Origin of the sequence: Paenibacillus sp. NRS-1781 (assembly GCF_050467745.1) — a bacterium.
GTDB lineage: Bacteria > Bacillota > Bacilli > Paenibacillales > Paenibacillaceae > Paenibacillus > Paenibacillus terrae_A.
Genome location: NZ_JBITPI010000023.1, coordinates 57,672 through 115,342, shown reverse-complemented (window position 1 = coordinate 115,342; position 57,671 = coordinate 57,672). Strand labels below are relative to the sequence as shown.

General features: G+C 44.6%; 53 protein-coding genes and 4 pseudogenes (1 of these 57 only partly in view). 13 read left to right on the top strand and 44 right to left on the bottom strand.

What is annotated here, in order from left to right; translation table 11 throughout:
* Window positions 1-353: 353 nt before the first annotated feature.
* Window positions 354-1,829, bottom strand: a complete 1,476-nt coding sequence (locus ACIFO6_RS08960; RefSeq protein WP_430040090.1) for a protein adenylyltransferase SelO — start codon at window positions 1,827-1,829, stop codon at window positions 354-356.
* A gap of 618 nt (window positions 1,830-2,447) precedes the next feature.
* On the opposite strand from ACIFO6_RS08960, the gene ACIFO6_RS08955 reads away from it, so the two are divergent.
* On the top strand, window positions 2,448-3,113 hold the full coding sequence (locus ACIFO6_RS08955) for an MBL fold metallo-hydrolase (protein WP_430040088.1): 666 nt from the start codon (window positions 2,448-2,450) through the stop codon (window positions 3,111-3,113).
* A gap of 135 nt (window positions 3,114-3,248) precedes the next feature.
* On the opposite strand, the gene ACIFO6_RS08950 is transcribed toward ACIFO6_RS08955, so the two are convergent.
* From ACIFO6_RS08950 to ACIFO6_RS08900, 11 genes are all read right to left on the bottom strand, one after another.
* Window positions 3,249-3,665 carry a hypothetical protein gene (locus ACIFO6_RS08950; RefSeq protein WP_430040086.1) on the bottom strand — a complete coding sequence of 139 codons (417 nt, stop codon included), beginning with the start codon at window positions 3,663-3,665 and terminating at the stop codon, window positions 3,249-3,251.
* A gap of 40 nt (window positions 3,666-3,705) precedes the next feature.
* Window positions 3,706-4,416: an EndoU domain-containing protein gene (locus ACIFO6_RS08945; protein ID WP_430040084.1), complete on the bottom strand. Its 711-nt coding sequence runs from the start codon at window positions 4,414-4,416 to the stop codon at window positions 3,706-3,708.
* 354 nt (window positions 4,417-4,770) lie between these two features.
* Window positions 4,771-5,049, bottom strand: a complete 279-nt coding sequence (locus ACIFO6_RS08940; protein ID WP_137063106.1) for a DUF6809 family protein — start codon at window positions 5,047-5,049, stop codon at window positions 4,771-4,773.
* 678 nt (window positions 5,050-5,727) lie between these two features.
* Window positions 5,728-6,123, bottom strand: a complete 396-nt coding sequence (locus ACIFO6_RS08935; protein WP_430040145.1) for an SRPBCC family protein — start codon at window positions 6,121-6,123, stop codon at window positions 5,728-5,730.
* Window positions 6,124-6,305: 182 nt separating this feature from the next.
* Window positions 6,306-7,784, bottom strand: a complete 1,479-nt coding sequence (locus tag ACIFO6_RS08930; RefSeq protein WP_430040082.1) for an Lsa family ABC-F type ribosomal protection protein — start codon at window positions 7,782-7,784, stop codon at window positions 6,306-6,308.
* Between the two features lie 363 nt (window positions 7,785-8,147).
* On the bottom strand, window positions 8,148-9,089 hold the full coding sequence (locus ACIFO6_RS08925; protein WP_430040080.1) for an alpha/beta fold hydrolase: 942 nt from the start codon (window positions 9,087-9,089) through the stop codon (window positions 8,148-8,150).
* A 305-nt stretch (window positions 9,090-9,394) separates the two neighbouring features.
* Entirely contained in the window at window positions 9,395-10,762 is a 1,368-nt protein-coding gene (locus ACIFO6_RS08920; protein WP_430040078.1) for a sensor histidine kinase, read from the bottom strand.
* Window positions 10,759-11,433 (bottom strand): response regulator transcription factor, encoded by a 675-nt coding sequence (locus ACIFO6_RS08915; protein WP_430040076.1) that lies wholly within the window; start codon window positions 11,431-11,433, stop codon window positions 10,759-10,761. Before ACIFO6_RS08915 ends, ACIFO6_RS08920 begins: the two co-directional genes overlap by 4 nt.
* A gap of 231 nt (window positions 11,434-11,664) precedes the next feature.
* On the bottom strand, window positions 11,665-13,245 hold the full coding sequence (ggt, locus tag ACIFO6_RS08910; protein WP_430040074.1) for a gamma-glutamyltransferase: 1,581 nt from the start codon (window positions 13,243-13,245) through the stop codon (window positions 11,665-11,667).
* Window positions 13,246-13,316: 71 nt separating this feature from the next.
* On the bottom strand, window positions 13,317-13,880 hold the full coding sequence (locus ACIFO6_RS08905; RefSeq protein ID WP_430040072.1) for a creatininase family protein: 564 nt from the start codon (window positions 13,878-13,880) through the stop codon (window positions 13,317-13,319).
* Window positions 13,881-13,937: 57 nt separating this feature from the next.
* Window positions 13,938-15,134, bottom strand: a complete 1,197-nt coding sequence (locus ACIFO6_RS08900; protein WP_430040143.1) for an amidase — start codon at window positions 15,132-15,134, stop codon at window positions 13,938-13,940.
* Between the two features lie 277 nt (window positions 15,135-15,411).
* Between ACIFO6_RS08900 and ACIFO6_RS08895 the strand changes: the two genes are divergently transcribed.
* Window positions 15,412-15,966, top strand: coding sequence for a PucR family transcriptional regulator ligand-binding domain-containing protein (locus tag ACIFO6_RS08895; protein WP_430040141.1), 555 nt, complete (start codon window positions 15,412-15,414; stop codon window positions 15,964-15,966).
* Window positions 15,967-16,269: 303 nt separating this feature from the next.
* Here the strand turns inward: ACIFO6_RS08895 and ACIFO6_RS08890 are convergent, their stop codons facing one another.
* The 3 genes from ACIFO6_RS08890 to ACIFO6_RS08880 all read right to left on the bottom strand — a co-directional run bounded on the left by ACIFO6_RS08890 (window position 16,270) and on the right by ACIFO6_RS08880 (window position 18,664).
* Entirely contained in the window at window positions 16,270-17,334 is a 1,065-nt protein-coding gene (locus ACIFO6_RS08890) for a Gfo/Idh/MocA family protein (RefSeq protein WP_430040139.1), read from the bottom strand.
* Between the two features lie 138 nt (window positions 17,335-17,472).
* Complete coding sequence (locus ACIFO6_RS08885) at window positions 17,473-18,345, bottom strand: ROK family protein (protein ID WP_430040070.1); 873 nt, start codon at window positions 18,343-18,345, stop codon at window positions 17,473-17,475.
* A gap of 139 nt (window positions 18,346-18,484) precedes the next feature.
* Window positions 18,485-18,664: an MFS transporter gene (locus ACIFO6_RS08880; RefSeq protein WP_430040068.1), complete on the bottom strand. Its 180-nt coding sequence runs from the start codon at window positions 18,662-18,664 to the stop codon at window positions 18,485-18,487.
* A 592-nt stretch (window positions 18,665-19,256) separates the two neighbouring features.
* On the opposite strand from ACIFO6_RS08880, the gene ACIFO6_RS08875 reads away from it, so the two are divergent.
* Window positions 19,257-19,976: a helix-turn-helix domain-containing protein gene (locus tag ACIFO6_RS08875; RefSeq protein WP_430040067.1), complete on the top strand. Its 720-nt coding sequence runs from the start codon at window positions 19,257-19,259 to the stop codon at window positions 19,974-19,976.
* A gap of 71 nt (window positions 19,977-20,047) precedes the next feature.
* Here ACIFO6_RS08875 and ACIFO6_RS08870 read toward each other — a convergent pair whose 3' ends face one another.
* Window positions 20,048-20,191 (bottom strand): stalk domain-containing protein, encoded by a 144-nt coding sequence (locus tag ACIFO6_RS08870; protein WP_430040137.1) that lies wholly within the window; start codon window positions 20,189-20,191, stop codon window positions 20,048-20,050.
* A 228-nt stretch (window positions 20,192-20,419) separates the two neighbouring features.
* Here ACIFO6_RS08870 and ACIFO6_RS08865 point away from each other — a divergent pair, with 228 nt between their 5' ends.
* Window positions 20,420-20,776, top strand: a complete 357-nt coding sequence (locus tag ACIFO6_RS08865) for an SDR family NAD(P)-dependent oxidoreductase (protein WP_430040065.1) — start codon at window positions 20,420-20,422, stop codon at window positions 20,774-20,776.
* Window positions 20,764-20,919 (top strand): annotated as a pseudogene (locus tag ACIFO6_RS08860) (Tn3 family transposase); the annotation flags it as partial. The gene ACIFO6_RS08865 and the pseudogene ACIFO6_RS08860, both read left to right, overlap by 13 nt.
* A 524-nt stretch (window positions 20,920-21,443) precedes the next feature.
* Here ACIFO6_RS08860 and ACIFO6_RS08855 read toward each other — a convergent pair.
* From ACIFO6_RS08855 to ACIFO6_RS08825, 7 genes are all read right to left on the bottom strand, one after another.
* Window positions 21,444-22,301 carry a Cof-type HAD-IIB family hydrolase gene (locus ACIFO6_RS08855; RefSeq protein ID WP_430040063.1) on the bottom strand — a complete coding sequence of 286 codons (858 nt, stop codon included), beginning with the start codon at window positions 22,299-22,301 and terminating at the stop codon, window positions 21,444-21,446.
* Window positions 22,302-22,564: 263 nt separating this feature from the next.
* The gene (locus ACIFO6_RS08850; RefSeq protein WP_430040061.1) at window positions 22,565-23,161 is read right to left on the bottom strand and encodes a DUF1349 domain-containing protein; all 597 of its coding nucleotides are present in this window, start codon (window positions 23,159-23,161) and stop codon (window positions 22,565-22,567) included.
* Window positions 23,162-23,604: 443 nt separating this feature from the next.
* Window positions 23,605-23,886 (bottom strand): hypothetical protein, encoded by a 282-nt coding sequence (locus tag ACIFO6_RS08845; protein WP_430040059.1) that lies wholly within the window; start codon window positions 23,884-23,886, stop codon window positions 23,605-23,607.
* A gap of 223 nt (window positions 23,887-24,109) precedes the next feature.
* Entirely contained in the window at window positions 24,110-24,460 is a 351-nt protein-coding gene (locus ACIFO6_RS08840; protein ID WP_430040057.1) for a VOC family protein, read from the bottom strand.
* Window positions 24,461-24,623: 163 nt separating this feature from the next.
* Window positions 24,624-24,917 carry a hypothetical protein gene (locus tag ACIFO6_RS08835; RefSeq protein WP_430040055.1) on the bottom strand — a complete coding sequence of 98 codons (294 nt, stop codon included), beginning with the start codon at window positions 24,915-24,917 and terminating at the stop codon, window positions 24,624-24,626.
* A gap of 142 nt (window positions 24,918-25,059) precedes the next feature.
* On the bottom strand, window positions 25,060-26,844 hold the full coding sequence (locus tag ACIFO6_RS08830) for an ATP-binding cassette domain-containing protein (protein WP_430040054.1): 1,785 nt from the start codon (window positions 26,842-26,844) through the stop codon (window positions 25,060-25,062).
* The gene (locus ACIFO6_RS08825; protein ID WP_430040052.1) at window positions 26,829-27,713 is read right to left on the bottom strand and encodes an ATP-binding cassette domain-containing protein; all 885 of its coding nucleotides are present in this window, start codon (window positions 27,711-27,713) and stop codon (window positions 26,829-26,831) included. The genes ACIFO6_RS08830 and ACIFO6_RS08825 overlap by 16 nt, the downstream gene beginning before the upstream one ends.
* Before the next feature lie 83 nt (window positions 27,714-27,796).
* Here ACIFO6_RS08825 and ACIFO6_RS08820 point away from each other — a divergent pair, with 83 nt between their 5' ends.
* The 3 genes from ACIFO6_RS08820 to ACIFO6_RS08810 all read left to right on the top strand — a co-directional run bounded on the left by ACIFO6_RS08820 (window position 27,797) and on the right by ACIFO6_RS08810 (window position 32,049).
* Window positions 27,797-28,387, top strand: a complete 591-nt coding sequence (locus ACIFO6_RS08820) for a biotin transporter BioY (RefSeq protein ID WP_430040050.1) — start codon at window positions 27,797-27,799, stop codon at window positions 28,385-28,387.
* A 324-nt stretch (window positions 28,388-28,711) separates the two neighbouring features.
* Window positions 28,712-29,698: a substrate-binding domain-containing protein gene (locus ACIFO6_RS08815; protein ID WP_430040048.1), complete on the top strand. Its 987-nt coding sequence runs from the start codon at window positions 28,712-28,714 to the stop codon at window positions 29,696-29,698.
* 86 nt (window positions 29,699-29,784) lie between these two features.
* Window positions 29,785-32,049: an alpha-galactosidase gene (locus tag ACIFO6_RS08810; protein WP_430040046.1), complete on the top strand. Its 2,265-nt coding sequence runs from the start codon at window positions 29,785-29,787 to the stop codon at window positions 32,047-32,049.
* Between the two features lie 208 nt (window positions 32,050-32,257).
* On the opposite strand, the gene ACIFO6_RS08805 is transcribed toward ACIFO6_RS08810, so the two are convergent.
* The 14 genes and pseudogenes from ACIFO6_RS08805 to ACIFO6_RS08740 all read right to left on the bottom strand — a co-directional run bounded on the left by ACIFO6_RS08805 (window position 32,258) and on the right by ACIFO6_RS08740 (window position 47,202).
* Window positions 32,258-32,611, bottom strand: coding sequence for an Asp23/Gls24 family envelope stress response protein (locus ACIFO6_RS08805; protein ID WP_430040044.1), 354 nt, complete (start codon window positions 32,609-32,611; stop codon window positions 32,258-32,260).
* 168 nt (window positions 32,612-32,779) lie between these two features.
* Window positions 32,780-35,869 carry an efflux RND transporter permease subunit gene (locus ACIFO6_RS08800; RefSeq protein ID WP_430040042.1) on the bottom strand — a complete coding sequence of 1,030 codons (3,090 nt, stop codon included), beginning with the start codon at window positions 35,867-35,869 and terminating at the stop codon, window positions 32,780-32,782.
* Window positions 35,866-37,290: an efflux RND transporter periplasmic adaptor subunit gene (locus ACIFO6_RS08795; protein ID WP_430040040.1), complete on the bottom strand. Its 1,425-nt coding sequence runs from the start codon at window positions 37,288-37,290 to the stop codon at window positions 35,866-35,868. Before ACIFO6_RS08795 ends, ACIFO6_RS08800 begins: the two co-directional genes overlap by 4 nt.
* Before the next feature lie 164 nt (window positions 37,291-37,454).
* The gene (locus ACIFO6_RS08790; protein WP_430040038.1) at window positions 37,455-38,105 is read right to left on the bottom strand and encodes a response regulator; all 651 of its coding nucleotides are present in this window, start codon (window positions 38,103-38,105) and stop codon (window positions 37,455-37,457) included.
* The gene (locus tag ACIFO6_RS08785) at window positions 38,102-39,331 is read right to left on the bottom strand and encodes a histidine kinase (protein WP_430040036.1); all 1,230 of its coding nucleotides are present in this window, start codon (window positions 39,329-39,331) and stop codon (window positions 38,102-38,104) included. The genes ACIFO6_RS08790 and ACIFO6_RS08785 overlap by 4 nt, the downstream gene beginning before the upstream one ends.
* Window positions 39,332-39,521: 190 nt before the next feature.
* Complete coding sequence (locus ACIFO6_RS08780) at window positions 39,522-40,613, bottom strand: AI-2E family transporter (protein ID WP_430040034.1); 1,092 nt, start codon at window positions 40,611-40,613, stop codon at window positions 39,522-39,524.
* Between the two features lie 325 nt (window positions 40,614-40,938).
* Complete coding sequence (gene aguB / locus ACIFO6_RS08775) at window positions 40,939-41,814, bottom strand: N-carbamoylputrescine amidase (protein ID WP_430040032.1); 876 nt, start codon at window positions 41,812-41,814, stop codon at window positions 40,939-40,941.
* 28 nt (window positions 41,815-41,842) lie between these two features.
* Entirely contained in the window at window positions 41,843-42,874 is a 1,032-nt protein-coding gene (locus ACIFO6_RS08770) for an agmatine deiminase family protein (protein ID WP_430040135.1), read from the bottom strand.
* 169 nt (window positions 42,875-43,043) lie between these two features.
* Window positions 43,044-43,595 (bottom strand): phosphodiesterase, encoded by a 552-nt coding sequence (gene yfcE / locus ACIFO6_RS08765; RefSeq protein ID WP_430040030.1) that lies wholly within the window; start codon window positions 43,593-43,595, stop codon window positions 43,044-43,046.
* A gap of 203 nt (window positions 43,596-43,798) precedes the next feature.
* The gene (locus ACIFO6_RS08760; protein ID WP_430040028.1) at window positions 43,799-45,217 is read right to left on the bottom strand and encodes a glycoside hydrolase family 1 protein; all 1,419 of its coding nucleotides are present in this window, start codon (window positions 45,215-45,217) and stop codon (window positions 43,799-43,801) included.
* Between the two features lie 129 nt (window positions 45,218-45,346).
* Window positions 45,347-45,505: pseudogene (locus ACIFO6_RS08755) on the bottom strand (trehalose operon repressor); the annotation flags it as partial.
* Window positions 45,505-45,693, bottom strand: a pseudogene (locus ACIFO6_RS08750) (PTS transporter subunit EIIB); the annotation flags it as partial. The pseudogenes ACIFO6_RS08755 and ACIFO6_RS08750, both read right to left, overlap by 1 nt.
* A gap of 131 nt (window positions 45,694-45,824) precedes the next feature.
* Window positions 45,825-46,136 (bottom strand): annotated as a pseudogene (locus ACIFO6_RS08745) (alpha-amylase family glycosyl hydrolase); the annotation flags it as partial.
* A 49-nt stretch (window positions 46,137-46,185) separates the two neighbouring features.
* Entirely contained in the window at window positions 46,186-47,202 is a 1,017-nt protein-coding gene (locus ACIFO6_RS08740) for a peptidoglycan DD-metalloendopeptidase family protein (protein ID WP_430040026.1), read from the bottom strand.
* Window positions 47,203-47,420: 218 nt separating this feature from the next.
* Here ACIFO6_RS08740 and ACIFO6_RS08735 point away from each other — a divergent pair, with 218 nt between their 5' ends.
* Window positions 47,421-48,173 carry a response regulator transcription factor gene (locus ACIFO6_RS08735; RefSeq protein ID WP_430040024.1) on the top strand — a complete coding sequence of 251 codons (753 nt, stop codon included), beginning with the start codon at window positions 47,421-47,423 and terminating at the stop codon, window positions 48,171-48,173.
* Window positions 48,170-49,936 carry a sensor histidine kinase gene (locus ACIFO6_RS08730; RefSeq protein ID WP_430040023.1) on the top strand — a complete coding sequence of 589 codons (1,767 nt, stop codon included), beginning with the start codon at window positions 48,170-48,172 and terminating at the stop codon, window positions 49,934-49,936. The genes ACIFO6_RS08735 and ACIFO6_RS08730 overlap by 4 nt, the downstream gene beginning before the upstream one ends.
* 126 nt (window positions 49,937-50,062) lie before the next feature.
* On the opposite strand, the gene ACIFO6_RS08725 is transcribed toward ACIFO6_RS08730, so the two are convergent.
* Window positions 50,063-51,280, bottom strand: a complete 1,218-nt coding sequence (locus ACIFO6_RS08725) for a MalY/PatB family protein (protein WP_430040021.1) — start codon at window positions 51,278-51,280, stop codon at window positions 50,063-50,065.
* Window positions 51,281-51,517: 237 nt separating this feature from the next.
* Between ACIFO6_RS08725 and ACIFO6_RS08720 the strand changes: the two genes are divergently transcribed.
* Window positions 51,518-52,225 carry a helix-turn-helix domain-containing protein gene (locus ACIFO6_RS08720; protein WP_430040019.1) on the top strand — a complete coding sequence of 236 codons (708 nt, stop codon included), beginning with the start codon at window positions 51,518-51,520 and terminating at the stop codon, window positions 52,223-52,225.
* 101 nt (window positions 52,226-52,326) lie between these two features.
* Here ACIFO6_RS08720 and ACIFO6_RS08715 read toward each other — a convergent pair whose 3' ends face one another.
* Genes ACIFO6_RS08715 through ACIFO6_RS08705 form a run of 3 tightly spaced genes read right to left on the bottom strand, consistent with a single transcriptional unit; the run spans window position 52,327 to window position 54,497 of the window.
* The gene (locus ACIFO6_RS08715) at window positions 52,327-52,929 is read right to left on the bottom strand and encodes a sugar O-acetyltransferase (RefSeq protein WP_430040133.1); all 603 of its coding nucleotides are present in this window, start codon (window positions 52,927-52,929) and stop codon (window positions 52,327-52,329) included.
* Window positions 52,930-52,944: 15 nt separating this feature from the next.
* On the bottom strand, window positions 52,945-53,544 hold the full coding sequence (locus ACIFO6_RS08710; RefSeq protein ID WP_430040017.1) for a DUF1349 domain-containing protein: 600 nt from the start codon (window positions 53,542-53,544) through the stop codon (window positions 52,945-52,947).
* Window positions 53,545-53,588: 44 nt separating this feature from the next.
* Window positions 53,589-54,497, bottom strand: a complete 909-nt coding sequence (locus ACIFO6_RS08705; protein ID WP_430040131.1) for an ROK family protein — start codon at window positions 54,495-54,497, stop codon at window positions 53,589-53,591.
* Window positions 54,498-54,890: 393 nt separating this feature from the next.
* Between ACIFO6_RS08705 and ACIFO6_RS08700 the strand changes: the two genes are divergently transcribed.
* Both ACIFO6_RS08700 and ACIFO6_RS08695 read left to right on the top strand, forming a co-directional pair.
* Complete coding sequence (locus ACIFO6_RS08700) at window positions 54,891-55,217, top strand: ribosomal protein L7/L12 (RefSeq protein WP_430040129.1); 327 nt, start codon at window positions 54,891-54,893, stop codon at window positions 55,215-55,217.
* 197 nt (window positions 55,218-55,414) lie between these two features.
* Window positions 55,415-56,608 (top strand): oxalate decarboxylase family bicupin, encoded by a 1,194-nt coding sequence (locus ACIFO6_RS08695; RefSeq protein ID WP_430040127.1) that lies wholly within the window; start codon window positions 55,415-55,417, stop codon window positions 56,606-56,608.
* A gap of 183 nt (window positions 56,609-56,791) precedes the next feature.
* Here the strand turns inward: ACIFO6_RS08695 and ACIFO6_RS08690 are convergent, their stop codons facing one another.
* From ACIFO6_RS08690 to ACIFO6_RS08680, 3 genes are all read right to left on the bottom strand, one after another.
* A complete protein-coding gene (locus ACIFO6_RS08690; RefSeq protein ID WP_430040016.1) occupies window positions 56,792-56,941 on the bottom strand; it encodes an S-Ena type endospore appendage in 150 nt (49 codons plus the stop codon).
* A 29-nt stretch (window positions 56,942-56,970) separates the two neighbouring features.
* Window positions 56,971-57,234 carry a hypothetical protein gene (locus ACIFO6_RS08685; protein WP_430040014.1) on the bottom strand — a complete coding sequence of 88 codons (264 nt, stop codon included), beginning with the start codon at window positions 57,232-57,234 and terminating at the stop codon, window positions 56,971-56,973.
* A 336-nt stretch (window positions 57,235-57,570) separates the two neighbouring features.
* Window positions 57,571-57,671 carry the final stretch of a YebC/PmpR family DNA-binding transcriptional regulator gene (locus tag ACIFO6_RS08680; protein WP_430040012.1) on the bottom strand. Its footprint extends 619 nt past the window's final position, so only the last 101 of its 720 coding nucleotides appear in the window; its start codon lies off the right edge, out of view; it ends in the stop codon at window positions 57,571-57,573.

Below are 57,671 nucleotides of genomic sequence, written 5' to 3'. Positions count from 1 at the left end.
CCCCTTTTCCGTTCTTTATCATCTCCCTCTAAAACACTTCGACAAAAAAAGATATTAACACGACAACGAATAGGTATATGTACTTAGTTTTGAATGAAGAAAGGCTCCTTGGAACCGATTCCCTAATATAATATACCTAAAAACTATTAAAAAAAATGCACTAAACATGTTAAGCAAATATTAGTTTTAACTCACTATACCTACCTCTAAATATGAAATAATCCCCTTGAGGTTGGCATACATAAGGTCATTTTCCGAAAATCACCATATGCTTGTTACCCCAAGGGGATTAAATTTGTTTTATTTTAGGTTAATCAATTCAGTTAAGTACATGCCCTTTTAAAGTTTCCAAATCAGGTACCGCAAAAGGTTCGATAAGGAAGGGTGGATACCTCAGGCAGTGTTGAGTAATCAGCCTGTTCGGGAGAGTACGCGTAAGGATTCGCAAGAACTCCAAGAAACCGCTCCATCACACTGTAGTCTTCTTGTTTGACCGCCGCTTCCAGTGCTTCTTCTACCCGGTGGTTGCGTGGGATTAACGCAGGATTACTGCTGCGCATCAGTTGTTGCGAAGAGGCTTTCGTTTCCTGCTGTCTACCCAGTCTCGCCTGCCACTGTTCATGCCACTGGACAAATTCCTCAGTGCCATACAGGGCTGCACCTTCAAGCTTGTCCAAAGTTAGGGCACGGAAGGTATTGGTGTAGTCCGCACGATACTTTTGCATAATACTGAGAAGGCCTTCAATAATAGATAGATCCTGCAACTCTTCATTAAAAATACCCAGCTTCGCCCTCATTCCCATGAGCCAATTACGGTTATACATCTCGGTAAAATCTGCAATTGCATCCTCGGCCAGTTTTATAGCCTGTGCCTCGTTGTCATGCAGCAGCGGCAGGAGGGTCTCAGCAAATCTCGCCAGATTCCAAGCGGCAATACTGGGCTGATTGCCATAGGCATAACGGCCCTGAACGTCAATGGAACTGAATACCGTCTCAGGATCATAGGTATCCAGGAAGGCGCAAGGACCATAATCAATCGTTTCTCCGCTGAGGGCCATATTGTCGGTGTTCATCACCCCGTGAATAAAGCCGACGAGCTGCCATTTGGCAATCAGCTCTGCCTGACGTTTGATCACTTCTTGTAGCAAGAAAAGATAACGGTTCTCGTCACCGTAAGCCTCCAGATAATGTCTTTGCAATGTGTAATCTGCCAGGGCCCGGAGATCCTGGGAATTGCCCAATGCTGCGACGTATTGAAAGGTTCCGACGCGCAGATGACTGGCCGCCACACGAGTCAGAACGGCACCCGGCTGCTTGGTTTCCCGGATTAATGACTCACCGGTTGTAACCACCGCCAAGCTGCGGGTGGTAGCAATGCCAAGCGCATGCATAGCTTCACTGATGATATATTCGCGCAGCATCGGTCCAAGTCCCGCCCGGCCATCGCCCCTGCGGGAGTATGGAGTTCTGCCTGAACCCTTAAGCTGAATATCCACCCGCTCGCCCAGGGGAGTGATCTGTTCGCCAAGTAGCACTGCCCGGCCGTCTCCTAACATGTTAAAATGCCCGAATTGATGTCCTGCATAAGCTTGAGCAAGAGGTACAGCACCTTCGGGAACCTCGTTGCCTGCAAGAACCGCAGCGCTACCATTGCTTCGCAGCGCTGCGCCGTTCAACCCAAGAGATTTTGCCAGCGGGTCATTAAGAATGACCCGTTTCGGTAAACGTACAGGAGTTGGCTTGAGCCTTGTATACAATGTTTCCGGCAGATGAGTATAACTGTTGTCGAAGTTCCACCCTGTATCTTCTATTTCTTTTTTCTCCGTCATAATATCTCCTTTTACTTTTAAATTGTCTTCACTCGACGAATTACTTCATGGGTTCCTTTTATTTAGGCGATGGCACCGGGCAAGCTAAAGTTATTTCGAGTATCAATTGTTATAATAGCACACCGTTTGAAGTTTGGATTTGTATACTTACCCAACACTGACTCGCCTTCATTTGGGATAAATACCCATATTCCGCATTGGTAATTTTAATGAAGTGTATATAATTGATCTCGCCCCCTTCAATGAAAACAAGTGAAAATGAAGACTGGATCACCTCCAGGATATGAGGAACAACAAGCCCCAGCCGTGACCTCTGATTGTTAGAGTATGATCGATAGTGCAAGAACTTATGTCATGGCTAAGCAAAAAGAGGCTGTCTCTCTTTGCTGAAAGAACTCTGCACAGGGGACGGTCTCTTTTTCTTTGTGTTCCTCTTTGTAGCCGACTAGCACAAATTCAACAAGAATTAATCAATGAGACTTCCATTGCAATCTCCGTATCTTTTTGTGGTCTCAGTACGTTTACAAAGAGAAATCAACCGAAACAGGAAAGTGGTGGATAAATAAGTTTTCGAGCAAAATACTGTATGTATCATTTCATTTAACGGAGGCTGATATTGTGGAAATTTCAAAGGGAGTAGCAATGCTTCATCTAGATTTTCATGGGAATATGATTCACCCCATTCTTTTGTGGGATCGAGAAATGGCTGTTTTAATAGACACAGGATTCCCAGGGCAAATTGAAGATTTACGCGTGGCCATGGAAAAGGTAGGCGTGTCGTTCGACAAACTAAAAGCTGTGATTTTGACGCATCAGGATGTGGATCATATAGGAAGTCTTCCCGAGATTTTGCAGGAGTGTGGCCATAATATTAAAGTATATGCACACGAACTGGATAAGCCGTATATTCAGGGGGAGATCCCTCTTTTAAAAGATGGTCACCTTGAGAATCCCCCGAAGGGCAAAGTGGACGATACCTTAATAGATGGTCAGGAACTGCCGTTTTGCGGCAGGATTCGCGTCATCCATACGCCTGGGCATACTCCCGGTCATATCAGCCTTTATTTAAGGCAAAGTAAGACTCTTATTGCCGGGGATTCGATGTACAGTGTAAACGGGATTCTCGGGGGAATTCATGTCCCGACCACACCGGATATGAATGCCGCTCGTCTCTCATTGAAAAAGTATTTAGATCTCGACATTGCATCCGTGGTTTGTTATCACGGGGGGTTAAGTAATGTAAATGTGAATGATCAGATATTAGGACTTAGCCAAGGATTATGAAGTTAAAGTTTCAAGTGTTGGTTATCAATCAGCAAGTAAAAACCGACTCCAATTATGGGGTCGGTTTAGTTCATTCGTTTTACCCGTTACTCAACGGAGAAGTCCATTTAAAAGTCTTTAAAATCAAATGGCTCATTATGAATTTAATCTCGTTATAAAATCCTCTAACATCTTCTTAGAGACAATACCCGCTTTTGGAAGCAGATCATTTATACGATTCAATATGGACGGTTTGTCTAGTATCATTTGTTTGCTTTCTTGGGTTGTAAAGCTTCTTAGAGTATCTATGCATATTTCAAATAGTTCCTCATCTTCAGTACTTAGTAATGATAATAGAATTTCCAGTTCATACCTGTTGCAAGAAGTATCCAAACAATAAGCAAGTTTTTTCTGCCATTCTAGCGGTCTATTATGCACAATAATTAATAGTTCCTGCCAATCTTTTGAACTGAACTTTGATAGCTTTTCAGATGCCATAACGCACCCTACATCATACCAAAAATCAGTAGTATGCTGGTATTCTGTTATAAATTCATCTAAATCTGTATACAATTTAGTTTCCTCCATTAAATTAATTAATGAGCCATATTATTTAGTTAAAACCTGGTGTGTGAACACCACCTGTAGAAAAACCTGAGATTACTTTATTTCCATCTTTCATTACCTCTATTTCGATCCCATTTATTGTACTTCTGTGAAGAGTTATCCCATCTCGTGTTCCAATACTTGGGCTATCTGCAACTTTTTTTATAGCATTAATAATAGCATCATCAGACCATGTATTTGGAAATAATGTGCTTGTTTTAATTTTTGACAGATTTCCATCTGGAAATTGCGTTGTGTATTTAACCCTTCTTGTGCCATCAGTATTAACTACTATTTCTTCAACTGCATAGTTAGGATTTCCGTTGTTTATCTTTGGAGAGTGACCACCTATAATAGTAATATTCTTTACATAACTGGTGTTGCCATTTTTAAAATCAGCCTTTGAAATTCTATTTGATCCAGATTTGATCTTAAAACCTTTATTGATTTTAACACAACCACCACTAAGATTTCTAATCCCCATAAAACTAGAAAATACACTACTGACAATAAGAGATTTCGCGTGCCATTCAGATAGTTTTTCTCCCGTCCATGGATTATACCCTTGTTTGAACGCTTCAATTTGCACCAAGTTAATATCCACATCTTCTGATTCGTTATCTAGTTTAATGTCTCCATTTTTAAGTGCTTCATTATAGGCCATAGTTGCTTTGGCTGCTTCTTGATCAGTAACACCATTCTTGCTGAGAATCCACATATTTCCTACAATTTTTTTGTCATATTCATCATAATCATAAGCTGGCTTATCTTGCTCTACTCCTAATTGTTATAAGAATAAGAAGACTTAATCCCTATGACCTATGACTTATATTTATCAAATACAGCTCCCTCTTAATTATAAAAAAGCACCTCTTTAACTCCTCATATTCAGCTGAATAATCGTGAAAATATATCTTATTTCAGTTATATGATCATAAAATTATAAGACGAATCAATCTCTTGCAATATGTTTGATTCACAAGTACATGATGAGTTTGAAACAACAACCTCACATAAATAAGCCGGTACGCTATTGCGTCCGGCCTTTCTTTTTACTTTACAAAGGTGTACCTTAGTTTCGATAATTTCTCCCATCAAATATTTCTAACATCATCAAAGCTCCAGTTTTGTACCCAGAAATATAATCAGAAGCAGATAATATAGAAATTAGAACATCATTTAAATCCGATAGTTCTTCAATTAATTTATAGTCGTGTTCTGGTAATCTTGCTTTTAGATTTTCCATAGAAGCGGATATTTTCTGATGGGTTAGTTCAAGCTCAGGGTTTTTCGTCCTGATTCGTTCACTTGGATACCATTCGCCATAATATAAATCCTCCAAGATACTCATATTCATCTTCTCCTTCTTGATATAAGCTTTCTGTAAATTTCGGATTCGTAGATGCATTTTGTTCCTCAAAATAAGAATATCCTATTGGAAATATCAATATTGATTTTTAGCGAATATTTCACTATGAATAATTGAAAGACTAGTGACCAATTTCCATCACACAAGCACAGACTATTTACTAAATAGAACGAACCAAAAAAAGCCCTACCCCGCAGGGTAGAACTCTAAAGCAATACAACCATCTCACATGAGCATTTTTCGCTCCACAATCATATGATCCTATAGTCCGTTCGGCATCTTCCGCTCCAGCAACAATTCATCTGGATATCCAATTGATAGGGCATCGAAATGGGTTCCGTCACAGCAAACTCGGAGTAGTCGGTAATGTAAACCTGATTTTGCTTTACCGCAGGCATTTCCTGCCACCACTTCATACTGCAAAGACGCTCATAACGCTCGGGATCATTAACTGAACTTCATAAGTTCAAAGCGACAGACCAAGATGAGAAAATAAAGTCTTAATCACTACAACTATAGTAATTAACTCATCATGTAAAAACAGATCACTTGATGGGCATATAGATACCATTAGTGATCTGTTTTATGATGTTGGGCTATTTCACTATCGTACTCATTAATTTAGCATTGGGGAAGTAGATGCTTTAGTACCCAATGCGGTTATTGTTCCAACACCTTTTCAAACTCGCCGAACCAATTACTCCAACCATACTTAGCACCTGCGAGTGCTTGATCATTTGAGATTCCGGTTTGTTCGAGATGAAGGTTAACCTTTCCGTCCCCTAAATCCTGCAGCGTCCAGGTGACCGTGTGCTTCTCTCCGCTTTCCCAAGTATAGGACAACCGGTTTGGTGCGTCCACGATAAGCACTTCGCCGTCAATAATTCCATTCCACCATTCGGTCGGCTGCGTGCGAAACTGAAAATGGTGTCCTACGACGGGCTTAAAATCATTTTCCATGACCCACTTGGCAAGCTTGCTTGAATCGGTTAAGGCGGACCAAACCTTCTCGATCGATGTCGTGAACTGAAAATCCAAGGATAATGTTAAACTCATTCTTCTTCCTCCTCTAATAGTTGGTTTAAGCGCAACATATTCGTACTCCTGGTTGTTCTCGCTCACAACACCCTCTCCTAAATATTATTACCAAGGGACAGCCGTTAATTCACACTTCCTTAAAGGATGCGGCTCTTCGGACGTAGCGCCCACGAGGCGAGAACTCCTTAAATACTCCCTGGTCAAAGCTCAACCATCTTTGTTGCGACATTGTTGCAGAACTCGCTGTCATGTTCCACAAAAAGTATCGTTGGCGAATACTCCAGTAGCAGTTCTTCAATTTGCATACGGGAAATGACATCGATGAAATTCAGCGGCTCATCCCAAATATGCAGATGAACCTGCTCGCTCAGGCTTTTGGCAATCAGCACCTTCTTCTTCTGGCCGCCGCTATAAGCGGATAGATCCTTCTCGAATTGCACTCTGGAGAAATCAAGCTTTCTCAGAATAGATTTGAAAAGGCTCTCGTCAATCCCATTGTCCCGGGCGTAATCTGTCAGACTGCCCTGCAAATGCGAGGTATCTTGGGACACGTAGGATATTTTTAGCTGACTGTCCTTTGTGAAGCTGCCAGTGTAGTCTATATCCACGCCGCAGATGAGTTTGAGGATACTTGATTTTCCGGAGCCATTTTTACCCGAAAGCGCGATTCGCTCCCCCTGTTCAATCGTAAAACTCACGTCTGCACAAACCTGCTTTTCTCCATAAAATATAGAGACCTGTTCAAGCTCAGCAAGCACATTTTTATGATAAGCAAGCTGTGAGATTTCCAGGGTGTTCGAGCTTTCTATATTTTTCAGCAGTTTGGACTTTTCGGTAATCGCCGATTGCTGTCTTTGCTCAATGGATTTAGAATGCTTCATCATCTTGGCAGCCTTATGACCAATATAGCCTTTGTCTACCTTGGAGCCGGAATTTCTGGTTCCGTTTTTGGTTTTTTCCACTTCGTGAGACCAGTTCCCCGTACGCTTGGAAGAATCCGATAGGCGCTTAATGTCTTTTCTAAGCTTCTCGTTCTGTGCAAATTCAAAGTTATCCTGTCTCTTCTTATTCACCCACCAGCTGGAAAAATCACCTTTTTGAATCTCAATATTAGCTTTGTTGATGGACAGGATGTGATCCACACAGTTATCCAGAAAGGATCTGTCGTGAGAAACCAGAATATATCCGCTTTTGGCATTCAGATAATTACTGACCCATTTTCTGGCATTCATGTCCAGATGATTCGTAGGCTCATCGATCAACAGAAAGCTGTTTTCCTTAATAAACAAGGCGGCCAGGAGCACTTTCGTCTGCTCACCGTTTGACAAAGAAGCAAATGGACGATATAGAACGTCTTCATCAACCTTCAGCAACGAGAGCTCACGCATGAATTGCCAGTGAACATAGTCCGGAAAGATTTCGTTGATTACATCCAGCGTATGATTATTCTTGTTTGGCACAGGATACGGAAAGTATTCAAAATTGACATTAGCAGAGATAGCTCCACTGTATTCATGTTTGCCGAGCAGTAACTGAAGAAATGTGGTCTTCCCTCTTCCGTTCCTTCCCGTAAACCCCAGCTTCCAATCGGTGTCGATCTGAAAATTCACGTTTTCGAATATGTTATCGTAGCTGCCCTCATAGGCAAACGTCAGGTTGGTAACATTAATTAATGACATCAAGTTGTCCTCCTGTAAAAAAAATAAAAGCCGCAAGAAAGTTAATTTCTCGCAGCTCAAATAGATACAGAAAAACCAGCCTCCCAATGGAAGGCAGATGATTAAGGACCTAACGTTTGAGTGAAAAGAAAATGTAACTTTCTTGCTTATAAAGCAATAAAACATGCGAAACCAATCGTACTAAATGTTTTATTAGTTTATAGATCAGCAAGAAAATCCTACATTATCCTTCTCAACCCCAATCATTAAAGTAAATGTATATTACCATACCATTTTATTGAACACAACTCCTCAACATGATACCATGTGGACTTTTTTGAGTGTCTACTTGAAGAGGATATGAAGGTGCCTTTTTCATCGCACTTATTTTATTCCTTGCATAAATGCCCTGAAGTTCTCAACGATTTCCTTTGATCTGGTATGGTGCAAATAATGTCCTCCTTCAAATGTCATCACTTTGCCATGTACAGAATTTTTGACTTGCTCTTCATGCAGTGGTAACCAACCTTTAATATCCGTATTATTCGCTTGTAAAAAGAATATAACGGGAAGATTTTTGGGGAACGTTAAATTTTCAGCTGCTGTAAAATTAGAAGAAATATGCTCCATTTCATTCAAAGTCGTGGTATTATTGCCATTTTTATTCGAAATCATTCTCATTTGTTCTTTGGTTTGATCATCAAATGATAATGAAGCATATGGGTCACCACTTAGATTCTTGATCAATCTTAAAAGACCTGATTTTTTAAGAAATTCAAACGTTTTTATTGGGAATTTAACATCCATTCCACCTTGTGTTGGAACACTGCTATCAATTCCGACAAATGCACTCACTTCGTTAGGATATTTGTTCACATAATCCAGTCCGTAAATGCCCGCAATGGAATGGCCCATTAGCGTGTAACGGTTAATATTAAGCTGCTGTAAAGCTTCATGAATTTCACTTACAATATTCTCAGTGCTTCGCTCTTTGTCGGTTCCATCACTTAATCCATAACCGAAAGGCTCGATCACGACAACTTTGTAAAATGGTGATAATTCATCTACTAGTAGCTTAAAATCAAGAGCTGGTGCTGCTGTTCCATAACCAGGCAGGAGCACGACTGTTTCTTTGCCTTCTCCTTGAATGGTAGCATTCATATGTTTCCCATCTACAGGTACTAACTGGCCATAGGGTTCTATTTTTCCTTGCTCCGATTTGTTGGAGATCATATTAACGATAAAAACAATGGCTAGAAAAAGCACTATGGCTATGGCTATAACTCCCACGGATTTAAGTATAATGGTAAATATTTTTTTCATCATTTATGCACGAGGGGTTTGAGCGACGTTTGAAGCTCGTTATCTACCTGTACTCGTGCCTACCCTCCTTTTTATGACCTCTCTGTGTTCCACTCTCATCTTCTCCTACCTCATTTGTTTATTCGGCTACTTTAAAATGTGCCGTTAAGGACAAGCTTATACGACGAAGATGTACTCCCTATGACGACAATATGAACGGAGTATGAACAAGCAAAAAAATGCTGCGGCGTCACATGCAAGGAAGCGTGCACATGATGCCGTAGCATGAGAATGCAGTTAGACCATTCGAATGGTGCATATGAATTGAACTAATCTGTCGGCGCTGTGATTGGCAAGATGACAATGAAGGTCGTTCCTCGGCCAGGCTCGCTTTCCACTCGGATGTCGCCTTGATGAAGCGATACGATCTGTTTAACGATGGCAAGTCCCATACCGCTACCACCATACTTGCGACTGTGGGAACGATCGGCCTTAAAAAACCGTTCAAATATACGCTTCTGATCCTCGGTGGAAATACCAATGCCCGTATCGGATATTCGGACTGTCACATTTTTGATATCTTGCTTGATGCTGACGTTAATAATGCTGCCATCCATGGAAAATTTGATGCTATTGCCAATGATGTTCGTCCATACCTGGTTTAATAGATCGTGATCAGCCATGAATTGAACGGCTTTCAAATGGAGGTCGAAACGTATGTTGCGAGCCGACCATTGCGGCTGGATCGCCACGATGACTCGTCTGATCTGTTCATCAAGGCTGAAGGTGATGAGCCGCAGTTGCCGGGACTGTGATTCAAGCAAACTTAACTTGAGCAGGCTATCGCTCATCTTGGACATTCGTCCTGCTTCAGCGATGATAATATCGAGATAACGACTTCGCTCGTGATCTGCAATGTCCACTTGTTTGAGCGCCAAAGCATAACCGGATATGGAGGTGAGCGGCGACTGAACTTCGTGCGACACGTTCGATACAAATTCCTTGCGCATCTGTTCAAGTTGCTGCAGATCGTGCATCATTTCTTCGAAGCTGCGAGCCAAGGTGCCTAGCTCACCCTTTTGCTTAATATTCAGCTTTACGTTGAAATCTCCAGCTGCTATTCGCTTGGTCGCTGTTGTCAGCTTTTTGATCGGCCTGATCAGGAATACAGCGGCAATCAGGATCAATAAGCTTCCTGCAATCAGCGAATAGGTCAAAAAAGAAAGTAACCATTTTACGGTAAAAGAGGAGGAAGGAGATGTGAGCGGCTCCACAAACATCGCTTTCGTGCCCATTTCCGTTTTTAATGGCAGTCCCAAAAAGTTCGTTGCAACCGTACTCGGATTGACTTGAACCACTTCTCCACCCAATACCTTCTTTACTTGATCCATCGTCACCGTAGCAGGATTTTGTCCGTTAAGCGTTCCGTAAGACTGGAACTGACCTGTTTCATCGAAAATTCGAATATGATAGGAATCGAGTTGTTTCATTCCACTTACGAACAAGTTCGCTTCACGTAACGGAATGGTTTCGTAAACCCGGACGATGTCCTGACCAAAGTTAAGTAAGGTGGTGTGCAAATTTTCGTTCAATTTTTCCTCAAACACCCAAAATGTAATTAAAAAAGCAATGATTGTGCCCGCGATGACGGAGACCAGAAATGTCAGAACAACACGTATATATAAGGATCTGATCATTCGTAAATCTCAAGCCGGTAGCCAAGCCCGCGCACGGTTTCGATTCGAAAATCGGTTGTAGTGGCGAAACGTTCACGCAGACGTTTAATATGTACGTCTATCGTTCGATCATCTCCAGCGTAATCAATCCCCCAGATTTGATCAATCAACTGCTCACGCGTATAGACTTGCCCGGGTGTTCCAGCGAGCTTATACAGCAATTCGAACTCCTTGAGCGGTAACGTGAGCGACTCCGTCCCTCTCATCACCTTATAGGTCTGCCGATCAAGGATGACGTTGCCGAACTGGATCGTTTGCGTGGAGCCAATCCGATATCGTTTCAGTAGTGCCCTAACACGAACTGTCAATTCCAGTGGATCAAATGGTTTCGTCAAATAATCATCTGTCCCCAGTTCAAAACCTTTCACTTTCTCCCATGTTTCGCCTTTCGCAGTCAGCATAAGTAAGGGAAGATCAGGATTGGCTCTTCTGAGCTCCTTGCATAACGTCCAACCATCCATAATCGGCATCATAATATCGAGCACGACAAGATCGACATGCGCTGAGGAGTAGACGGTCAGTGCTTCCTTGCCGTCCGCGGCTTCGAGCGTTGTGAATCCGTCGTTCCTTAGAAATAAACAGACAAGTTCACGAATGTTCGCATCATCGTCAGCAACCAGTATAGTAGGCATCCGTTCCCTCTTTCCCTGTTTTCCATCCATATTGAAGTAACCATTATACTATAAATAAAATTGAATTCCCCCTATTCTCCCTATAATCTTACAGTGTTATTCCTACTGGTATCCGCGTGCCTCAGGAGACAAAGTGACAGCAAAAAACACCCTGATGAAGGAAAGAAAACAGTTCCTCCCCGATCAGGGTGTTTTAAATGTGTACTGTTAGGGCCATGCCCCGTTTCTGGATCACCAGCCGATGGCCGCTCCATCGCAACGGGGGTCCGTGCCACCGATCCGAAAGCCGCTGTCATCAATCAAAATGGCATGCGCGTGCCCCATGGCTCCGGCAAAATCCTCAACCGGTTTTACCGCGTGCCCGGCCAACTTCAAACGACGCTGCACTTCTTCGGCGATCCGGCCTTCCAGTCTCAGCTCTTGCGTTTCTTCCCCCCAGGTTCGGCCCCACACCCAGCGCGGTTCATGCACGGCGGTCTGCGGGTCCATGCCGTAATCGACCATGCGGGTCAGCAGCGCGGTCTGCGTCTGCGGCTGGCCTTCCCCTCCCTGGGTGCCATATAAAATATACGGCTTCCCATTGCGGCAGACCATTGCCGGCATCAGCGTATGAAATGTTCTCTTGTCCGGTTCAAGCCTGTTCACATGTGACGGATCAAGGGAAAAGAAAGAGCCACGGTTCTGCAGCAGAATGCCCGTATCTCCTCCTATCACCGCCGAGCCGAATTCAAAATACAAGCTTTGTATAAAGGAGACGGCATTGCCATCTGCGTCTACTACCGCCGCATACGCCGTATCATTGCCTATCGGCTGTGTATCCATCGGCAGGGAGCGGTCCATATAGATGCAGGCTGCCAGATCCGCGCTGTAGGACTTGGACAGCAGACGATCCAGAGGAATGGAGGAAAATCGCGGGTCTGTCAAATACCGGTTGCGGTCGCGGAAGCTCAGCTTCAGCGCCTCCACAAGCAAGTGATAGTACTCAAAGGAACCGTGCTCTATACTGCCCAAATCAAACTGTTCGAGAATATGAAGCGCCATAATGCCGGTAAATCCCTGTGAGTTCGGTGGGACCTGGTAAAGATCCAGACCACGATAGCTCCCCTTGATCGGCTCCACCCATTCACCTCTGTACCTCGCAAAATCCTCCAGCGTCAGCAGACCGCCCTGCTCCGCAAGTGAGCGAACAATCTCCTGACCAACATTGCCTGAATAAAATACATCCCGACCGTGATCCGCAAGCTGCTGCAGGCTGCCTCCCAAAGCAGCCTGCACAAAGCGGCTACCCTGCTCGGGGACCTTCCCTCCGGGCAGATAGATGGCAGCCGTCTGCGGATAATCCTCCAGCACCTCGAAGCGCTCAGCCGTATTGACATGCTGGTTCGGCGACAGTGGGAAGCCTTCCAGCGCATAGTGGATCGCGGGCTCAAGTACCTCTGCCAGCGTCTTCGAGCCATATTCGCGCAGTACGGCATCCCAGCCGTCCACCATGCCCGGCACGGTAATGACGCTGCGCGGTCCCCGCAGCGGGATGGCGGATTCGCCCGCAAAGCAGGCGGCTGTAACCCGGCTGCCCGAACGGCCGCTCGCATTATAGGCCCTGACTTTTTCCTCCTGGCTGCTATAGGTCAGCCAGAAGGAATCGCCACCCAGTCCCGTCATATGTGGGTATACGACGGCAAGACAGGCGCTCACCGCCACGGCGGCATCAAAAGCGTTGCCTCCCTGCTGCAAAATACGCGATCCGGCTGAGCTTGCCAAATAATGAGGGCTGACAACCATCGTCTGTGTTCCTGTAATCGATGCAACCATTATGCCCCCACTTCCTCTCCCCTTTATAACTGACAAATCAATTCTGTTTGATGCCGTTAGTTTATGCGGCCTTACGCATATGCCTGAGCTGCATGCAGAACGGACTGCCAGCCGCCGTGAATTCCATATTCCAGTTCCTCGGGAGACAGAAGGTCCTCCGCCACATTCAGACTGCTTGGACTGAGATAGAAAACCATCATGCCCGTTCTGATCCGGATTTCCCATGATACGGTATTCAGCAAATCCACGTTGCCGCCATGTGTATTAAACAGCAGCAGCTTGCGAAAACTGCTGGCTTTCAGACTTTCTGCAATGTCCAGCATTATGGCATGCAGCGTACTCGCAGACAAGGAAATGGTGCCCGGCAGCCCGATATGCTCATTGCTTTTGCCATACGAGATCGGAGGCAGCAACCAAATCTCCTTATCCGGCCGCACGCGCTCCAGCGTTTGTGTTAATGTCGCCTCTGCAATCAAAGTATCCGTATATACAGGCAGATGGGGTCCATGCTGCTCCACAGCTCCGACCGGCAGAATAACCAGCGCCTTCTCCTTTGGCAGTTCTTTGACCTGTTTGCTTGTCAGACGGGGCAAAAAGCGCTCCTCCCATACCGTTCCTTCATATCGTTGAAACATAACTGACACTCTTTCTTCTGCGGTTTTGATATTCTTTTCATATGGCTTAATGGCTTCTTATACATCGAGCGATGATTTTATCCTTGTTACTGCCGGAACAAGGGATGCGGCCCATTCCAGCAGACGCCGATCCTGTCCCGGGCCAGCGATGAGGGAAATACCAATCGGGCAGCCCAGTACCTCGGCAGCGGGGATCGTAAGCTGCGGCAAGCCCGACAAGCCGGCAATGCAGGTCAATCGCATCGTTTGCACTCTTCGTTCTTCAATGAGCGGCCCGATCAGCCCCAGCTTCGGGGCCGCTCCGGTAGTTGTCGGTATCACAAGCACCGCATCCGTTCCGAGCAGGTCAGCCATGTGCTTGCGCACCTCAAGCCGGTGTCCTGCTTCCTTCTCCTGATCGGCACGTTCAATGGTCCCTGCCCAGGAGAAACGTCCGGCTATATCCGGTCCGAAGACTGGCTGCTCACGTTCAATCCAGACCCCATGCTCCTGCCATATTTCGTAGCCCTGGATCGTCCTGAACATGGCCATCCATTCAGGCAGACCCTGTGGGGCGATGCGAACAGCTTCATGGCTCTCAGCCAAGCCGCACAGCAACTCCAGCCAAGTGGTAAGCGCCTCTTGGCTCTCCGTGTCAGCCAGCTTCCAGGCATCCTCACCGATCAGTACACGGCTAAAGCCGGAACCCGAGGCTGTCTGTGGCAGAAGCACTTCACCTACCCGGCGCAGCGTCTCCAGATCACGCGCCATCCAGCCGACGGTGTCGAAACTAGCGGCGAGCGGAATAACGCCTTTCTCGGAGACAATGCCATGCGTCGGACGCATTCCATAAATTCCGCAGTACGAAGACGGCACACGTACCGATCCTCCCGTATCCGTTCCAAGGGAAAAATCGGCAAGCCCTGCGGCGACGGCAACCGCCGATCCGCTGGATGAACCACCAGGGATACGATCCGGGGCCTTCGGATTCACCGGTGTTCCGTAATGGACATTTTCACCGTTCAGGCTGAACATCAGCTCATCCGTATGAGTCGCGCCCGTTAGACGCGCCCCCTCCTGCAACAGCAGGCTGACCGCTTCCGCGTGCGCCGCCGCCGGGCTGTGTTTCTCCAGCCAACACGGATTGCCCGCGCCGTTCGTATAATTACGGACAGCAAACACATCCTTGACCATAAAGCTGAGTCCGCTCAGCATTCCCTGTCCTGTCGGTTCAACTATCAACTGGTTGACAACAGCGTTCCATTGATCTTCCATCAAGTCATCCCCTCCCTTCCGCTCACCCTTCCAGAGGAGCCTGCTCTTCCGGTGCATTTCCCTCTTTACGGGCCGCTGCCCGTTCAGCTCCTCCACCAGCCAGGTGGAATCAGCAACGAAGCCATAGCATTGCTTGATATTGTATAAGGTGTTGTGTCCTATCATAAAGCCAAACAATATGAATGTAAATATTGCTAACACAATTTTGGTTTTTAATCTAACAATTCAGGCTTTTTTTTGGTTTTAAAATAGGATTAACAGTATATCATGTTAATTTATATTACATTGTAAAGGTAAAAAGGGGACTTTCCGAACGATCAGTTCCATTAATTTGATGGATGCGCCGGATGTGATCAATTGGATAAAAGAAGGGGAGTTGCTGCTGACTACAGCTTATGCGATCAGGGATTCCCCCGAGGAATTTGTAAATTTGCTGCAAAAGCTGAAGAAGCTGGTTGATTTTGCGATGCAGGCAGATGAGTACACCCATTATTTTCAAACCATCACAAGCATTTTGGGGCGTCCAGTTGCCATCGTCACCTCTGAGGGACAGACCTTGTATAACGTGATAAGCTGTTCCGAAACGGAGCTGTTGAGCGATTGGCCCTGGCATCAGGACCATCGGTTTTATAAGGCTGCAAACAACCTGTTGTATCGGGCCCACCTGCTGAAAAACGGAAAATCATACGGTTACTTGCTGGTTCAAACCGAAAATCTGCTGGAAGCACATGATATGGAGGGTATTTTTCACCAGGCTGCCGTTATTCTTTCCTATCATCTGGAGGTCATCCGGAATCAGAAACATCTGCGGCAGGCAGTCGCCTTGGAGTGACCATGGAGCGTTACTTGAAGGGATACGCCTCTCGGAAGACGGTGCTTGAATTTGCCGAAGCGTTGGAAAGCACATTGTGGAACATTTCCTACGTTTAGGCATTTAATACCGTAATCGGTCCCTTACTTTGGGGGATGTTTAAGTGGAATTATTCACCAAAAAGAGGTTTTTTCGCTCTCCTCATTTTGGTGAATAGTCTAGTTTTAACATTCCATGAGAAACTTTATAATTCATATTTTTACATGTCATCAAAATATAGTATCCTATATTTCTTACTTATGGCAAATCGAAAATAGAGCTGATTTAAATCGTTCTTCGAATCACGCTTTTGGTTGCTGCCGCCTCAAAAATCGTCTCAATCAGTACCAGCACACGATGCACTTCTTCGCTTTTGATCGCAAGCTCTGCTTTTCCTTCGATAGCGGAGACAAAATTTTCATAAAAACTTTCTGCTGCCACAGGTATTTTCTCAATCGGGAACTTCAGGGTAGATTCCTCTGACGGCGGCGCCATCGTTTTCGTCAATCCTTGACCTGCTTGAATCGGTTTTGGTTCCACATGAGCAACATCCGGGTTTCGGGTGACGATCTCTCCACTCAAGTCCCAATCCCTGATCACTGCGGTACCCTCGGTTCCTTTAATATACCAACGCGGTAGCTTAACGTAATTGGTCGTACCCACTTCAATGACCGCTGTCAGGCCGTCCTTGAACTCAATAAAGCTGGTAAAGCCGTCATCCACTTCAGTTCCCAAAATATAGCTTAACTTAGCAGCTACGCTTTCTATTTGGCTGTCCGTAATCTGAAGCAGTTGGTCCAACAGATGCACTCCCCAATCCAGTAACATTCCTCCACCATACGCCTTCAGTTGCCGCCAGTCACCTGGAATGCCGTTAGCCCCCTGAACCCGCGATTCCAGTTGGAAAAGCTCGCCCACGGTCTTCTTGCCGATCATATCTTTGATCATTCGGAAGTCTTCATCCCATCGGCGGTTCTGATGTACCGTAAACACGCGGTTTTCTTTCTTCGCCACCTCGACAATATCCAAGAAATCCGCGCTCGTTATCGTAACCGGCTTTTCACAAATGACATGTTTTCCGGCTTGCAGTGCTTGGATCGCTATTTCTTTATGAACATCATTAGGCGTTGCTATCAAAACAATATCCACGGCCTGATCAGCCAGAACGGCATCCAGACTTTCGTAGGCTTTATAGCCGGCAGCGACAGCCAGTTCCATCCGGTAATCGACAATATCATATACACCGCCAATGGCAAGCTGCTGAATAGGCTCGATTAATTGAACATGGTAGCTTCCCATACCTCCATAACCGATAATGACTACATTATATATCCGATTGTCCATTTTCATTTTCATTTTCCTTTCACTCCTAATTTAAGCCTACCACATATCAAGTGGTTGCTCGCGGATCGAAATCAACTACAGATGGTTACTACACGATTATACCCTTCTTCGACCGACATCATAGGGTCTTCAGCTTGTCTGACTTTAAGAATTGACGAGCTTTTCCTTACTGACAAAATAATGATACAGCGCCCCATACAGGTTGGCGTCGTTGCGGAATGGGCAGGCTACCACCTTGGGATTTGCGATATGCAGAGGATTGGCCTCTTTTACGTCGGCGGGCTGCGCGCTGATTCCGCCCCCGATCGCGATAACCTCGGGGTCCAGAATGTACTGCAAATTTAATATTTGAATCGCCAGATACAGGCAGTATTCATCAAAAATCGCATTGGCCTCTGCGTCCCCTTGCAAAATATATTCAAATATCACTTCTCCGTCAGCGGAATTGACTTTCTTGATTTCGGCAATACGGCGGATCATGTTGACCGCAGAGCAATCCAGTCCAAAGAACTGTCCCGTCTTAGTTACGGGATTGAATTGATGCATAACATAGCTGACTTCTCCGGCGGAGAGATTGACCCCGCGGTGAAGCTTACCGTCAATGATAATCCCGCCGCCAATCCCGCTTCCGAGAATTAACACCACGGAATCTTTGGCGTTTTTCACGCTTCCAAGCCAGAGTTCGGCCAGAGCCGCGCTCTTTCCGTCATTTTCGACGAAAGCGTCTATTCCGTATCTTTGTTCAATTTCCTGTTTTAAATTGACCTCGTGCAGAAAAGGCAGAGAACCGCCATGGTAGATAACGCCGAGAGCCGCATCAACCGTTCCCGGGCAGCTAAAGGCAATTCCCTTAACCGCAGACAAATCATGCCCATCTATAATGGAACACAATTTATCCATAAATCCTGCCAAATGTACTCTAGGTGTTGATTGCTTGCCTTTAGTCATGATCGTTCCAGCTGAATCCATCAGCGCATATTTTATAAAGGTGCCTCCTATATCGAGTGCAAGATACATAAGCATTCTCCTATCCTGTCATCTTTATCTGAGTGGATTATTGACAGCCGCATACAGCACGTTCGCCGGAAGCGCTTAATTCTGGCCCCATAAAGAGCAGTATGGAAACGATTGCAAAAGGAAAGCTGGACCAGAGAATCTAGGGTCTTGATTTCCCCCATTTTGTATTGGTCCTGTCAATCAGTACCCCGAAGATCGGGCTGTCGATCATGTCGACGAATCTGGCGATTAGCATCAGCGTACCGACCGCAGCCGCCCCGAGTCCATACATGTCCGTAAAGTAAAAGGTCAAATAGGTCGTAATAACTGTGTAAATCAAGTTGGAACCCGCATCCCCTAAACCGTAACTTACTTTCTCCCAACAAAGACAATTTCTGATTTGAGCTTACAGCCTGCTTACCCTTCTTCAGTTCTGCTTCTACCACTGCTATTTTACTCCCCCCTAAAAGCGTTTTCAAATCTTCTTAACATTAGAGCTTGATTAGAACCTTGCTCCAACTTGGAAAGCGTTTTATTTGTTTACAGTTTAAATATATTTGTTCATGATTTATGGTATTATGTAAGGAAAAGTTGTATTTTTATAATTTTTTTATGGAGAGGAACACCATGAACCCATCTCGATGTGACCTAGAAACCCTCTGCAAGCTCGTCTATAACGCGACCCATATTCCGATCTTCTATATAAAAAAAGGCTAGGAAAGCTCCCAGACCTTCAGCAATAACTATTCTTCTCTGATGATCTGGGAGACACTACCCCAGACATTGATTGACCACTTATTCTCCCTGAATTTGAGCAAGCCGGTCCATCTGGTTTATATCAATAACCGTGAGGACATTATTGCCATGCTCCCCCATCCTTAAATAAGGTCAAACCGGATAACGAGAACCTGAATCCTTCCCTAATCTCTGAATTGATTGAACTCAAAATTATCAAGCAGCGGGAGAACAGCGATTACCACAGCTCCTTTCTGGCCGAGAGGAAGATCTGGGAGCATCTTAAAACCGGGAATATTGAAAAAATGCTGTATTACATGAAGCTGCATTCCGAGGAAGGCAACTACGGAACCTTGTCCAAAAAAGACTCCTTGCGGAACAAGAAAAATCTCCTGATTACGGCAGTCACCCTGGCGACCCGAGCGGCCATCGAGGGCGGACTCTACCCGGAAATTTCCTATAACCTGAGCGATGCCTATATCCAGCATATCGAAGAGCTAAAGAAGATCGATTCCATCACTAAGATGCTGGAAGAGATTTTGCCCGATTTTGCCGAACGGGTCACCAAAGCCAACCGCTCCAGCTTCTCAAAGACGATCCTGCTATGCCAGGACTATATATTCAACCACCTGCATGAACACTTGATGCTGGAATCCTTGGCCAAGCAGCTACGGATCAGCCCCTCCTATCTGTCCAACAAGTTTAAGGAAGAGACGGGGGAGACCCTAAAAGCCTATATACAGCGCCAAAAAATCGAAGAGGCCAAGAATCTCATTGTTTACTCCGACCTATCAATTAGCCAAATCTATTCCCTGCTCAACTTTCACGATCAAAGCTATTTCACCAAGGTATTCAAAAAAATCACGGGCCTGACTCCCAAGCAGTATAAGAATAATTTGGTTATTCAGCAGAGTTGAATAAAAGAGAACGAAACCACGCAAAAGCTGACAACCGATATTACACCCGTTCTTCATATAGAATTTCGGTTTTACTCAACCGTATCTACAACGGCCATATATTCATCAGGCTTCCATGTTATCGTAGCCCTTAAAGCTTCGGTTATGAATCTTAACGGTACGTATGTTGAATTCCCGCCGAAGATGTAAGCATTGCAATCTGTTCTCAATAACACAAGAACGTATTTCGTCAAAATATAAGATCATTTATACATTGTTATCTGCTGTATTTTTCATTTTTTCAGACATATAGACCTTTTTGGGGTCACCTCACGAAACGGAAAAAATCATACGCTAAGCAATTCATTACATGAAAAAACCGAACCCTTTATTTTACACTATTGACATAGAGTAAACTCTAGACATTAGAATGAAAAACAACTTATGATTAGGGGGATTTATAAATGAAAACAATATTTATTACAGGTGCATCTACAGGGCTAGGGAAAGCGACGGCCATGTATTTCGCTGAACAAGGATGGAACGTCGCTGCAACCATGCGATCCCCGGAAAAAGAAACAGAACTTCTTAAGTATAATAATGTTCTTGTGACTCGTATGGACGTCCAGCAGCCAGAAACCATCCACCGTGCTATAAGTGAAGCCGTAGAACGCTTCGGGCAAATAGACGTACTTATAAACAATGCTGGCTATGGAGCAGTAGGGATTTTTGAAGCAGCTACCGAAAAACAAATTCACAACCAGTTTGACGTAAATGTTTTTGGGTTAATGCGTGTGACGCAAGCCCTACCGCCTCTCTGATGCTTAGAAAGTTGGGCAGTTATCCACGTCAGAACGGGCTAGCTATGGCGCTTCGGGAATTAGGACGTATCGAGCGCACGCTTTTCACGCTGGATGGGCTGCAAGATGTTGAGCTACGCCGCCGGGTACAGGTTGGCCTGAGTCCTCCGCATACTTTGTAATTTATCGGATTCCACTTATTTGGACTGAAGTTGATTCAAGTATTCCAGATACATCTCTTTAAAAGTAGCTTCTTTTTCCAAATCGATGAGCACTTCCAGCCTTTTAATCAGGCTTTTTTCATACCACTGGATTAAAAGTGCTGGCGAGGATCATTAAGGGGAATCGTAATATGCGGATGGTTATGGCCATACTGTATTGAGGCAGTGTAAAAAAACCTCAAATCCTGATCTGCTTCGGTGAAAGCCCAGCGGGTAAAAGTAACCTCCAGACCGCTTATCACACTGGAAAAGTCTGGATAATCCACTCGCCTTTCTCCCATTTCATTATGTTTTTGATCACGTGCTAACTCCTCCTTTTAAGAAGGGTCTGGTCGAAACATACCATAAAATACTATTTTCTTCCATATATTGATTGTATCATAAATGACTAGCTATTACGGAGTATAGGCGACTGTCCATGTCCCAAATTTGCATAATCTTCGCTTGCAAAGAGGCAACCACGGTTATTATTCAAATATCAAACCGTATTTTACAAAGCTTTTATACAATCCATCTTCCTCAACGTTGTCAGTAATATCATCGGCAATTTCCATCAAACCTGGCTTTGCATTCCCCATAGCAATGCCTAGGGCGCAATATTCGAGCATCTCGGTATCGTTCATTCCATCTCCAATGGCAACCGTCTGTTCCTGGGGCAAGCCCAAATGATTCAGCAAATCAGCAATGGCGATTGCCTTGTGAATACCCGGAATCATCATTTCCCCACTGTCCTTACCAAAGATCGGAACGGTGCACTGGATGACCTCAAATTTCCCCTGGAATTCTTCCTTGATGCGTTCAAAGGGTACATCACTTTCCAGAAAGCAAACCTTATTGACATCCTCTTTATACAAATCAGCCTCTCCATATGTCAAACCCGCGATAAATGGGTGGGGGGAACGCTCCATTTTTTCTCTGGCCACAGGGTCGTTCTCAACATCTCCATAGATCCGTCTCTCCAGATGAGGTCTTAATTTCTGGCTAGCATAGAGCGCCGAATTGGACTCCAGATAAAAATCAATTCCATGTGTATTAAAGAAATCCACCATTTGCCGAACATCCTCAGACGTGACTTTTTTATGATAAAGAATCTCATCTCCGGATTCTACATATCCCCCTCCTGCTCCAATGAGACCATCAAATCCGATATTCCAAATAGCGTCGTAGATTTCAGCTTTCGAACGACCTGTACACAAATAAACCAGATGACCATTCTGGCGTGCTAATTTGCAGGCTTTTTGTGCCGATTCAGGCACCATACCGTCATCACCGACGAGTGTACCATCAATGTCGATAAATACAATTTTTTGAGTATTTCTATCCATTAGTATGCTGTCTCCTTTATTTAAACGAATGATGTTTTATGAGATGGTTGTCGTTATGTTCTACTATTACACTGTAATCTGTGTAACGCATTACATGTCAAATCTTTTTTTGATCTCCGAACGGGATCATCATTATGTTCTTTGGTACTTTAAACCTTTATGCTCGATAACTTCTAGTAAATTAAAATATTTCCTGAGACTCGGAGAAGAAATTTATATCGTTAGAACAAAAAAAGCCGCCAAAATGGCGACTTCTTTGATGCCTAAAACCTGCTATCCTCATTGGGAGTCGTTAAGTTTAAATATTTAAAATTGACCCGACAACCTGATCCCATCGGTGATTGGGCCAGTGCACCTGCTATAAACGGATCAGAAATTTCCATTCCAAAATAGCGGACTAACTTCCAATCCTTACCATCTGGCGAATGGTAAAAAGAAATAATGCCCCCAATTTTCGTGATTCTTAAATGTGGGTTATCAACCACAACGCGCTCAGAATTACAATCATCGGAGGAGCCATTCTTTGTTACAACAGACACAATCGTAGCATAATCACCGTTAAATTCATAACATAGTTTAGCCCAATTGTTCTCGTCTGCCATCAACATTAAGCACCCTGAATCATAAAGATGACGCATGTCTACCTGAAGCTGCGTCGTAAGCTGAAATGATGAATCAACCTGAAGATGTAGAAAAGGAGCCGAATGGGCTACATGTTTTCCCCCAGGATCCTTAAAAAAATCAACCTTAGCCGGTGCATCAATGATCAATCCATCTTCTTTGGTGTATTCCCAGTGCTCGGGTTCATTCATCCACTTCAAACTTTCTCTTATCTCAGACTGAAACAAATTATAACTCATATGAATGCATTCCCCCATTTGAATTAATCTGTATAAATATAATCCCATTATACTTACATCCATTTCGCTTATAAATATAATATAAGTGCTGGATCATATAATAATAAGGAAATGAAAGGGACCATTTATTAGTTCGTAATAACTTAATTATTGAGGAAGGAGTTTTTCTTTTCTTTTTGAACTTGAAGTTTTGTATTGGCTTACCTACTTGATGGATTTGGAATCGTATCCGATGCCGGATATGACGTAGGTCGTGACCGAACCTGCCTGAAGATGCATCGTAAGCAGCAAGCGTATTGGCGTTACTCATACCGATGATTTTGTACCCCGGACGAATGAACTTACTGTAATTGCCCACCACATAATATGTCTGATTCACAGTGTAGCTGGTCGTCTGTGTGTCATTAAGTACGTTCTTGAAAAATCCCCATCCCTCAGCACTGTCAACTGCCTGCCAGTAAACCCAGGCACTTGCGCCCATATTGCGTATGTCCTTTAGGATCGTCCGTGACATCGTCAATCCACTGGCGTTCCCGTCCCCATACTCGGAAGTCCATAGATGTTTGTTGTCCGAGGTGGCCGCATTGCGAAGCGCCGTTCGGTTGTTCCCCCCATACGTATGGGTATTGATCTGCGCTATACAGAGCCTTTAAGGAGGCCATAATTCGTGGCATTGGTTTCCAACGCTTCACTTCCTGAGGTTCTAATATGTGATGATATGACATACCCTCCTTTTACAGAACGGAAGTTTATAAAATGTAAGCGATTGCATTGATATTGTTATTAGGCTTCTGTCTGGTTCACACTATCCAAGAAGACTGAATTTCACTTCAATTATTATATACCACGTTTTTTTTTGTATTTTCACTCTGCACAAGCCGCGTACTGCAACTGTTAGAAATAGAAAGTATCATCGTACTCTTCATCAAGAGCTTACCATTTATTCATTTAACACTTGCATACCATCAACAGATTCCCGTCTGGGTCCTGAAAGTTAAACCATTGGTCATGCTTTATGGTTGTCGTTATATTTACATGTTTAGATTGCATAAATGCATAGGCTTCTTCAATATTATGAGTATCAAAATGAAATGCTGGCGTTTTAAACGTATGATTCTCGGCATAGATTTTGCTGTCCAGCACAATACGTGTTCCATTCATCGGAACAATGTACAAATGTCCAAATAAAATCTCTCCATCCGCAGGCAACCCCAATATCTCGCAGTACCAATCGCGCGCTTTTTCAATGTCACTGACAGGGATAAACACAGTACCAATTTGATTTAAAATGGGATTCATGCAAGTCTCTCCTTTTCGATAACTCGTCTTTGGTTACGCTTATGATAACCCATATTGTGGAATTTGCAAAAGTTTGTTTTCGAACAGTATAACTAAAAATAGCCCCGGGCAAGATTATCCTGCCTGAGGCTATCATCTATTTATAACATCATATCATGACTAATCATTCTGGATATTGAGGTTTGGTCACGTTATTGGGAACAGATTCGTCATAAACGTCCTGGCCGGGATAATCCCGAACTTCCCCCTCATGCAATTCATGATTTTCATAATCAAAACGATGCGCAGTTCTCTGATCCACTCGCCACGGCGAGCTTTTTCCAAGAGATTCAGACATCAGAGATGAACCGTAAGAACCTTCAGGGAACTCTTCGAGAGCCAGATCATTTTGCTGTGACTCCACCGTAGATACATCCGTATATTCTTGCCTTTCTTCCTGCAAAAATTTATCCTTCATCGTTTTGCCCCTCCCTATCCGCTTTGAGATATCAAAGTAAGCCTATTTTGAGCGAAAACGTATTCATTTATGCATGATGTTTAAAAAGCACTGCGTTTCAGGCTCTGATTCAGGTTTGGTTCTGTCGCAATAATTTTCTTCTTCAGAGATTCCGAATTGATATAAATAATGCAAAAACAATAAGGCCTATGATACAGATCATCGTATCCCGCTTGGACCATATCAGCAAGGTGGAACGTGCTCCTAGCAGGGAATGCTCTCTAACTTTCCGCATTTCCATCGCGATCGTCATGTCCTCCGCACGCTGGAACAGCGACATCAGCAAGGGAATCACCATCGGTCCAAGATCCCGCACCCGCACCGTATTTGGTCGTAGCGCAGCTTTGCCGCGTGCCCGGACAATCAGCGAGAATCGCTGCCATTCACTCCAGATCATCGGGATGAACCGAAAGATTAATGATACAGCAAGTGCAAACGAGGTAACGGGAAGCCTCAATTTTTTGCCAGCACCAAGCACCCAGTTCAGTCCTTCCACCATGCGTCCATAAGGCGTAGTCAGCGAAAACCAGAGACTGGCCAAGGTGACAATAAACAAACGGTACACATTCAGCAAAGTAGCCTCCGCCTGCATCAGGGAGAAACCGAATTGGAGACCGCCCTTTTCTGTTGAAAGAGTTGTTCCTGACAAAGCCGTGGATACGAGAAAAAACAACAATAGCGGCTTCATTAACTTCACGCAGCCAGCCAGAGCTTGTCGAGGCAGAGCAGCTAGTGCCAGCGCTACCGGCACCAATGTGAGTGACAGTCCCAACCAGCGATGTTGAAGCATCGACGCAGTCGCAAGCAAAATATACAAAATCCATTTGAGACGCGGGTCCATGGCACCGTACAATCCAGTGCTTGAAACTGCCTGACTGTCCGCTGATGCCGGATTAGTAATTTCTGGGGCTTTACTACCTTGAGCCAGTGCAGAAGTTGCCGATTCATTGGTGTGCACCTTTTCCTGTTCCATCTTTTCTGCTGCACGCAGCTCGTCATTCGACTTGAACTCCTGCACCACATCCCATCCATGTAACCTGGAAAAAACGATATGTTCAGCCATCTCCTCTGGCGTCAATGCGGTAAAAGGCAGCTCAATACCTGCAGCGGCGAATTGCTGTGCCAGCCGCATGGAAGGTGGCAGCCCAAGCCCAGCCTGCTCCAGCAGGTCTGGCCGTGAATGGAGTTCTTTGGGTGTCAGATCAGCGATCAGACACCCTTCCCGAAGCAAAAGAACCCGATCCGCATGCGGCAAAAACGTATCCATGTCGTGCGTAGCCACAACGGCTCCCCCGCCTGCATGTCGATGCTGATCCAGCGCTTTGAGCAGAAGCACTACACTTTGCGCTTCCAATCCGGCGCTGGGTTCATCCAGAAGCAACCAATGCGGCTCAACAGCGGTTCCCAATGCAAGACCAAGTCTTCTCCGTTCTCCTCCGCTCAGTGCAAATGGCGATCTGTCCAGATTGAACTGCCGCTTCGACTCTTTGCCTGCTGGAGGGTCCCACTGTTCGAGGGTACTGGCAATTTGGCGTTTCTTTTGCTCCTCGGTCATTCGATATGGACGGAGAGAATACGCGAATTCACGCTGAACGCTTCGGGCAAACAGCTGTTGCTCCGGGAATTGAAATACCAGCCCTATCCGCAAAAGAATAGACTGCGGCACTTTTCCGTTTTGCCAGAAGGGCTCATCATCCAGCAGAATACTCCCTGCATTTGGTGGTGTTAGGCCAGCTATCGTTTGCAGCAGCGTAGTTTTTCCCGACCCTGTGCAACCCAGCAGCAGAGTGATTTCCCCACTGTTCATTGTAACGGACACATCCTGAAGCAGTGCACGTTTATGGGGTTCTGGCGCTGCTATACTTAAATGATTCAATTCGATATGCAACAGGCTACCTCCTTAACCAGCTGCTCAGGTCGCAGTGGGGCGGCATGACGGAGCATGCCTTGCTGCTTCAGCAGAAGCGCCGTTTGCACAGTGAAAGGTGGAGCAAGCCCAAGTCGCTCACAAGGTGATCGCTGCTCATCTTCTTTGGCAGGGATCACCTCCTTCTCACGTCCATAAAAGAAGGACGAAGGCACTCCGTCATACACACAACGTCCTCGTTCCATAGCAATGATTCGATCACACAAGGTGGCTTCTTCCAGATGATGTGTAATCCAGATTACCGCCGTCCCCTCGCGGACAACGGCATGCATAATGGCTTCCATTCGTTCTCTCGCACCGGGATCCAGCATGGCTGTTGGTTCGTCCAGAATGAGTACGTCCGGTTTGGCTGCCAGCGCTACCGCAATGTTGAGCAATTGTTTTTGCCCTCCAGACAGCTGTGAGATTGCCGCTCCCGGCGAGAAGTCAAGCCCTACGGTATGTAATGCGTGTTCTCTACGCCGTAATTGTTCGTCTACGGATCCAAGCAATGGAGATAAGGCGAAATGAAATTCCTCTTCAATGGTGTCACCGAGCACCTGCACATCAGGCTGCTGCAGGACTCCACGAACGACAAGTTCTGAAGAAGCCTGCCTTGCTCCACCGGATAACGGAGTGAACCCAATCAACAGCCCGGCCAGCGTACTTTTGCCGCTTCCATTGGATCCTACAACACTGATCCATTCTCCTGCATGCAGTTTCAGGGAAACACCATCAACCGCCTTACGAACACGTCCAGACTCTGACTCATAATGAACACGAGCATTCTCCAGCGTGATTAATGGTACAACGTCTTGCATCGCAAATGGGTCCTTTCCCTTTTGATTCATTTGTGGTACGATCCAAATCGTTAACCGAATCATATTTATTTGGTTAACAATAAGACTACCAAAATCGAAAGGAATGTTCAAACATGAAATTATCTTTGCGAGGTATTGTATTTAGCGCGCTCATGGCAGCCATACTTGTCCTTTTCGGTTACATAAGCATTCCGATCGGTTTCTCACCTGTCCCGATTACATTGCAGACTCTTGCCGTGATGCTGGCTGGAGGATTGCTGGGCCCATTGTACGGTTTTCTAAGCATTGCTCTGGTCGTTATTTTGACTGCACTTGGCTTCCCTCTTCTGCATGGAACCGGAGGGCTGGCCGTTCTTCTGGGTCCTACAGGAGGATACGTCATGATGTGGCCCATATCCGCTCTCCTGATTGGATGGCTACTCGCTCGAATCAAACTGAAAGGCTTCTTCGGTTACTTTCTGGCATTTATCGTATTTGAGATGTTCGGTTCAATGCTGATCTATGTTTCAGGTGTGCCCTGGCTTGCCTTTGCCTATAAAATGTCGTTCTCCGAAGCCATGATTCAGGGTTTCTATCCTTACATTATCGGGGATCTGGTCAAAGTCTTATTCGCTGCTATTATCATTGCACCAGTGCGAACGGTTTTCCCTCCACAACGACTGACAGGCCACATGAATTCGTCGGTTGTACAAGCGGATTCCTAAGGGCTTTCAACCTGATCCATTTCGGATATACAATGATCCGAGTATGCAAAAATAAGCCACCAAAATCAGTAGCGAATTCTAAAAGAAACGCTGCTTTACATTCTCTATCTTTCACACAAAAAGCTAGCACCCAGACAGGCAAAAACAAGGAAAACCGGGAAGTTCGGATCTGGTGTTAGGAAATCTCTCAGCCCTACTCTAGATGTAAAAGACGAAAGTAGTAGATTAAAAGTAAATTCAACAGCCCTCTTGAAAGCATAAAGGGGATGTGTTAGGATGAAGTTGATTTTTAGTAAAATTATTAACTAAAAAGGTGTGAGCTCTTTGGCAACCATAAAAGACATTGCCCACGAAGCGGGAGTGTCTGCCGCAACAGTTTCAAGGGTTTTAAATAACGATCAGTCTCTGGCTGTGAGCCCGGACACCAGAAACAGAATTTTTTCGATTGCCAAACAGCTTGGGTATAAGCCTTCCCGGCTGAGACAATTAAAGCAGAACAAGGAACGTGCTGGAAAGACGGTCTCCCTCCTGTTGTGGTGTTCCATTGAAGAGGAACGGGACGATCCGTATTACGCCTCGATCCGTCGTGGAATCGAGCTGCGCTGTGAAGAGCTTGGCCTGACGTTGGGACAGACCCTGCGGGGCCGCTCTTCCATCTCCACCTTGCAGAAGACGGACGGTCTGATAGTTGTGGGCGGGGTCGATCCTGAAGAGGTAATCAAATTGCATCCCGACAAGAACTCCATTGTTCTTGTGGACCAATACCATGAACAGCTGGAGTACGATTCTGTACGCCTCCACTTCCGTCAAGCTGTTGATCAGGCACTCGGACATCTAATCGAGCTTGGCCACCAACACATCGGGTTTATCGGCGGCAAAAGCGATGGAGAGCGACGTGCGCATTATTTTGAACGGTTCATGCGGGAACAGGGATTGTACAATCCTCAATTCGTCCGTGTAGGCGCATGGAGTACCGCGGATGGATATCTGATGATGAACAATCTCCTTACCGAACAGGAAAGACCGACGGCTTGCTTCATTGCAAGCGATCCGCTGGCCATCGGAGCCCTTCGTGCCCTGCATGGACATGGAATCCGGGTGCCCGAGGATATGGCTGTCGTCGGCTTCGACGACATTGAGATGGCGGCCTTCGTACAGCCTCCGCTCACCACCGTACGTGCCTACCCCGAAGAGATGGGAAAGGCTGCCGTTCAACTGCTCTCTGAACGGTTTGAGGGACGTGAACCACCTGCACACAGCGTGATCGGGACTAAGCTTGTCATACGAGAGAGTTCATGCAGAAACGGCTAAAATCAGCAAGTGAAATTCTCGATGTTTTTGATAAAATCCTTACATGAAAACAAATTGATATGATGAACCCTCAAGGAGTGAATACCATGAACATTCATGTAGACGAGACGCTTGGTTTGTTCCATCTGCAGTCCAAGGATTGCAGTTATATTATCCAGCTTGTAGAAGGATATCCCGCACATGTTTATTGGGGAGCCCGACTTCTTCATGACAAAAGTCTGGCAAGTATACTGGAGCTTAGGGAGCGGTGCTCCTTTTCTCCCAATCCTGTTCCTTCCAATCGTACGATTTCCCTGGATACGCTTCCCCAGGAATATCCTCAGTATGGAACAAGCGACTTTCGTCAGCCTGCTTACCAGGCTACACTCGCGGACGGAACCCGGATTACGGAGCTACAATATAGTGGGTACCGTATTGTAGCGGGTAAGCCACAGCTCGAAGGGCTTCCTGCCGTCTATGCGGAATCGGATGATGAAGCGGCAACCCTCTTTCTAATCCTTGAGGACAAATACTCGGGTCTTAAGACGACACTGCTCTATACCGTATTTGCGAATCACAGCGCTATTGCCCGGTCTACTCTTTTGGAGCATAAGGGAAGCGCTGTCATGAATATTGAGCATGCAATGAGCGCCTCTGTCGATTTCGCCGATTCCAACTACCAGGCTCTCTACCTGTCCGGAGCGTGGGTGCGAGAAAGACATATCCAGCGCCGCGACCTCGGACCTGGGGCCATTCGGTTGGAAAGCCGGCGTGGCTCCAGCAGCCATCAGATGAATCCCTTTCTGGCACTGCTTCGTCCGGATGCAACTGAAGATCGCGGAGATGTGTACGGCTTCAGTCTGGTCTACAGCAGCAACTTCGTCGCACAGGCAGAAGTAGAGCAGTTCAACCAAACCCGTGTAAGTATCGGAATCAATCCCTTTGACTTCTCCTGGCGACTTGAACCGGGTCAATCATTCCAGACCCCCGAAGCCGTTCTGGTCTTTTCGGAAGAAGGTCTTGGAGGTATGTCGCGCACTTATCATCGTCTCTACCGCACTCGACTGTCCAGGGGGGCTTATCGTGACAAAGAGCGCCCTATTCTCGTAAACAATTGGGAAGCTACCTATTTCAACTTCAACGCCGATAAAATCGAAGCGATTGCTAAGGAAGCGGGCCCCCTCGGTATTGAGCTCTTTGTTCTGGATGATGGTTGGTTTGGCAAACGCGACAACGATGATAATTCGCTTGGAGACTGGTTTGAAAACAGCCGCAAGCTGCCTGGAGGTCTTTCCGACCTAGCCAAGAGGGTTCATGAACAAGGATTACAGTTTGGCTTGTGGGTAGAGCCGGAAATGGTATCTCCTGATAGTGAATTGTACCGCAAGCATCCTGACTGGTGCCTGCATGCTAAGGGGCGGCGGCGGACGGAGGGTCGATCCCAGTTAGTGCTCGATCTCTCCCGCAAGGAAGTATGCGACTATTTGTACGATACACTTAGCTCCGTTTTTTCGATCGCTCCGATTACTTATGTCAAGTGGGACATGAATCGTAATATGACGGAGATTGCATCGGCTGCAGCTTCTAGCGAACGGCAAAAGGAAACCGCACACCGTTATATGCTTGGACTTTACGATCTGCTGGAACGTCTGACCTCCCGGTTCCCGGACATCTTGTTCGAAAGCTGTTCCGGAGGAGGCGGACGGTTTGATCCCGGAATGCTCTACTATATGCCGCAAACATGGACCAGCGACGATACCGATGCAATTGAAAGATTGGCTATCCAGTACGGAACAAGCATCGTGTATCCAGCCAGCACCATGGGTGCACACGTATCGAGCGTACCCAATCATCAAGTGGGACGAATGACCTCCCTCGCCATACGCGGTGACGTGGCAATGAGTGGCAACTTTGGCTACGAGCTTGACCTTACTGCATTTACTAAGGAAGAAAAAGAGCTCGCTGCCAAACAAATCGCACAGTATAAGGAAATTCGTTCCCTTGTACAGCAGGGGAATATGTATCGGCTTCTTAGCCCGTTTGAAGGCCGAGGCGATACAGCTTGGATGTTCGTTAGCGAGGACCAGTCGGAAGCGTTTGTTGCTTATTTCCGCGTACTGGCTGAGCCCAATGGGCCAATCCTACGATTAACCTTAAAAGGACTTGATCCAGAGAAAAAGTACAAGATCGAAACCGGTGCAGCAGATACGGGTAATACCTTGGCGGAAGACGGTGGTTCCCCCTTCCGCGAAGCGTTCGGCGGCGAAATCTTTGGAGGTGACCGCTTAATGAAAATTGGGCTTGTTGTCTCGGATCTGACAGGAGATTTTGTCAGCTCTACCTTCCGCCTTAAGGCTATCCCGCGCGTATAATGGATGAATCCAGTGCCAATAATAGGACGATAAAACAATTAAAACAAGGCAGTCAGCTTCTCTGGTCTGCCTTGTTTCATCATTCATCCGATAATTTAAGTATCTTCACTTCCGCTTCCTTCAAACCCTGTCTGCCACAGCGCGTTGAACCATCTCATCATTTACCAACTTCTCGATGTATTTTTGAACGACCGTTGGCTCTTTCACTTCAGGGATTCGGTATGCGAGCAACTCCCTCCACCTTGACGTTCACCACGACTGCTGATAATCCTGTCATAGTAGTTATATCCTCCATAACATTTTGCTGTAACTCTCGGGCCACCTCATGAATGAAGCATCCGTAATCGACGACTACTTTGAGATCAATAATCGTTTCATCCGGGCTTACTGTCACTGAAATTCCTTTTTTGAAATTTTTTCTATTCGGACGTTTGATTGCTTCTTTTGAAATCCCTCCGTAGATTGCTGATATTCCGGAAATTTTCAATACCGCCAAACCAGTAATTTGGGATAGAACATCATCTGATATTAGAATGTGGCCGTGCTGCTCGTTTTCAGTCATACAATGCTCTCCTTTGGTACCATCTAAAATTCTGTTTATACTGCTTTTGAATAATAAGACTTCTCTTAATTATTCATTGTACTACGCCAGCAAAAGAAAAAAATCGTACATTAGGGCAACAGCCTAATGTACGATCGGGTAATTTTCAAGCATAATTATGTGCTATCGTTATTTGCCATCCATTTCTTTCTTCTGCTTCCGTTTCAGCTTCAGTTGAGCTACGACCATATAAAGAGTCGGAACTACAAACAACGTTAAAATGGTTGAAAAAATCAGTCCGAATATAATGGTCGCTGCCAATGGCTTGAATAGAATTTCTCCCATCGTAGCAATCGGTATCATACCGACGATCGCAGTTAGCGAGGTGAGAAAGATCGGACGAAAACGGGCAGAGCATGCCATTAAGATGGCTTCTGTTAATTCGGCGCCTTCACGCCGCGCGTCTTCAATAAACTCGATCAATACAATACCATTACGCACGACGATACCGGCAAGGGAAATGATACCCATGATACTCATAAAGCCGATTGGCATACCTGTAATAAAGCTTCCAAGCACTCCTCCTGCTGCTGCCAGGTAAACAGTCGTCATAATAATGAGCGGTGTGGAAACCGAGTAAAACTGCATGGTGATCAAGAGCAGAATGAGAAAAACAACGATAACGGCTAATTTCCCCAAATCCTTAAACAAATCGGACTGCGTAGATGTTTCCCCGTCCATTTCCCAAGTATACCCCGAATCGAAATGTGTACTTGTAAGCTTGCTGCGGATATCCTGGGTGAGTTCCGTAGCCGTACGCCCATTTGCATTGGCTGAGATCGTTACCGTCCGTTCCAAATCATAGCGGTGAATTTGCTGAATGGAAAAATCCGGTTTCATCGTGGCTAACTGGGTTAATGGGACCTGCTCTCCTCCCGCATTAGTGACACTCAGCTGTTGGAATAATACCTCAGGATCATGGTTAGGTTTATCCATGTACATATTGATATCAAGCAGTTCCTTACCCGTATCAAAATCCGTGACCTTTACTCCGTCATCCATTAGCAACAAAGTGCGGGTTAAGTTGGAATAGTTGACCTGATATTTATCCAAGGCCTGCTGGTTGACTTGAAAATTCAAATTATAGCTTTGCATCCCCATGTTATCGGTCACATCTACAGCCCCGGGAGTTCCCGCAACGATTTCTTTTATTTTAGCTGTCATGTTTTGCAGCTTACCAAGGTCTTCTCCTTTAATACGGATAGACACTGCGCTGCCGACTGGGATACCTAATTGAGGAACACGTATACTTATTAATGCTGCTGGATATTTGGCTTGCAGTGTACTTGTCCAGCTGTCCACTGTTTTTTTGATATCAAAGACGCCCTCTTTTCCAACAACAGCAAGTTGACCGTGCACCGCGCCCACGGAGCCACTACCGGCTACTATGTCACTGTACATTTGAGGTGCTCCACCACCTGCCGTTGCTGCCAGATGTTCTGTTTCTGGCTGCTTCTTAACCCAGTTCTCAATCTCAGTTATAACCTGATTGGTTGCCTGCAACGACGTTCCTTCTGGCATCGTTACGTTGATTGTGGCATCTGGTTGGTCCGATTCAGGAAATAATTGAATGGGCACAATAGCAAGCAGTCCATAAGCTGCCGTACCAATCATAAGACCAATAAGCGCAGTGAAAAGTGGTCGACGCAGTATTCTTGGCATCCAGTTTTTAGCGTATGCATTAGAGAGGGACTGAATTTGATTGCCAAGGAGCCCCGGAGGCTTGGTCGGTTTGCTACGTTCTTTGCCCTTACTTCGGTTATCGTACCATTGACGGAAAATAGGAATGATCGTAAGCGACATAATCATGGAAGCCAGCATCGTTAACGAAATAACGGTAGGGATCGGTTTAATAAAGTCTCCCATATTGCCCGGCAGAAATAAAAGCGGGGCAAATGCTGCAACTGTAGCCAGCGTGGCTGTAATGATTGATAAGGATACCTCTTTCGTTCCTTTAATTGCCGCCTCCGTAGCATCTTCTCCAAATTCAGAGCGTCGGCGTTCAATGTTGTCGTTTACCACAACGGCATCATCAACCAGTATCCCCAGTACGATGATTAATCCGATGACTGAAATTTGATTCAGCGTCGTTCCTGTCATCGGCAAGACAATAAAACCGATGGCAATAGAAACAGGGATAGCCAAGGCCACAAATGCAGAGGTCAGCAAGTTTAAGCCTAATGTACAAATGACAATAACTGATGCAATAGCAATCATCATTTCTTTGGACAGATTACCAAAGATTTCACTTACGCGATCATTTTGAGCAAACAGCAGTTCAAAATGTACATCCTTTGGCAAGCTACTCGCAAGTTCGTTGATTTTGGCTGTCGCCGCTTTGGATACCGTTGGTACGTCTGTGCCTGTATCTCCACTCAAACTGATTGAAATAGCAGGCTTGGTATTCACATACGTATAACTCTCCGTTTTTTTAAAAACAAGTGAGGCCGTACCTATATCCTTCAAGGCTATAGGAAACCCTTCTTCGTTGCTTGAAATCTGAACGTTATTTAAAACATTCGGATCAGTTGAAGCATCTACCGTTAGCTGATAGGTACGCTGATTGAAATCCAGACTTCCTGTAGGCACTCTATCATTTTCATTTTTAATGGCTTGAAGGACCTGTTCCCAGGAGATGTCATATTGCTGCATTTTTTGAGTGTTTAGGCTTATCCGTACTTCTTGTTCTGGAATTCCTTGAATATTAACTTTTGAAATACCTGAAACCGTTTTTAATTGATCTTTCCAGGTGTTCATCAACTCATTTAACGCATACAAATTTTCAACGTTATCAGAAGTGATTGCGTATGATCCGATGAAGGAGCCTGCCATGCTATCATTGATAATGGGCTGCATCGCATCGTCCGGAAGCTCAGACTGTGCATCCTGTACTTTTGTACGAAGATCAGCCCATACTTTTGTCGGATCGGCCTCATTCAAAGCTTCTATATTTATACTGGATTGGCCTTTTGACGAAGTGGAAGAAATCGTTTTGACACCTTGCACTTCTTTAATTTTCTGTTCCAAAACTTTCGTAATGGTTTGCTCGATTCTTTCAGGCGAGGCCCCCGGATACACGGTTGTGACACTGGCTCCCATAGGAACAACATCAGGCATCTCCTGTTTAGGTAACGATGCAAAGTTGTAAATTCCTAGCAAAAAGCACATGCCAAAGAAAATAAGTGTGATTTTCTGTTTTTTAACGATATATTTAATCATTCGGACGACTCCTCCGATTTCCCAAGTACATCATTCCCGAGTAAATCACCATTATATAAGGTTCCTGCTCCTTGCGTAACGATTTGATCGCCCGCCTGTAGTCCAGAGACAACTTCGAGCTGATTATTAGTCACTTTCCCCAGTTTAATCGCTGTTTTAACGGCTTTTCCATTTACAGCCTTAAAGACATAGGGTTCATTTCCCGTACTAATTACGGCCTCTACGGGCACTAAAAGCGCTTCGTTTTGATTTATGCTTTTAGATGCACTAATGACTTGACCAGGCTTCCAATTGAGTTCGGGGTTGGAAATGCTCACTTCCACATTGATGCTACCCGTTTTGGAGTTAGTCGATGGATAGATCTGGGTAACAGTTCCTGTTCTAATTTCATTATATAAAGATATATTTACTTTTTGATCTTTCTTCCACGACAAGATTTCACTATCCGGTACGGGGAGGAGCACTTTTAAGGTACTAATATTTCCGACAATAAACGCCTCACTCCCGCTGGAGCCCAGTTGACCATCAGATACCTTTTTCTCAATTACAACACCAGCTATGGGGGATGTTAAAGTAGCTTTCTTAAGAGCTAAAGCCGTTTGCTCATAAGCAGCTACCGCATCCTCGTAGGAAGCCTGTGCCTGAGCTTTACTCGCTAGCCCTTGTTGCTGAGTAGCCATAGCTGATTCCAGCCCTGCTCTGGCCTGATCGACGCCAGCCGAAGCTTGTGTACGCTGTTCCTGGGAAGCCCCTGCAAGCAAAAGGGACAATTGCTCTTGCGCATCACTTAAACTTTTTTGTGCGTTCGTTACTTCCAGCTGCGCATTTTCATTTTCCGTTAATGATACGGCCCCTGCCTGAAATAGACTTTGGGTTCGGGCGGCATCTGCCTTTTTCTTGTTGTACATATTGGTTGCCGCAGTAACCGCATTTTGCGCCTGTACAATTTCCTGTTTTTTGGCTCCATTGTTCAATTCCTGCAATTTAGATTGGGCTGAATTAATCTGGGATTGTGCATTACGAATGCTTGCATGTGCCGATTGAACAGAAGCGTCCGCTTGGCTAACACCGGCTTTCGCCTTCTCCATAGTTGCCTTGGCCTGAGCAAGCTGCAACTGATAAGTGGTTGTGTCCATTTTTGCAAGGACAGCCCCTTTATGTACCTGATCTCCCACTTCAACCGTTGTATTTAAAATACGTCCATTCGCTTCTAAGGAAACAGCGGTTTGATTGCTGGCCTGCAATGTTCCCGCCAGATTAAATTCATTAGCCAAAGGCTTCATCGTTACTTTTTGAATTTCTACCGGCTGACTGGATTTTACAGTGGAATCCTCCGAAGCGCTTGAGCAACCGGAAACCACCATAGCGAAAGTTATTCCCGTGACTAGCATTTTGATTCGTGTCCTATTCAACAATTTCATCCTCCTCAACTTCCTCTAAGCAGTTTCAGCAATCCATGGTTTAGACTGCATTTATTCTCTTTTAAGAGTACAGCAGTTTATAAACAAAAAAATCGTACATAAGGGCAAGCACCTTATGTACGATAGGGCAAAATAAAATGAATATATGTTTTTATTTACGATTTTTAAAGATGCAGAATGCCTCGTTCCAGAGACACGGCCACCGCTTCAGATCGGGAATCTACACCGAGTTTATTGTAAATGTTCGTTAAATGTGCTTTCACGGTGCGCTCTGAAATCCCCATGTCGAACGCAATTTCTTTGCTCCTAAGTCCCCGTGCAACAGACTGTAATATGTTCCTTTCTTTCTCGGTCAGGATTGTAGGCTCTTCACGCTGCTCGCTCTTGAGCTCTCTCTCACTTGTTTTAGCAAAAACTCTTGCTGTAATTTCCGGCTGAAGAAGTGTCTCTCCTCTTAATGCTGATTCAATAGTCCGAAATAAATTTTCGCGGCTGGTATCCTTTAATAAATATCCTTTCGCCCCCAAGGACAGTCCCTGAATCATTAAATCATCCTCGTTATAGGTAGTCAGGATAATAACCGGCGTATCATTTTGCCTCTCCTTTAAAGCTTTCATCGTCTCCAGCCCGCTCATTTGGGGCATATATAGGTCCATTAGTATTACATCCGGATGAAGCTCCTCAATCATCGTAAGAGCTGTTTCCCCTTCCTCCGCTTCACCAACAACTTCGTAGCTGTCATTTGTCTCTAGAACAAGCTTTAGCCCTTCTCTAACCACCCAATGATCATCTACAATTAATATTTTAAATTTCATGATACGTCTCCTTTAGTAAGGGGAGCCTCTACTTTAATTGACGTCCCTTCTCTTACTGTGCTGTTGATATTAATGGTTCCACCCAGCAAACGCGCACGCTCATGAATGCCTATTAATCCATAGTGTCCTGCTTGTCTGGCGATAATATCCGGGTTAAATCCTTTTCCGTCGTCACGAATCTCTATAAAAATTGTACCATGTGCATCCAAAATATAGAGCCATACGTTCTTGGCATGCGAATGCTTGGCTACGTTCGTTAGACATTCACTTATGATATGTAGCCCATGTTCCATCCATAGCCTGGATACCGAGGATTTGATCCTGATGTCCAGTGTTGTTCGGATTCCAGTAGCCATCGTAAAGCGCTGCACTTCTTCCCGGACTGCATCAGCAAAGTCGACTTCCGAGGCCGATTTTGAACGCAGGTTATCTATAGCCCGGCGTGAGTCAGCCAACGCCTTGCGTGCCTGGGACATGGACTGCTGAACGATTTCATGTGCTCTCTGTGAGCTGCCTTTTGTCAGATGGGCATCTACGGCTTCCAGCTGCATAATCAGGCCAGCAAGACCTTGAGCCAGTGTGTCATGCAAATCCCGGGCCATGCGTTGCCGCTCGTTGGCCAACGTAAGCTCTTCCACTTTTTGATGTGCAAGCTCCAATTCAGTAAGAAAGTTTTGGATACGAATCCGCGCATTGACTTGCCTGAAAAAAAGAATAGCATATGCAACTACGACAATAACAATAAGAATGAGCAAGCCAATAAACAGCACGGAGTTCTTGCCATCTTGGTGCCATATAATAGCAACACAAAAAAGAAGATAGAAACTAAAAAACACCAACACAACTTTTTTCGTTTGATAATAAATACCTATGCTCTGCCCGATTAAAATGGGGATTAATCCAATCAGCACAATCGGAAAACTCTCAGGCAGGAGAAATGCGCTTGAAAAGATAATTACTGCTTGAATAATAAAATAAATCCATGAAAAGTACTGTAGAATTTTACGAGCATGCCAGTACAAAAGTACGTGCAGAAACATTGTAAAAGTGAATACTATAATTTGAAGCGGTAATAGTGGGGGAACATTTTGAAAAATAATTCCGTCGAGATAAATCAAAATGATCCATAGTATAATAGGAACTCTGGATATATCAAGTCGATCATTTTCTCCATTGTGTATCTTTAAGTCTACATCTTGGTCTTGTTCCCTGGATTCTTTGCCCATAGTCCACCTCTTTAATGTTTACAAAAAAATCATACTTATATTTTATCACTTTGTAGCTTAGTTAAAAGTAAGTAAACTGTTTCTAAAACCATTTTACAAAATAATGGAGATAAAAAAACGTACACATGGGCGAGGACGTGTGTACGTTTGGGAAAAAATAGATATTCGTATGCTAAATATTCAATATCAATTATAAATTTTCCCATTTTTCTCTGTAAAAAAGCAAATATACTTTGCTAAAGATGACTTTAATAATCATGTATAATGGGATCGCCAGCACGATTCCTGTAATTCCTGCCAAATCTCCTCCAATCAGCACGAGAATGATGACTGTCAAAGGGTGAACATCCAACTGCTTACCGAATATATAAGGAGAAATGATATTGTCTTGTATTTGCTGAGCCAAAAGAATAACGATAAGTGACCATATAGCAACAGTCGGTGACTGAATGAAGCCGATAATAACAATAGGGATTGATGATAAAATGGCGCCTACAAAAGGAATAAAATTCATAATCACCGCAACCACAGTTAATAATAGTGCATATGGCAATCCGATTAATAAGAATCCCAAATACATTAACACACCAAGTGCCAAGTTAATAACTACCCTTCCCACAATAAAGCTGCCAAGCGCACTATCAATATCATCCAAAACCTCGTTTGCAGCTATTAGAAAGCGTTTAGGGACAAAACTAACCAGTGTGCGGCCGAATTTGTTCCCTTCCTTCAGCATGTAAAAAAGGATTAAAGGGAAGGTAAACAATGCGATTGTTACATTGGAAACAAGACTAAACAATCCGGTTACATAATTCGTAATTAAAAAGAAACCTTTGTTCAAGTATTCGGTTAGGTGTGACAGTGGATTAACGTCGCCCGGGAAAATGGCAGAAAGTGCCCCGTTCTGTTCTAATTCTTGAACTTTTTTACTTAATGTACTAAATAGACTGGGTGCGCTCTCCACCAGATTGATCATTTGGTTACGTATGGAAGGCCAAATACCAACAACAAAGACAGCTAAAATAACTGCAATGGCGATATAAATGAGTATGATCGCAAGAGAACGATTTAACTTATGTTTTTCCAGTACATCTACCAACGGACGCAGAAGATAATAGAAAAAAACAGACAATATTAATGGAAGTAAGACAATGCTAATTAAAGAAGTTAGCGGTTTAAATAAAAAATTGACCCGTGTGCACAAATATATAATGATGAGAACAAAAATAATGCCTATACACCATTTAAAAAACTTGTTGACTTGGGAAGTGTGATTAGTCATTAAAACCAATCCCTTCTATCTTTACATATTTAATGAATTTCTTCAACTGACCACGCCCTTCATATCATAAAAAGAAAATTCGCATTATGAACATCCTGCTAATTTACTTAGATTTCTTATATTCATCTTAAATCGAATACCAAATAAAAAAATCGTACTTAAGGGTATACACCTCATGTACGATAGGGCAAATTATTATTTTGTAGCTTTGCAAAGTGCTCGGAGAATTCCAAAAATCCCCTTCCCAAAAAGCCGAGCGAAATCCGAATGTGGAAAACGCCTTGGCTTATCAGTAAGGGGAACTTTGTCTATATTCGTATAAAGGTTATACTTTTAAATCACCATCATAGGTAGCAATCATTTTATATAGTTCCGGGCGGCGGTCACGGAAAATGCCCCATTCAATCCGCCCCACTTCCAGCTCATCCAGATCAAATTCAGCAGTAAGCACTTCCTGATCCGTACGACCAGCTTCTGCAATTTTGTTACCCTGTGGCCCAGCAATAAAGGATGAACCATAGAATGTGATACTGGAGTCCTCATCTGTCTCCATTCCAATACGATTGGAAGCAACAACTGGCATCAGATTGGAAGCAGCATGACCGAGCATGCACATCTGCCAGTGATCCTTGGAGTCAATGGAAGAATCCTGCGGCTCCGAACCAATCGCTGTCGGATAGAACAAAATTTCTGCACCCATCAGCGCCATACAACGGGCAGCTTCAGGATACCATTGATCCCAGCATACGCCTATCCCAATCTTGGCATATCGTGTATTCCACACTTTAAAACCGGTATCCCCCGGATTAAAATAAAACTTTTCCTCATACCCGGGACCGTCCGGGATGTGGCTCTTGCGGTATTTACCCAGCACTTCACCGTCCGCATCAATCACAGCAAGGCTGTTGTAGCGGGCGTAGTTTTTTTTCTCATAAAAGCTGATTGGCAGCACAACTTGCAATTCCTTGGCAATCTTCTTAAAATGGTTGACCGCCTTGTTATGCTCGAGCTCGGTTGCATATACAAAATAATCGGACTTTTCCTTCTGGCAGAAGTACGGAGTCTCGAACAATTCCTGAAGTAAAATAATCTGCGCGCCTTGCGCAGCCGCTTCACGTACCAGCTTCTCAGCTTTGCTTATATTTTCATCAATGTTGGTAGAGCAGCTCATTTGGGTTGCTGCCACTTTTACTTTTCTCACGTCAGTCCTCCTCTTGGGTTTATATAGGTCAATTATTTACAGCGGGCATCTGCTGGGTAGTGCAGTGTACGTTACCGCCTTCACGGATGACCGCCATGCCGTCCACGGTACGAATGGTACGTTCCGGAAATACATTTGCCAGCACCTGCTCGGCTGCGCGGTCGCTTTCAGCAGCAGTGCCGCCAAACACGGGCAAAATAATCCCGCCGTTCACAAAATAGAAGTTGATATAGCTCAGCGTCAACCGACTGTCGTCAAAATCCAGGCGCGGAGGTTGCCCGATTTGGATCACTTCCAGCTTGCGGCCTTTTGCATCCGTTGCCTGCTCCAGAATGCGCAAATTTTCCTGCGTGATTTGGTAATTTTCATCCATAGGATCATCGCATACTTGCATAATGACCTTGCCGGGCGCAGCAAAGCAAGCAATATTGTCCACATGCCCATCCGTTTCGTCACCACTAAGTCCACGTTTCAGCCAAATCATTTTCTCAACGCCTGTATATTCGCAGACATACCGTTCGATTTCTTCCCTGCTTAATTCCGGGTTGCGGTTTGGATTTAGCAAACACTCTTCTGTTGTAATAAGTGTGCCTTCGCCGTCTACGTGCAGTGAGCCGCCTTCCATCACAAGCGGTGCATCAAACCTCGGTAATCCAAGCGTGTCCAAAATTTGCGGTGCTACCTGATCGTCCAGATCCCACGGAGCGTATTTGCCGCCCCAAGCATTGAACTTCCAGTTCACACCTGCCAACTGCCCTTGCTCATTCGTTAGAAAAGTAGGACCGTTGTCGCGCAGCCATGCATCACTATGCTCTATCGGTAGCAGCTCTACCCGTTCCCCGAACTTGAACGCTTGGACGCTCTCTAAATCAGCTGGATTTACGACCACGGTAACCGGTTCAAACTCAGCCATGGCGCGTACAATGCCAGCGTAGCCCTTGCACACATCTGCATGCAAATCCGGGTAAATCATGGAAGATTGTACAGGCCAGGAAATATACGTACGTTCATGCGGCGCCCATTCAGGCGGCATCTTATAATGTGAATCCTTAATTTGCATGTGTTGAAGCTCTCTTTCTTCATCATAATGTTGAGTCTTTTCTGTAACTGGAAAACGTTGTCTAATAAACAAGACGGACGGACTCCGTTCCTATCATACAATAATATGATCTTTGTCTCAATCAGATCGCAAAAGTTTTGAACATATCCCATTCAAGCTCTAAAATGAACTACACTGAAAATGTGATCGTTTTAATCGTGTCGCCATCAAAATCCTTAACCGTAAATTGCAGTCCCTCCAATAGCCCATAGGATGGGGGATAGTTTTCCTTCGGCAACGCTATCGAGCCGGGATTCAGCACGAAGACGCCCTTTTCCACATCCGCTACCGGAATATGGGTATGTCCCTGGATGAACACATCCCCCGTTTCCAGTGGTGGTAAGTTCCCGATGCTGAAGCCATGTCCGTGCGTGACATAGATGCGCCGACCTTCATGGTACAATAAAGCATAATCGCCCATCATCGGGAACTCCAGCAGCATCTGATCCACTTCTGCATCGCAGTTACCGCGTACAGCCACTGCAATATGAGACTTGTACTGATTCAGCATAGTCGCCACTTCCGCCGGATTATATCCTTCCGGTAGCTGATTACGCGGTCCATGGTACATATAGTCTCCGAGCAGGACAAGACGGTCCGCTTTTTCCACCCTGAACTTTTCCAGTGCTAGCTGTAACCAATGTAGCGAGCCGTGAATATCCGATACAAACATAAGCTTCATATATATTCATTCCTTTCTGAATATGCTTCTCACCGTATCATAGCCCTTCTGACAATCGCTCGTCAGTAATAAAATTATCAGCTAAAAGCCTGATCGTGATGTAAACCAAACGAAGCGACCGCTTCCCTGCACAATAGCAGGAAGCGGTCGCTGTATAAAATCCTTTTTTGTTGAATTGCTGCCTTGATCAAGCAAGCAGCATTTTATTTCCGTCGCAAGCTTGCACCATTGGTCGAGATAACATCTTTGTACCAATGGAATGATTTCTTCCGGTATCTTTCCAGTGTGCCGCTTCCATCATCATGACGATCTACATAAATGTAGCCATAACGTTTTTTAAGCTGAGCTGTCGATGCACTAACAACGTCGATGCAACCCCAAGACGTATAGCCCATAACTTCTACTCCGTCGTCAATAGCTTCTCCAACTTGAACCAGATGATCATTCAGATAGTTGATCCGATAGTCATCCTCAACGGTTTTTTCGCCTTGTTCATTGGTGATCAGCTCGTCAACGGCGCCCAAACCATTTTCAACTATGAATAGTGGTTTTTGGAAGCGGTCATAGAATGTGTTCAGTACATAACGCAAGCCTTGCGGATCAATTTGCCAGCCCCACTCGCTTGCCTCAAGATGCGGATTGCTGACACCACCTAGGATGTTGCCTTCACCTTTCGCTTTCTTCGCTTCGTCAGCCGTTTCACATGTGCTCATGTAATAGCTGAACGAGATAAAGTCAACGGTATGCTTCAAATCTTCGGCATCTCCTGGTTCAAAATGAATAGAGATTCCGTTTTCTCTAAAGAAACGTTTCATGTAGCCTGGGTATTGGCCTCTGGCATGAATATCAGCAAACGCCATATTTCTGTGGTCAAATTCCATCGCAGCAATCACATCGTCTGGATTAGGTGTCAACGGATAAGTAGGCATACTCAGCACCATACATCCGATTTTGAAATCCGGGTTAATTTGATGAGCGATTTTTACCGCTCTTGCACTTGCTACAAGCTCATGGTGAATGGCTTGATACAGGTCTTGTTCACTAAGCTGATCTTTTGGTGTGCTAATCCCGCCACTCATGAATGGAGCTTCAAGAATGGAGTTGATTTCATTAAATGTCAACCAGTATTTTACTTTATTTTTGTAACGGTTAAATACCGTTGTAGCATAGCGCTCATAAAAATCAACAAGCTTGCGGTTTACCCAACCGTCGTATTCTCTGGACAAATGTAACGGTGTTTCATAGTGAGATAATGTAACGAGCGGTTCAATGCCATATTTATGAAGCTCATCGAACAAATCATCATAAAATTGCAGACCTTGTTCGTTGGGTTCCAATTCGTCGCCTTTAGGAAAAATACGTGACCAGGCGATGGAGGTCCGGAACACCTTGAAGCCCATTTCTGCAAAAAGCTTGATATCTTCTTTATATTTGTGATAGAAATCAATACCGATAAGCTTCATATTATCTTCTGTCGGCACATCCGTAACAGATCCCCAACCACCACGAGGGGTTACATCCTGAATAGACCAGCCCTTTCCATCTTCTTGATAAGCGCCTTCGAGCTGGTTAGCAGCAACTGCTCCGCCCCACAGGAAATCTTTTGGAAACTGTGTACTCATGTTCTCTCCGCCTTTACTTATGTTTTTTCATTAACCAGGGTAGGACCTTGTCCCCTTATGCTAATGTGTTATAAAGTGTTTCTAAATTAGATTCTAAGTTTTGTAACGCGTTTCATGTCAAGTGTTTTTTTAAACAGGGTTTCTGGATACATCCGATTTTTTCTCATCCCCGTGAGCACGTCTGGCAAAGTTGACAAATTGGAATTTGTCCAGCCGATGCCTTGACTCGGTGTACTGGAACATGGTGGTATCTTCAAGATAGACATAATTAAGCACTACTACCACGTTTGATACTGTCCTTGTGAGGAAAATTGGCCTTTGACCAAAGCATTTTGATCCAATGCATCTTTATCGACCAGTTTGTCATCATAGAGGGCAAACCTCAGACGGGTTACACAATGGGTAGCTGCCTCAATATTATCTTTGCCGCCAACGGCTTCTATAATTCGTTCCACCTGTACTCTTTCAATCGACATCTAATCCGCCCCACTTAATTTAATGAAGTAGCAGCCCAGGTTGCCACCTGGGGCTATGCTTGTTGCTGTACTATAAACTTCGTCTAACGAATGAGCCACATGTAGGAAGCATATGGGGCAAAGTGATTGTTGCGTCCGTCGCCCGGAGCCGAGCTGCGATCATCACTCAGGAATCGCTGATCTTTGGAAATTAAATTAATCACATCCATCCGAAATCCGCTGACTCCCTTTTCAGCCCAAAACTCCAGCAGTTTTACGACTTCCTGACGTACTTTCGGATTTTCCCAGTTTAGATCTGCCTGAGTTTTGTCAAAGGGATAAACCTGATAGACCACCGATTTGCGCCACCAGTCCGTATCTTGATGATCGCATTCTGTTTTGTAATGAGGACGATATTTTTCAATAACTTGTTGTCGGATAACAAAAAAACAAAGGTTGATCATCATAAAACTGAAGATCAACCTTTGTCTGAGCGTTTGAATTTTTTTGAAATTACTCGGCTTTTATTGTCTCTCCCTGCACAGGAGCAATTCGGTTCTTCCAATTGATATTGATCGAACGAGACTTGAATAAATCTGCACCGTCTGACACCTGAAAATGAAGATGGGCTTCGCTGGAATTGCCTGAATTACCAAGTAGCCCGATTTCATCGCCACTCTTCACCTTATCCCCTACCTTCACTTTAACAGAGCCTTTCTTCATATGAGCTAGCACGCTATATTCCCCGCCATGGTCAATCACAACTTCATTCCCGGCAGGCACCTTCTCGTTCATCACGCCCACAGGTTCGTTATCAGGAATGTTATTTACGACCGAGACCACGGTTCCGCTTGCCGGCGCAAGAATCGGTTGGCCGAAAGCATAATAGCTTGTATTTTTCAGCGGATCACCTTTATAGGAATAGCCATCTTTTTTCTGTATAAGGTCATAGGCATATCGCTGGCTTTCATATTCATAGTGGTAATTCACAAGCGCATTGGTTCCACCCCAGGTAACAAACCATTCCCCCTTCAATGGCCAATCGTATTTGAATTTGGTCAGGCGATTGTCTGTTTCCGGCGAAGGGGAAAGTTTCTTGGCTTGAAGCCCTAATATAGTTCCCTTCTCATCAAAAACAATGATCAGACCTATTTTCCCTGAGTCGCTTATCCATGAACGTTGTTCGCTGCCATTGAGTTTCATGACTGACGCCTGCTTAAATGAATCAACATCCTCTAGAGAATCAGGAGCCATTTTTACAAAATCGGCTTCGCTCAGTTGTTGTTTAAACTCATTGCTGAATTGGTCATAAACCTCCGCATACTTGCCTTCAAGCAGTTTTTCCGGTACCTCGTCTGGCTTCACCGTTTGGTCCTTTGTATTTGTTGTTTCATTGGGTATGTCTTTGGCCACTTCCGAGTTCCCTCCTCCTCCGCATGCCGTTATAAAAGCAGCAAACGCACTTGCCACCAGTACCATTTTGCCATAGTGGAAGATTTCCATTCTGTTCTTACTAGTTGCCTTCTTCACTGCTGCACCCCCATTTTTGTGTATATTATTATTTTATCTACCCCATTCTAACAAGACGGTCTTAGATCCCGTGTAACATCACTTTAACTAAGCCTTAACTCTTTTTCAGATCTACAGAGCACAATTAAGCTTCCGTTAAGACAACGCTTCATTCATCCCTGAGGAATCATGATATGATGGATGGAAGGAATAAAGATAGAGAAGAAAGGAATGAAAGCATGAATAATGCGGCCATTTTACTTGTCGACGACGAGCAATCCATTCTTGAGCTCATGCTGACCGTCTTATATAAGGAAGGCTACACGAATGTCGATACAGTGATGACAGGTGAAGCGGCCATTACTGCCTGTGAAGGAAAAATCTACGATTTGATCATATTAGATGTCATGTTGCCAGGACGCAGTGGAATCGAAATATGTCCGTTTCTCCGTCAAACGACGGATGCACCCATCTTGTTTTTAACCGCTCGGGAATCTGATTTTGATAAGCTGACTGGGTTCGCTGTTGGCGGCGATGATTACATTACCAAGCCGTTTAATCCGTTAGAGGTTGTCGCACGCATACGTTCACAACTACGGCGTTACTTGACCGTTAATAATACAACCACAGAATATGGATCTGCACAGCCCTCCAGCAAAATGAACGCCATTTATGACTATGGACATTTTCAGATCGATGAAACAGCCGGCGAGCTTCGTGTTGAGCAAACAGTCGTAGCCTGTCCTGCGCTAGTCTTCCAATTATTGCTTTTCTTATGCAAAAACCCCAATCGAATTTTCAGTAAAAGCGAGCTATATGAAGCCGTCTGGGGAGAAGAAGCATTAAGTGATGACAATACCGTCATGGTACATATTCATCGCATCCGGGAACGAATCGAACCTGATCCTGCCAATCCAAGCTTTATCGTAAATGTTAGAGGACTTGGCTATAAGCTGGTACAAGCGAAAATAGGGAGTTCCCAACGATTATGAATATTAAACGCAAGCTAATGATGCGATTCGTGCTTCAGTTGGCTACCGCTGAAGCTTTTGCGTTCCTGATTGCTGCTGTTACGTTCTTTTGGGCGTATCAACGCTTGGTCGATATCCGCCTCTCCAATGATTTTGCCTCTACTGGATTAGAACAGCTTGTAGCGTCCTCCGAAATAGGCAAGGACGGTATACGATTTGATCCACTTTTGCTAGAGCAGGTCAAGAAAAACGGCGGCTGGCTGCAAAGTCTTGACGAAAACGGGCAGGTGAACCAGTCCTACAATACACCGCAAGATGTACCGAAGAAATATGCACCCGGCGAGTTCGTCTCTTATTGGACAGGTACCCGCTCCTTCCCCTATGGGCTTTCTCTTTGGGTTCAGGAGAAGAATGGTCGAACTTTCACACTGCTATATGGTCAGCCTAATCCGATGGGAACCCTATTAAAAACAGTGAGCAGTCAGGGAACATTATCTTCGAATGGAAAGCTGATACTGCCCCATGAGGTCACTGCCCGTCTCAAGCAGCTTGGTGGCTACATACAGTTACTGGATGCAACCGGGTCGGAGCTTGCTTCCTACAATCGTCCAACATCTGCACCGACAGCCTATACTCTTCAGGAGCTTTCCCTTCGCACCATGTACAGTGAAAGATACGGCTACCACCTTTCCTCCGAGTATATGGAAGAAAAAGGTCGTACATGGGTCATTAGTCTTCCGAATGCTGGCGGTGTTGCTACAGGCAGTAGCTGGCTTCCTCCTGAGGAAGAAAGAACGATACTAAAGTCCATAATCGCCATGTTCTCAGCTATTTTTCTTTTATTCCTGCTTCTCTCACTATGGCAGGCGCATCGCTTCGGAGTCCCGTTACTTCATATGCTCTCCTGGCTCGATGCACTCGGTAAATCCGTATATCAAGAGCCTGTTGATCATAGAGGCATTCAACGCAGCCGGATGGGTTCAGGCAAATGGAAGCGACGTTACCTCATTTTTGCGGATGTGATGGATTCTATTGATAAGCTCTCAGGTACGCTGCAAAGAGATCAGGTACTGCGTCAGCAAACCGATAGTCTCAGAGAGGAATGGATTGCCGGGATCACCCATGATCTGAAAACACCGCTCGTTTCCATCAAGGGCTACGCTCACTTACTGGCTGAGCCGCAATATGATTGGACCGCAGAGGAAGTTCGTAAATTTTCGGGTACAATGCTGGAAAAATCCGCGCATATGGATATGTTGATTAATGATCTTGCCATGAGTTATCGCTTAAAAAGCGGTGCCCATCCCCCGGAGTCAGAGGAAATTGAGTTGAATAGCTGGCTACGGGAAACGTTAGTGCAGGTGGGTACCGACCCTTTTTATAAGGAAGAAGCTATTTTGTTCCGACCTGCTCCTGTCGACATCTTCGTTAAGCTTTATACGCCTTGGCTAGAAAGGGTCATTAACAATTTGACTGCCAATGCTCTGCTTCATAATCCGCCTGAAACGACACTTACCGTCTCGCTTATATCCAGCGAAGGTGGTAAAGGGTTCACGATTGAATTTGCTGATAACGGGAGAGGAATGGATGAAAATACGGTAAGCCGATTATTTGAGCGTTATTACCGGGGAACCAATACCTCTACTACACCCAATGGGACAGGTCTTGGTATGGCTATATCCAAAGGGCTGATTGAAGCCATGGGAGGGCAAATTACGGTCAACACGGCTTTAGGGAAAGGCACGGTCATTCGCCTTATTTGGCATGACGTTAACTGTTTATGAGGTACACGTATAAAGGCCGCCCTCGATCGAATTGAGGACGGCTCTTTTTCATGGATACGATTTTATCGTTTCTATGGGGATCGATATTTTGGAATGATCCATACATATCTATATATTAACAAGGCATTAGGTGGGATTAAGTATGAATAGATTTTCAGTTAGCACCTTGCATATTCTTCTTAAGCCCTCTTCCAGCGTGGACCTCGGACAAGCCAGATTCAGACGAATGTATCCCTCAGCATTGGCAACAAACATCTTTCCGTCTTCCAATAACACTCCGGCATGATTGGCAAAAAACAAAGGTAAATTCTCTTCTTTTGGTACATAGGCGCTGATATCAACCCATGCCAGATAAGTCGCCTCTGGAATATGGAATATAGCTTCGGGCAAGCAACGGTTCAAATATTGCTTGGTAAATATAAAATTCTCGTCCAAATAATTTTTTAATTGCCGCAGCCACTCATCTCCATGCAGGTATGCAGCTTGTGTTGCGACAATACTAAGCGGATTTTTAAAGCCGTAATGACGCGCTTTCCAGGTTCCCCTGAGCGTTTCATTGGGAATGATGACATTCGAAAACATCAGCCCGGCCATATTAAATGTTTTACTAGGAGCCATACAAGTGATAATCCGATCTGAGTCCGGGAAAAGTTTGGCCATCGGGGTGTGGACTTGCCCGTTCCTCAACAAATCGCAGTGTATTTCATCCGATATAATCCAGACATCATTTTCAAGACAAATCTTCCCTACTCTCTGTAACTCTTCCTTGGTCCATACACGGCCAGATGGATTATGCGGATTACAGAAAATGCATAGAGACACCTTTTCATCTCTAGCTTTCGCTTCCAGGTCTTCATAATTAATCGTATAATGACCCTCTTGATTGATTAGTTCTGAACACACCAGTTCCAAGCCGTTATAATCCGCCGCAGCCTTGAAGAAGGCATAGGATGGGGTAAGGATCAGTACTTTTTCATCCGACTTGCAAATGTATTCGGCCAGCTCATAGAGAGCAGGAATGATCCCTGGTGAAGTAACCAGCTGCTCCTCTGAAAAAGTCCAGTTATAATACCGCTGCGTCCAGCCGACCACAGCAAGGTAATAGTTGGGATCAAACACCTGGCTATAGCCAAAAATTCGTTTATCCAGCCGTTCCTTGATGGCTTCAATAATCTCAGGAGGTGTGGCAAACTCCATGTCAGCGATCCACATGCGAATAAATTCATCATTCTTATAAGGAAAGACCATATCACCCTCCGCCTTAAAAATATACTCCCGGAAGCCGTCAGTGTTCATGGCGTTGGTTCCTCTACGGTCAATAACCTCATCAAAATCATACTTCACGCTTTTTGTTCCCCTTCCTGTTTCCGTGCCTACTCCTCATGAATGGATTCATTATGGCATACAGCTCTCCATAGACTCAAACGCAATAAAATCTATTCATATGAAACAAATCATCATTTTTGTTTCGTTAGAATACTAAAATCGCTTATGAAATGGTATAATTATTATGAATATAGCGAAACGTATACAAAATCATCATTTGTAATATTCTCAGGAAACATATTGGGAGAGTGAACAATGCATACTATCAATCAGGAAGTGGGTAAAAAAATCAGAAGCTTCCGCAAAATTAAGGGATTGACCGTTCAACAGCTGGCAGACATGATTTACAAAAGCAAAGCTACGTTATCCAAATATGAGAGTGGTAATATTACCATTGACCTCGTCATCTTGTACAGCATTGCAGAAGCGTTAAACGTTCAGGTAGAGCAGCTTCTCTATGTCGAACCGAGACAGCCCTCCACGTTGATTAACACACTTCCCTCCACTTTTTTCAAGAATTCCACCCGGTTTTATTCTTATTTTTATGATGGACGAATGAATAAGCTGGTAAGATGTGTAGTGGACATGCTGGCGCAGCCGGATGACAATCGTTATAAGACGATGTTATATATGAATGTTAAAAATTTTGAACATTATCAGGAATGCGAAAATACATATTGGGGGCATACGGAGCACTATGACACACTGACCACCCTTATGCTCAAAAATCAGGCTACCCCTCTCGAAAATCTGACCATCAATATTCTGGCTTCTTTCCTGGAATCTGAGCAGAAGTGGGGTCTCATGTCCGGCGTTTCCTTCCGTCCCTTTATGCCGATTGCTTTAAAAATGCTTTTTTCGAGAACCCCCATACCAGAAACTCCCGAGCTAATTCATGAGCTTAAAATTTCCAAAGATGATGTGCGAACCATGAAAATCTACAATATGCTCGCTGTGACCTGATATTATCTGATGTTCGTATATATAAAAAAAGGCTATCCCAAAGGCCACAAAAATGCCGAACGGGACAGCCTCCTTAGGTGAGCTGATAGTTGTTATGAAATCTAGTTGTAGTCCAAATGAGCAAATTGCTTCTTATCCTTATCTGTAATTTCACGCAGTACTCTACATGGATTTCCAACGGCTATTACATTGGCTGGTATATCCTTAGTTACCACACTTCCAGAACCTATAATGGTATTGTCTCCAATACTTACTCCCATATTAATAATTGCGCCTCCACCAATCCATACATTGTTTCCGATGGTTACCGGGAGTGCATATTCATACTCTTGAACTCTCAATTCATGATGTGTGGGATGGTTCACTGCATAGATGCTGACATTTGGCCCGAGCAATACATGATCTCCAAACGTAATTGGAGCACAGTCCAATACTGTAAAATTATAATTGGAGTAGAAATTCTCACCCAACGTAATATTGTATCCATAATCACAACGAAATGGAGGTTCAATAAAAAAGGTCTCGCCCGTTTTACCTAATATCTGCTTCAGCAGTTCGTTGCGTTTTTCTATTTCTCTAGGACGCAGAGTATTGAAGTCAAACAATACATCCTTAGCGTATTGCCGATCATTCAGAAGCTCCTCGCTCATTCCTTTATAGGGCTTACCCGCCAACATTTTTTCTTTTTCACTCTGATTTTCCATCATAAGAATGCTCCTTTACATAGGTGGATCTATATGAAGATCGGCATCCGGCATTGTAGTTACCCAGCGTGTAAAAGTAACCTCAAAGCCGACACGAGTTGGCGAACATAAAAAAGGACCAGCTTGTTTTGCAGATTTATAAGGAAAAGGCGCCACACGTACTGTGCGCCAGCCGCGGGCTTCTGTCCGGGCACGGATAATCACTGCATCGTTCATCCGCGAAGCGCGCAAGGTCACTTCCTCACCGACCCAATCCGGCACAGCGGACAATGACCAATCTGAATAGCCGTTAGTCACCACGACAGCCAATTGGGGAATATTGTCATTGATTTCAATCCCCGCTTTAATCCATTGCTCAGGTCCTTGATACAGCATAATTCCAGCCTGGTCATAGAGTTCATTAAAGGATGCAAGCTGAAATGTGACCTCTATGGCCTCAGAATCTTCCCAATTTGCCAATAAAGCATGTCCGTTGCTGCGATCAAATCCGTATAATGTGTTTTTCCAGTAGTCACTTCCCTCTTTGGCTGTCACCTTGAGGGTGTCGCCATCTTGACAAGTTGACAATGGAGCATTGGTCCATGTTCCCGTTTCCCATAATAATGTTTTTTTCATAATAGATATCATCCTCTCCGGAATTATAGATGTATATCAGCTCTCTATTTTCTTTTTTCTACCAATTGAAAATTGTATGTCAGACTTTCAAGAGTCACCGAAATCAACCCGTTCATGTATTCATCATTCGTATCACTTTTCACAAAAATCTCTGGCATATGTTCTTGGGGTATATCTTTTAGACAACTGTTATAAATATCGTCCAACAGAGTCGGCTTGGATAATTCTCCAGTCAAAGCGATAGATACAGGATCAATAACAGCAATAATGGAAGTGATCGTCTTTATAGCCAGTGGAACGAATCCCTGAGCACTTTTTATATGCTTGAGCTGTTCTTTTCTTGTCATATCAAAGGGTAAAAAGGAAACCTCGCCTGCAAATTTGGTATTTCCTTTTAATAAGTGTCCATCGACAATAAAGCCCGCTCCCGGAAAGTTATCCTTGGGAAAATTAACAATCGCGAAGGTTTTGTCTTCATCATAATTTTTCATTTTATAAAATCCATAAACTGTTAGATGCATGTCATTTTCAATGGTAATTTCCAGTCCGTATTTATTGTGAAGCTGCGGACCCAAATGAATTCCTATGAGCGGATCGATATCACACACACCGATAACCCCTTGATGTACAACCCCGGGAATACCAATGCCAACCGCTTTGACATTTCCATAGATGTTAATGAGTTCTCCAATTTGGTTCTCTATGATCTCATAATCAATATAAGGCACAATCGAGGTCTTCTCTACGATGATTTCCCCCAGCAAATTGGCAACCGCATGAGTAAGAGAATCCACTCCGCCTTCCGTTTTCACATGTAAACAGAGAATATAGGAGTAATCGGCGTTATATTTATACCGCCTTGCCGGGCGTCCGCCGTTGGATTCCTCCAGCTCTGTCTCTAACACTTCCCCAGTTTGAAGAAGCTCTTTCAGAATATTACCGCAGGTAGCCACACTGAGTCCTGTTATGCTCGCTATGGACGATTTGGTGGCATATTCAAGAGACTTCAATGTATTTTTGACTAACTCCACATTAATTTGTTTAACTCGGATTGCATTATTGGAGACTGGCAGTATTTGAATCCTCTCCTTTTTCGGCACTTATTAAAAGCATTACAATAAGCTGTAATATAACGCTCTGTCTTCAAAAAGTCAATTCGTAGCCTTCCATGGATTGGGAGCAGCAACAGGTTCAGGAATATTCCCCACTCCGTACTCATGTAAATTCGGCGATTCCAGATAATATAACGTAAATCATCATGCTATACTATTTATATTGAACAGATTCCAGTGTGGCATCTCTGGGATAAAATCAAGTGAAAAAGGGGGGGGATTTTAGTGGAAACTATGGAATTTATAGCATTGATCGCGTTGATCATCTCCGTCATACTTTTGATCAAAGTCTATAGCTTGCAAGCTCGGCTTAATGACTTGAAATCCGATGTAGAACGTCTTGAGAATCGTTCTGGAGTGTCGGGAATATCGCTGTCAGGCACAACCGCTACCGCGCCACCACATGTGCTATACACAGGAACTTCGGAGGATATCAATGAAAGGCTGCTCCTGTTGATTAGAGAAGGCAAAAAGATTCAGGCGATAAAAGAGCTAAGAGTAGCCAGAGACCTCTCTTTAAAGGAAGCAAAGGACTATGTAGATGACTTGGAACGGCTCTAAGTATGGTATGAACGTAGCCGGGAAAACTGGAACCCAACTGGAATTAAGTCCGCAGGATTTAGCTCCGCTCATGGATGCCCAGTTTGCGAATCTGACTCAGAAAGCATAAAACCCTCCAAGAGTTCATAAAATCTTTATGCGGATTTTCTCTTATTCTAAGATTGATGAAGCTTCAACTAGGAGAGGAAGATCAAATGATGCATAATGATTGCTCGAAAAATGTCAGAGTGCCGCAGCCCATCAGAAGTGATGGCGCTGGAGGCATCGACAAGGGTCCCCGGGATGTGATGAGAGATTTGCAAAATCCTGACATGCTGGTTCCACCTGTAACAGATAATGGACTCATCCCGAACATGAGGTTTTCTTTTTCAGATGCCCACATGCAGTTGAATCACGGTGGATGGTCAAGAGAAGTAACCGCAAGGGAGCTACCCATTGCCACAACCCTTGCCGGCGTGAACATGAGTTTGACACCGGGCGGCGTACGCGAACTTCATTGGCACCAGCAGTCGGAATGGTCTTATATGCTGTTGGGGAGCGCCCGTATTACAGCCGTCGACCAAAATGGTCGAAATTTTATTGCTGATGTGGGTCCTGGTGATCTCTGGTATTTCCCACCCGGTATTCCACACTCTATACAAGGTCTTGAGGAAGGCTGCGAATTTTTGCTGGTTTTTGATGACGGCAGCTTTTCTGATCTGAACACGTTATCCATCTCCGATTGGTTTGCACATACTCCAAAAGATGTACTGTCTGCCAATTTCGGCGTTCCTGAAGCTGATTTTTCGTCCATTTCTCAAGAACAAGTATACATTTATCAGGATGCCGTTCCCGGCTCTCTTCCAAGCCAAGCGGTTTCCTCTCCCTATGGTACGATACCTCAACCCTTTAAGCATGAATTACTCGCTCAGCCCCCCATCAAAACGCCGGGTGGAAGCGTACGAATCGTCGATTCTTCCAATTTTCTGATATCCCAAACGATCGCCGCTGCTCTTGTTGAGATTGAGCCTGGAGCCATGCGGGAAATGCACTGGCACCCCAATAATGACGAATGGCAATACTATCTTACCGGGCAAGGCCGAATGACTGTTTTTGGCGGAAATGGCGCGGCGCGTACATTTGATTTCAGAGCCGGGGATGTTGGATATGTGCCTTTTGCTTACGGTCATTACATCCAAAATACAGGCTCGAGCACGCTATGGTTTCTTGAAATGTTTAAAAGTGACCGTTTCGCTGATGTTTCCCTGAACCAATGGATGGCTCTTACCCCCACAGAGCTCGTTCAGAGCAATTTAAATGTTGGTGCTGATGTGATCTCTAATTTACGGAAGGTAAAATGGCCTGTCGTCAAGTATCCTGGTTATTCTTTTTATCCAAAGGATGAACTCTGAAGAATCCGGTGAACATGCAACTTGTCTATTCTCTCAGAAAAAAAAGCATATCCTCATGCATTTATTGTGAAAAATCAGCAGTGGTCGCCTTTGTCTCCGGATTTTTACCGCTGAGAAAACAAATAAAATCTGGAGACAACAGCGATTGGACCATCCGAAAATAAAATGTATTAAAACAGAATATTAGCCTAAAGGATACCGTGGAGTTAGACAGAACTCTCCTTGGTATGGAGGTGTAAATGGAGCAACTCCTGTCCCTGTTAATGTTATTGAAGTAAAGCCACTTTTGGTAAATGCAAGACTAGCACCTATAGTTAGAGTATCAGTTTCCACGATAGTAACACCAAGCAGGAATGTAACTGTTACAGTACCAGCAGTCGGACCACTGTATAGGCTAGGTCAGAGCCATTGAGAGTTAAAATCAGTTGGCCTGCTTCGGTCACACTCACCTGAAACAAGACCTGATAAGTGCCTATTACGGACAAGTTAAATGTACTGGTTCCTGTACGGGTAATGACCGTACCACTAGAAGGTCCATTTTGTGGGAAGCTTACATCTGTACCAGGAGCAACTGTTGCTGCGTTATCAGAAGGCATCAACGCATAAAAATCTGCAAAGCTTAACATGTTTAATGTCCTGCCTCTACATACGTGGCAACAAGAAAAATGAGAATCACTTACATATATTCTCTGAGACATGTTAATCACAGCCTTCAAGTTTATTTTCATTTGAATATTTCGTTAATCAACAGATTTGTTTTTATAGTTATAGTATGCAAATTAAGATATTCGGAGACATGCATTAGTACTATGTTGATTCGCATATTTGCCGCATTATTTTGGTACTAGAGATGACATCATCCTAACGATGACGAAACCCACATATACGCAAAAAAACACCGTATCGGAATACGATGTTTTTATGTTGCTCATAAGTGAGGATTTTGCAAAACCCTGAAGTAACTATTCCTCAGAGTCTACGTTGTGGTAAACCTGCTGAACATCTTCCAAATCTTCTAGTGCATCAACCAATTTGTCAAATTGAAGCTGTGCATCTTCTGGAA

Excerpts from the sequence above, each read along its gene's own strand:
- ACIFO6_RS08890 (WP_430040139.1), bottom strand. The coding sequence starts at position 17,334 with ATGAAAATGGACAATCGGATATATAATGTAGTCATTATCGGTTATGGA.
- ACIFO6_RS08730 (WP_430040023.1), top strand. The coding sequence starts at position 48,170 with ATGAATATTAAACGCAAGCTAATGATGCGATTCGTGCTTCAGTTGGCT.
- ACIFO6_RS08905 (WP_430040072.1), bottom strand. The coding sequence starts at position 13,880 with ATGTTTCAACGATATGAAGGAACGGTATGGGAGGAGCGCTTTTTGCCC.
- ACIFO6_RS08835 (WP_430040055.1), bottom strand. The coding sequence starts at position 24,917 with ATGAAGGATAAATTTTTGCAGGAAGAAAGGCAAGAATATACGGATGTA.
- ACIFO6_RS08790 (WP_430040038.1), bottom strand. The coding sequence starts at position 38,105 with ATGAAATTTAAAATATTAATTGTAGATGATCATTGGGTGGTTAGAGAA.
- ACIFO6_RS08925 (WP_430040080.1), bottom strand. The coding sequence starts at position 9,089 with ATGATGAAAAAAATATTTACCATTATACTTAAATCCGTGGGAGTTATA.
- ACIFO6_RS08935 (WP_430040145.1), bottom strand. The coding sequence starts at position 6,123 with ATGAGTTTAACATTATCCTTGGATTTTCAGTTCACGACATCGATCGAG.
- ACIFO6_RS08945 (WP_430040084.1), bottom strand. The coding sequence starts at position 4,416 with ATGTGGATTCTCAGCAAGAATGGTGTTACTGATCAAGAAGCAGCCAAA.
- ACIFO6_RS08940 (WP_137063106.1), bottom strand. The coding sequence starts at position 5,049 with ATGAGTATCTTGGAGGATTTATATTATGGCGAATGGTATCCAAGTGAA.
- ACIFO6_RS08865 (WP_430040065.1), top strand. The coding sequence starts at position 20,420 with ATGAAAACAATATTTATTACAGGTGCATCTACAGGGCTAGGGAAAGCG.
- ACIFO6_RS08785 (WP_430040036.1), bottom strand. The coding sequence starts at position 39,331 with ATGGGCAAAGAATCCAGGGAACAAGACCAAGATGTAGACTTAAAGATA.
- ACIFO6_RS08850 (WP_430040061.1), bottom strand. The coding sequence starts at position 23,161 with ATGAGTTATAATTTGTTTCAGTCTGAGATAAGAGAAAGTTTGAAGTGG.
- ACIFO6_RS08800 (WP_430040042.1), bottom strand. The coding sequence starts at position 35,869 with ATGATTAAATATATCGTTAAAAAACAGAAAATCACACTTATTTTCTTT.
- ACIFO6_RS08840 (WP_430040057.1), bottom strand. The coding sequence starts at position 24,460 with ATGAATCCCATTTTAAATCAAATTGGTACTGTGTTTATCCCTGTCAGT.
- ACIFO6_RS08715 (WP_430040133.1), bottom strand. The coding sequence starts at position 52,929 with ATGGAAAATCAGAGTGAAAAAGAAAAAATGTTGGCGGGTAAGCCCTAT.
- ACIFO6_RS08915 (WP_430040076.1), bottom strand. The coding sequence starts at position 11,433 with ATGCCTACTATACTGGTTGCTGACGATGATGCGAACATTCGTGAACTT.
- ACIFO6_RS08820 (WP_430040050.1), top strand. The coding sequence starts at position 27,797 with ATGAAATTATCTTTGCGAGGTATTGTATTTAGCGCGCTCATGGCAGCC.
- ACIFO6_RS08960 (WP_430040090.1), bottom strand. The coding sequence starts at position 1,829 with ATGACGGAGAAAAAAGAAATAGAAGATACAGGGTGGAACTTCGACAAC.
- ACIFO6_RS08720 (WP_430040019.1), top strand. The coding sequence starts at position 51,518 with ATGCATACTATCAATCAGGAAGTGGGTAAAAAAATCAGAAGCTTCCGC.
- ACIFO6_RS08735 (WP_430040024.1), top strand. The coding sequence starts at position 47,421 with ATGAATAATGCGGCCATTTTACTTGTCGACGACGAGCAATCCATTCTT.
- ACIFO6_RS08780 (WP_430040034.1), bottom strand. The coding sequence starts at position 40,613 with ATGACTAATCACACTTCCCAAGTCAACAAGTTTTTTAAATGGTGTATA.
- ACIFO6_RS08920 (WP_430040078.1), bottom strand. The coding sequence starts at position 10,762 with ATGATCAGATCCTTATATATACGTGTTGTTCTGACATTTCTGGTCTCC.
- ACIFO6_RS08845 (WP_430040059.1), bottom strand. The coding sequence starts at position 23,886 with ATGTCATATCATCACATATTAGAACCTCAGGAAGTGAAGCGTTGGAAA.
- ACIFO6_RS08700 (WP_430040129.1), top strand. The coding sequence starts at position 54,891 with ATGGAATTTATAGCATTGATCGCGTTGATCATCTCCGTCATACTTTTG.
- ACIFO6_RS08795 (WP_430040040.1), bottom strand. The coding sequence starts at position 37,290 with ATGAAATTGTTGAATAGGACACGAATCAAAATGCTAGTCACGGGAATA.
- ACIFO6_RS08855 (WP_430040063.1), bottom strand. The coding sequence starts at position 22,301 with ATGGATAGAAATACTCAAAAAATTGTATTTATCGACATTGATGGTACA.
- ACIFO6_RS08760 (WP_430040028.1), bottom strand. The coding sequence starts at position 45,217 with ATGAGTACACAGTTTCCAAAAGATTTCCTGTGGGGCGGAGCAGTTGCT.
- ACIFO6_RS08685 (WP_430040014.1), bottom strand. The coding sequence starts at position 57,234 with ATGTTAAGCTTTGCAGATTTTTATGCGTTGATGCCTTCTGATAACGCA.
- ACIFO6_RS08805 (WP_430040044.1), bottom strand. The coding sequence starts at position 32,611 with ATGACTGAAAACGAGCAGCACGGCCACATTCTAATATCAGATGATGTT.
- ACIFO6_RS08930 (WP_430040082.1), bottom strand. The coding sequence starts at position 7,784 with ATGTCATTAATTAATGTTACCAACCTGACGTTTGCCTATGAGGGCAGC.
- ACIFO6_RS08810 (WP_430040046.1), top strand. The coding sequence starts at position 29,785 with ATGAACATTCATGTAGACGAGACGCTTGGTTTGTTCCATCTGCAGTCC.
- ggt (WP_430040074.1), bottom strand. The coding sequence starts at position 13,245 with ATGGTTGCATCGATTACAGGAACACAGACGATGGTTGTCAGCCCTCAT.
- ACIFO6_RS08695 (WP_430040127.1), top strand. The coding sequence starts at position 55,415 with ATGCATAATGATTGCTCGAAAAATGTCAGAGTGCCGCAGCCCATCAGA.
- ACIFO6_RS08825 (WP_430040052.1), bottom strand. The coding sequence starts at position 27,713 with ATGAATCAAAAGGGAAAGGACCCATTTGCGATGCAAGACGTTGTACCA.
- ACIFO6_RS08900 (WP_430040143.1), bottom strand. The coding sequence starts at position 15,134 with ATGGAAGATCAATGGAACGCTGTTGTCAACCAGTTGATAGTTGAACCG.
- ACIFO6_RS08885 (WP_430040070.1), bottom strand. The coding sequence starts at position 18,345 with ATGTATCTTGCACTCGATATAGGAGGCACCTTTATAAAATATGCGCTG.
- yfcE (WP_430040030.1), bottom strand. The coding sequence starts at position 43,595 with ATGAAGCTTATGTTTGTATCGGATATTCACGGCTCGCTACATTGGTTA.
- ACIFO6_RS08710 (WP_430040017.1), bottom strand. The coding sequence starts at position 53,544 with ATGAAAAAAACATTATTATGGGAAACGGGAACATGGACCAATGCTCCA.
- ACIFO6_RS08770 (WP_430040135.1), bottom strand. The coding sequence starts at position 42,874 with ATGCAAATTAAGGATTCACATTATAAGATGCCGCCTGAATGGGCGCCG.